This is a genomic window from Nocardiopsis potens DSM 45234 (assembly GCF_000341105.1).
Classification (GTDB): Bacteria; Actinomycetota; Actinomycetes; order Streptosporangiales; family Streptosporangiaceae; genus Nocardiopsis_A; species Nocardiopsis_A potens.
The window spans coordinates 57,672-112,570 of record NZ_ANBB01000014.1 but is presented as its reverse complement, the minus strand read 5'-3'; the positions used below and the strand labels follow the sequence as shown (position 1 = coordinate 112,570).

Sequence of the window (54,899 nt, the reverse complement as noted above, 5' to 3'; positions counted from 1 at the left end):
CGCTGCTCGACGCCATCGCCCAGCTCACCGAGGAGGACCCGGCCGAACTCCGCCGCCGCCTCCCCGACGTGCTCCGCTCCCTGATCGCCGAGGGCTTCTTCCGCGTCGCCCGCTGACCCCCTTCTGCGCTGGGCGTCACTCCAGGTCGGCCTCGGCCAGCAGGAACGGGGCGCGGTCCGGGTCGGTGAGGACGCGGGCGACGAGGTGGCGGCGGTGCCAGGCGCCGGCCTTCCAGCACAGGGCGCGGGCCAGGCCCTCGGGGCCGGTGGCGTGCGGCACGCCCTCCGCGAGGCGCCACTCCAGGCCGACGCCGCCGGCCTCGATCGACTCGTGGTGCACGTAGGTCAGCGCGTCGGTGTCGATGAAGTGCCGGACCTCGTCGGGGACCCGGCGGACGTCGCCGGGGGCGGTGACCGGCGCCGGGATCTCCTCGCCGGCCAGCGGCAGGTCGAGGACGTCGGCCAGCGCGGCGGCCAGCCCGGCGGGCGGGAGCAGCACCGGGCGGTCGGCCAGCAGCGGCAGCAGGTCGGGGGCGTCCACCACCAGGGCGTCCTCGGCGTCGGCGACGACGATCGCGCCGCCCTGCACCGCGCGCACCCGCTCCGGCGGCTCCACCCGGTCCGGGTCGGCCCCGGCCAGCGCGGTCCACAGCCGGTGCAGCGCCCGGTGGCCGATCCGGCGCTCCGGGTCGGCCAGCCGGTCCAGCAGGTCGTCCGGCCCGTCCGGGTCGGCGAGCAGGTCCTCCAGGGCGCCGCGGACGCCGATCGCGCGGGCCAGGGCCGCGTCGACGCCCTTCGGCGCGGGCTCGTACAGCCCGTGCAGCACCGGGTCGGCGTCGGGCAGCCGCAGCTCGCCCGGGGCCGCCCCGCCGAGCAGCGCCCCGGTCCGCAGCCACCAGGCGGTGTAGGACGGGACGTCCGCCGAGCGGCCGCCCTCCAGCAGCACCCGGGCCGGGTCGGTGACCGCGGCGCGGGTCCCGGCCCCGGCCAGCAGCTCCAGCGCCCGGGGCCAGCGGTCCTCCCGGACGAACTCCAGGTCGGCCACTGCCACCAGCTCGGGGACGGTCGGCGGCAGGTCGGGGTCGCCGAGCCGGGCGGCGACCTCCTCGGCCCACTCCTCCAGGCCGTCCAGCGGGAGGTCGTCCAGGACCTCCTCCAGGGCCTCGCCCAGCGTCACGTCCTCGGCGCGGACCACGGTGAAGCCGTCCAGCACGCCGACCGCGGCGAGCAACCGGGCCCCGTACCGCTCCACCAGGTCGCCCGCGACCAGCCCGAACGGGGCGTCGTCGGTGAACACCTCGCGCAGCGGGCTCTCCGGCAGCAGCAGCTCGCCGGCGACCGAGTAGCCGTCCTCGTCGTCGCGGAGCGCCAGCTCGGCCAGCCAGGGCAGGTCCGCGGTGGACGCACCGGAGGCCGCGGCCAGGGCGAGCACCGGGGCGGCGATCGCGTCCGGGTCCTCGGCGTCCAGCGACCCCTGGACCGCCGCCCGGGTCTGCGCGTCGGAGAGCACCGCGAACGGCCCGGCCTCCACCGCGCCCAGCCGGACCAGCAGCGGGTCGGCCGCGTCCGGGTGCACGATGCGCAGGCCGAGCGGGGCCGGCGCGCGCGGGTCCGGCAGCGCCTCGAAGACGCCGGGCCCGGGGATGAGCAGGGAGCGCGGGCCGCGCACCGTCCTGCCGTCGGCCAGCGGCACCGGCAGCGCGCCGAGCTCGTCGGCGTCGGCCCCGGCGGCGACCGCGCCGCGCAGCGCCGCGTACAGCCGCGCCCACCAGGCCGGCTCCCGGTCCAGTTCGGCGAGGAGGTCGGCCAGCTCGGCCGGGCCGATCCGGCGCACCCGGAGCCGGGCCAGGCCGGGGTGGGCGGGGTCGGCGTCGCCGGGCAGCGCGGCCGGGACCGCGCCGGCGAGCGCCTCCGCGACCTCGGGGCCGCCCTCCACCAGCACCGCGTCGCGCGGGCTGACCGGTTCGCCGCCCGCGGTGCGCAGGAACGGGGCGTCCTGCAGCGGTTCGCCGGCCAGCGCGCGGAACCGGCCGTCGAACTCGCCGCCGCCCAGCACCGGCTGCGGGACCAGGTCGAGCGCCGCATGCGGCGCCAGCCGGCAGAGCAGCTCGGCGTAGGCCTCGGCGGCCTCGGCGAGCAGCGCGTCGGCCGCGGGGCCGGGGGCGACCCCGCGGCGGTCCGGGGTGAGCGGGAACGAGGCGATGAGCAGCGCGGGCAGGTCCAGCGGGGTGTCGGAGGGGGTGGGGGCGTGCAGCACCCGGGGGACGCCCGGCGGCAGGCCGGGGCGCCCTTCGGCGTCGAGGGCGGTCGCCCAGGTCAGCGTCCAGTCCGGCCGGTCCCGCTCCTCCACCGGCCGGTCGGCCAGCTGCCCGGGGGCGAAGCGGCCGGTGCGGGTGAGGGTGCGCCAGTGCGTGCCGCTCGGCCCGTCCGGGCCGTCCGCGCTGATCAGCACGTCCTCCGCCCCGGGCAGGTCGGGGTCGGTGGAGGGCCGGTCGGCGCGGGTGAGCACCCGCTCCCCGCCGGGGGCCTCGATCCGCACCTCGGTCAGCGCGGGCAGCGCCAGCAGCAGCGCCGGGCCGGTCTGGGCGAGCAGCCGGGCGACGGTGGCGCGGGCCTCGGCGTCGCGGAGCAGCAGGGTGACGGCGGTGTCGTAGCCGTCCGGGACCTCCGGGGCGGCCTCGGCGGGGAACGGGAGCCGGAGCAGCGGGAGGGCGCCGCCCCGGCGGTGCAGCTCCTCGGCGAGGCCGGGGTCGGCCCGGCCGGTGTCCAGCAGCTCGGCGCCGATCTCGGCGCGGGCGGCCTCGGCGCTCCACCGCACCGCGCCGTCCCGGGAGGCGGCGGTGACGTCGTCGGAGAGCGCGGCCACCGAGGCGAAGCCGACGCCGAACCGGCCGACCGGGGCCGCGCCGTCCCCGCCGCGCTTGGCCGAGGCGCGCAGGGTGGACATCGACTCCACGCCCTCCGCGGTGAGCGGGGCGCCGGTGTTGGCGGCGGTGAACGCGCCGCCGTCCAGGCGGAGCAGCAGCCGGCCGGGGACCCCGGCGCGCAGCGCGGCGTCCGCGGCGTTCTGGGCCAGCTCGACGACGGCGCGGTCGCGGTACCCGCCGAGGGCGTGGTCCTCTTCGGCGTTGGCGTCCTCCCGGAACCGGGAGGGCGACGCGGACCAGCCGTCGAGCACGCGCCGCCGCAGCCCGGCGGTGCCGTACGGATCGGCGGTTCGGGCGTCCATGGGGTCTCCTCCCGGATCGGTGCGGGACTACGGTACGCGACGGAGGAGGGGGCGCCGAGCGGGTTCCCCGCCGCGTCGCATCCCCGATTCGGCCGACCCCGTCGCCCCCGGCACCGCCGCTCTCCCCCCGCACCCGAACCCCGCCCCCACCTCGTTGAGCCCAGAGCCCCGGCCCCGCGCCCGCCTCGTCGTGGCCCGCGATGAGGCGGGCGCGACCGGACCGGGCGGGTATGGGGCCGGGCGGAGCGCAGCGGCCCGGTCGGCGGGTCAGCCCTGGGCGGGCTGCGGCGGCGGGCCCTCGGAGGCCTGCACCAGGACGAAGCCATCGCCCTCGAAGGCGATCTGGAACGCCTCGCCGCTGCCCCGGCCGATCAGCGCGCCGGCCTTGGCGGTGCGGCGCACCCCGGTGCGCAGCGAGGTGGACCAGGCGACGACGGACTGGGTGTCGGCGTAGGTGGGCTGGTCGACGCCGATCAGCACCGGGGCGCCCAGGCAGGCCACGGCGATCCGGCCGCGCCCGGTGAACACGGTGTTGAACAGGCCGCCCGCGGCCATCCCGGCGCCCTCCACCCGGGAGATGTCCCAGTCCAGGCCGGACTCGAAGGCCAGCACGTTCTCCGCGTTGACCGTGATCGAGTCGTCCTCCAGGTCGACCAGGTGCACGTCCCAGGCGTCCCGGGCGAGGAACACGTCGCCGGCCCCGGAGACCGTCATCAGCGACAGCCCCTCACCGGTGAACGCCTTCTTCAGGAACCGCTTCACCCCGGAGCCCTTGTAGGCGAAGTCGACCTGCCCCTGGTAGGCGACCATCGACCCCTGCCGGGCGTGGAACTCGCCGCCCTCCAGGCGGACCCGGAGCATCTTGCGGTTCTGCAGGGACATGCCCGGCCGGTCGTTCTCCGCGGCCTCGTCGAAAAGGCTGCTGCGCATGCGGCTCCCTCCGGGCGGGCCCCCGCCCGGTCAGCCCTCGGAGGAGACCAGCTCCAGCTCGGTCGTATCGTCGAAAACGATGTGATCGTAGCCCAGCTCGTCCACCACGGGCTCGGAGGCCCGCTCGGCGCGGACCGGCTCGCGGACCGCCTCGGAGTGGGCGCCGCAGCCGTGGTCGAAGGAGACGACCTTGCCGTCGTCGGGTGCGAACTCGTTGGTGCACACACCGAACATGCGCCGGAAGCCGCCGGCCATGAGCGTCATGAAACCGCAGGTGGCGCAGCGCCCGGGGGCGGCGGCCGCGATCGGGCTGCGCGGCCCGGCCTCGCCGTTGTACCAGCGCTCGGCGGCGGACTCGCGCCCCGCCTCGGAGAGCACCCGCTTGCGGCCCAGGCCCAGCTCCCAGATCATCTGCCGGTCCTCGCCCTCCTCTTCCAGGGCGTCCTCGGAGACCTGGCCGAACCCGGGCTCCAGCCGCTCGTCGTCGGGCGCGGCGGGCAGCAGGTCGCCGACGCCGACGTCGCCGGGGCGCAGGCGCTCCTTCCACGGCACCCAGTCCGGCGCCAGCAGCGCCTCCTTGCCGGGGAGCATCACGGCCTCGTTGACCGTCACGACCTTGGCGCGGGATGCGCGCACCACGGTCACGGCATAGCGCCAGCCGGTGTAGGCCGGGTCCAGGCACGCGAACAGGTGCGTCACCACCCGGTCGCCTTCGACGTAGGCGGAGAGGTGTTCACCGACCCACTCCGGACGCGCGATCTCGACGGCGGCCTCGCGGGCGAGGTCGACCGCTTCCATGCTGGCCTTGTCAGGTGCGGGGGTACGACGGCTACGGCTCACATCATCCATTTTCGCTGATCGCCGCCACCACCGAGACCACGACACCGACTCGATAGACGACCGTTACGTCGAAATGGGGAGGTAGGGCGCTTCCCGGGCGGGCCGCGCGCCCCACCTGTGTCAGGGGTCACTCCGGAGTCCGGCCGGAACCGCGCCGCCCCAGCTCACCGGGGCGGCGGCGGGCCGGGCCGGGATCAGGCCTCCAGGTCGTCCGCGACCACCCGCAGGACCTGCGCGATCTTGGCCGCCTCGCGGCGGTCCGGGTGCTTGCCCCTCCGGTAGGAGCCGGACACCCCGTCCAGCAGCTTGATCAGGTCCTCGACGATGACGACCATCTCGTCGGGCTTCTTCCGCAGCGCCTTGGCCACCGACCGGGGGGCGTCGAGCAGCCGCACCTGCAGGGCCTGCGCGCCCTTGCGCCCCTCGACCACGCCGAACTCCACCCGCTGGCCGGCCCGCAGGGACTGCGTCCCGGCCGGCAGCGCCGAGGAGTGCACGAAGACCTCACCGCCGTCGTCGCGGGTGAGAAAACCGAATCCCTTGTCGTTGTCGTACCACTTGACCTTGCCGGTGGGCACGTGTGACCTCACGTTCTCGCCGTAGGACCAGACGGTGTGGGGGGACCGAGAGGGGGGCGCCCTGTTCTTAGGCGAATGTCCGCTAGATCCCGCAGACCCATCTTTTCATAGGGGATTTCAAGGCTAGTGCTCCCCGAACTCGGCGGGCGAGGGGAAGCGCGCCGCCGATTCCGCCAAATGCGGATAAACGCATCGGCCATAACCGGCCAGTGCCCCGGGCAGGGCGAGAGGCCCGGAAGCGGATTTCCGGGCCTCTCTCTGACGGCCGCCCCGCCACCGCTGGTTGCGGAGTGATGGGACGGGACCCGGCGGAGCCGGGGCGGCGTCGGACCTGCCCGGCGCCCCGAATACGGCGGGCGCCGATCGCGCCGTCCGCGCGGGAGCCGCTGTCCGGAACGGCGACGCACGACCATGCTTACCCGGGCCGCCCTTCCGACACGCCCAGGAAAGTGCAGGTCAAGGATGTTATTCCAGAGGATTTAACGGTCCATGACCCCGTTCTCCGCCTTCTCCGCGGCGGCTTTTCCGGCCGCTTTGCCGATCCGGAGCAGCATGTAGCCGGCGCACCCCGCCAGCGCCGCCCGCAGGCCGATCAGACCGGTCTCGGCGAGCGAGCCGAGCAGGTACTGGTCCACATAGGGCGCCTCCCCCGGCCACAGCGCCATGCCGACCGCCGTCGCCGCGACCGGCCCGCCCACCAGCACCCATTTGTCGCGGCGCCGCCACACCCGGCTCAGCCCCACCATCACGGCGGCGACCGGCCACAGCGGCGCGGCCGCGGCCAGGACCGCCCCGGCCAGGTGGAGCAGGAGCGCGGTCAGCTCGGCCGGGTGGGCCAGCAGCGCGCCGACGGTGCCGGCGGCCCGCCCGGCCGTGCTCCGCGACCTGGTCGTCACGATGGGCGAGCCCCGCTCCGGCCCCACCGCGACCGCCCGGCCGGTCCCGGCCTGCGATCCCAGCCAGCCGGTCTCCGGACCGCCGCGCCACGGCGGCGGGTCGCGGCGCCGGTAGACCCGCCCGTTCGGCGCGCCCGCGCCCTCCCCGTCCGGCCCGCCGCCCCCGGGGCCGCCCGCCTCCCCGGCCCGCGCGGACAGCTCCGCCTCGACCACGTCCTCCGGGGCGCCGAAGCCGCGCAGCACCCGGCGCACCTCGCCCGCGCTGCGCGCGCCGGCGGCCGCACAGGCCTCGTCCACCCTGGTCCGGACCTCCGCGAGGAAGGCGACCCGCCGCCGCGAGGGGATCGCCCCGTACGCGGCCTCCCCCACCCGCGAGACGTAGTCCAGGACCAGGCGCTCGGGTTGCTCGGTCATGGGCACATGGTGCCGCAAGATCGGCGCCGCCCGCCCGGAATCACCCCGTACTCGGCGAATATCCCGTTCACCGAGTACCGGTCGGCCGATCCACTTCCGCCTTGCTGACCGAAAGTAGCCGCGCGAGTCCGCTCCGCGGTGTATGAATGGGCCCTGCCCCCTTGCCCCGACGACCGGGGCCGCCCGCCCCGGTCCGCACCGACGAGAGAGGCCGACATGCGCGCACCCGGCTCCGCCGCCCTGGCCGCCGCCCTCACCGGGCTCCTGCTCAGCACGGCCCCCGCGGCCGGCGCCGCGACCGCCGGCTCCGGCACCCTGGAGCTCTACGCGGCCCCCGGCCTCGGCCACACCGTGCTGGAGGTCGAGGACGGCTGCCACACCTTCGCCGCGCCCCGCCCGGTGGGCTACGCCGACGCCGACCCGATCGCGGACTACGCGCTCTACTCCGGCCCGGACTGCACCGGGGTCGCGCTCGGCGCGGGGCGCGACGCCACCCAGTGGATCCCGCCGCTGCTCACCGTCCACTCGGTCCGCATCGACTTCGACTGATCCGGCCACGGCCGAGCGGAATCCCGGCCCTGCACGGGATCGGGCCTTCTGGTGAGATAGGAGGGACCTCGAAGGCCCCCGAGAAACAGAAAGGGTCGGCCGCGATGAGCGACCCGCAGCTGCCGCCCGGCGCCGCGTCCCCCCGTGACGAGCCACCGCCCCGGCGCCCCCGCAGACCCGAGGGGCCCGCCCGGCAGGAGCCGCCCCGGCGGGAGCGGGCCGAGGACCGCGCGGACCGCCCCCCGGCCCCCGCCGAGGAGCGGGAGGGGCGCGCGGACCGAGAGGAACACGCGGGCCGCGCGGAGCGAGCGGAGCGCGGAACCGCCCCGGAGCGCCGGCCCGGCACCGGCTCCCGGCCCCGCGGGGACCGCCGGGACCGCGGAGGCCACCGGGACCACGGGGACCGCGGGGCGGACACCGGCCGTGAGACCCGCGAGGCCCGCGAGGTGCGCGAGGACCGCGGAGCCGAGGAGGACCGCGAAGCCCGCGCCGAGCGCCCGGCCCCCGCCCCGGGCGGCGGCGCCAGCAGCTCCACCATGGCGCTCATCCTGCACGCGATGACCTTCCTCTGCTGCGCCAACTGGATCTTCGGCGTGGTCGGCATCGTGTTCGCGGTGCGTGCCGGGCACAAGCGCGACCGCGGCCTGTACGAGGAGGCCGAGACGCTGACCCGGTACTCCTGGTACTGCCTGGGCGCGGCTGCCGTGATGTTCTTCGTCATGGCCGTGCTCACCCTGTGGATGTTCACCCAGGCGGGCTCCTGGGTGCAGGGGTTCGTCCCCGGCAACGTCCTGTACTGAGGCCCGGCGCCGCCGCCGGGCCCTGCGTCCTCCTCACTCGATGGCCGGGGCGCCATCGGAGCGCTCCGATGGCGCCCCGGCCATCGCCCCGGGGCCGCCCGGCGGCCGGATCCGGCCGCCGGGGAACCCGCGCCGCCCGGGCGCCCATCGGAGGGGCGAGACGGAGAACTCCCTGGAGGGCGCCCCGTGCACGACCCCTACGACGGCATCGCACCGCCTCCGGACCCGGAGGACTACGACCCGCTCGACGGCATGGCGCCGCCGCCCGGGGCCGAGTACGACACCGTCGCGGAGCAGCGCACCGCCGCCACCGAGGCCGCGGCCGGCGGCGCCGCGGAGACCGTCCCGGGCTACGCCTCGACGCTCACCGCCGCGATCGCGATGACGGCCTGCTGCAACCCGGTGTGCGGGGTGATCGCGATCGTGTTCGCGGTCAACATGTCGATCGTCTCCGACGAGGCGTTGCGGCATAGGCTGCGCCGCAACGCCTGGAATACGATGGGCATCGGCGTTTTGACCGGCTTCCTGCTGATCGCCATCGCCGTGGGGATCGCAAGCGCCCCGGGGACGCCGCTCCGATGAGCCGATCACCCGGGAGGAGGGGAACTCATGCAGGGGCACCGGCCCGCCACCGAGCGGTTCTGGGAGGACGGCCCCGTCCTCATGCCGACCGCCGCGCCGCCGCACGCGGCCGCGCCGGCCTCCGCACCGCTCCCGTCCGCCCCGCCGCCGGCGGCAGTGGCGCAGGCCCCGGTACCGCAGGCCCCGGTGCCGCAGGGCTACCGCATCGCGGCCGCACCCGCCCCGCAGCCCGCTCCGGCACCCCCCGCCGGGCCTCCGGCCCGGACCGGGGCCGCCGTCGCCGCCCTGCTGTGCGCCCTGCTCAGCCTGCTCTTCCCGCTTTTCTGCCTGCTGATCGGGGCCCCGCTGCTCGGCCTGCTGATCAACGTCCCCGGCGTGGTCTTCGGCGCACTGGCCGTGGGCTCCCGCCACCCGGAGGCGGTGGAGCGGAACATCGCCCGAACCTGGGCCTGCACCCTCGTCTACCTGGCCGTGGTCGCCGCGGTCCTGCTCGGCATCATGATGATGGCCCTGGCCCTGCTGTCCTGACCACGAGGCGCTCCGGAGCGCCGGCACCGAGAGGAGCGGAGCACACATGAGCGACGAGTGGCCCCCGGCCCGGCCGTCCCAGCGCCCCGGAGGCTACGACCCGCCTCCCGGCTACCAGACCGGCGCCCAGCAGTCCTTCCCGCACGGCCCCGGGTACGGGCCGCAGCCGCCGCCGTACCCGCCCCGCCCCTACCCGGTCACCGACCCGGAGATCGAGGCGGGCCAGGGCAGCGCGGTCGGCGCGCTGGTGGTCTCGCTGATCACCATGCTCCTGTGCAGCATGCTCACCAACGCCATCGGCATGGTGTTCGCGGTCATCGCGATGTCGGAGAAGCACGACGTCGAGCGGTTCCGGCGGTTCACCAGGTACGCCTGGATCTCCAACTGGATCCACATCGGCCTGGTGGGGCTGGGGATCGTCGCGTTCGTCGCGTTCTTCGCGGTGATGATCGCCACGGCGCCCTGATCCGGCGCCGCGCCCGGCTCACACCGACGGAAGAACCCCCATGACCAGGGTGAACCCCGCGATGCCCCAGGCCAGGAGCGAGTAGCCGAGGGTGCGGGTGCGCAGCGCCGGCACGGCCTTCATCGCGGGCGTGGCGAAGGCCGCCACCATCAGGATCAGCGCCAGCATCGCCGGGATGGAGGAGGCGATGGCGAAGATCGTCATCTGGTGGGTGCAGTCCGCGTAGCCGGGAGCCAGCGGGTCGCCACAGAACACGTTCTCTCCCGGTGGTCGGCGGGGCGGGTCGCGGAACCGCCCGGCCCGGTCCCGGCGCCGGTGCGGTCACCATGACCGTACCGCCTCGCGCGCTTCGGCCGGTCCGCATCCGGCCGCCGGCCCGGGCCGGATCGCCCCCGGGCCGCCGTTCCGCCTCTTCCGAGCGGGAAAGTCCCCCGGGTGCTTTACATTCCGGCGGAGCGAGTCGAATCATGGGGGGCGACCCCGAGGCCACGGAGGTGCCCCCGATGACCGAGACCGCCCCCGCCCGCGACGGCTTCCACTCCATCCGCCGCGGCGGGCTGAACTGGAACTCCTTCCCGCTGCGGCTGTTCGCCAAGGGCAACGCCAGGTTCTGGGACCCCGCCTCGATCGACATGTCCGCCGACGCCGAGGACTGGAAGGGGCTCAGCGACGAGGCCCGGGAGCGGATCCTCCGGCTGTGCGCGCAGTTCGTCGCCGGAGAGGAGGCCGTGACCGAGGACATCCAGCCCTTCATCCGGGCGATGGCCGCCGAGGGGCGGATCGGCGACGAGATGTACCTGACCCAGTTCGCCTTCGAGGAGGCCAAGCACGTCCAGGCGTTCCGGCTCTGGCTGGACGCCGTCGGCGTCACCGAGGACCTGCACGCCCACATCGACCGGAACCCCGGCTACCGGGCCCTGTTCTACCGGGAGCTGCCCGAGTCGCTGAACCTGCTGCTCGACGACCCCTCCCCGGCCAACCAGGTGCGCGCCTCGGTCACCTACAACCACGTCATCGAGGGCGCCCTCGCGCTGACCGGCTACTACTCCTGGAACCACCTGTGCACGGCGCGGAACATCTTCCCCGGCATGCGGGAGATCATCCGCCGGATCGGCGACGACGAGCGGCGGCACATGGCCTGGGGCACCTTCACCTGCCGGCGGCACGTCGCCGCCGACGACGCCAACTGGCAGGTGGTCGCCGACCGGCTGGAGGAGCTGCTGCCGCATCTGCAGGCCACCGTCGCCTCCGCCGACACCCCGCTGGAGAGCGAGGAGGACCGGCGGTACCAGCTGCCCGAGGGCGAGCTGCTGCGCTACGCCACCGACCGGGCGCTGCGCCGGCTGGGCGCCATCGAGACCGCCCGCGGCGTACCGGTCGGCCGGATCGACGTGGACGCCTCCCCCGAGGAGCTGGAGGAGCGGTTCGGCGAGGAGGACCGGGCCGCGATGTCCCGGCTGACCTGACCCCCGAGGCGATGGTCTCGGTGCTGCGGCCGTCCCGGAGGCGGCCGCAGCACCGAGATCATCGCGGAGACGCGGGCGAAGGCGCGGGCGCGACCGCCTCGGCCAGCATCCGGTAGGAGTCCAGCATCTCCGCCCGGTCGTAGGTGCTCAGCGTGACCAGCACCTCCTCGGCGCCGATCCGCGCGGTCAGCCGGGCCAGCTCGGCGCGGACCCGGTCGGGGGTGCCGTACAGGCCCGCGGCGACCGACTCCTCCAGGTACTCCCGCTGCCGGGGCGTCATCTCCCGCTCCAGGGCCCGCTCGGCGGGCTCCAGCGGCGGGAAGACGCCCCGGGTCCGGGAGTGGGCCTGCGCCCACGCCTCCGGGACCAGCAGCCGGCGCGCCTCCTCCTCGGTCGGCGCGACCGCGACGCCGAGCGCGACCGCCGTGTAGGGCTCGGCGCCCCACACCGACGGGCGGAACGCGTCCCGGTAGCGGGCGACCACTCCGGCCATCGCCTCCTCGCCCCGGACCGGCGCGGTGACCAGGGCCAGTCCGAGCCGCCCGGCCAGCTCCGCCGAGCCCTCGCCGGTGCCGAGCAGGAACGGGGAGGGGCGCAGCCCCTCCCCCGGATAGGCCCGGACCCCGGGGTGGTCGCGCTGGTCCCCGGTGAAGTAGCCGAGCAGCTCGGCCAGGCGCTCGGGGAAGTCCGCGGCGGAGTCCCGCCCGGTGCCCAGCGCCCGGCGGATGCCGGAGGTGAACGCCAGGGAGCGGCCCACCCCCATGTCGATCCGGCCGGGGTGCAGCGACTCCAGCACCCCGAACGACTCGGCGACGGCGAGCGGCCGGTGGTTGGGCAGCATCACGCCGCCGGTGCCGACCCGGATCGAGGAGGTGCGCTCGGCGACCGCCATGGCCAGCACCGCCGGGGCCGGCCCGGCCAGGCCGGGCACCCCGTGGTGCTCGGAGACCCAGAACCGGTGGTAGCCGAGCTCTTCGGCGGCGCGGGCGAACTCGACGGTCTCGCGCACCGCCCCGGAGGGGTCCCGCCCCTCGCGGATGCTGGAGCGGTCCAGGACGGAGAGCCGCGGCCCGCCGGGGGCGGGGGCGGGAGCGGCGGTGGGGGCTTCCTGTACTGAGGTCACGTTCAGCACAACACCCCGCGGCGCCGGGCATTCCGCCCGGCGCCCGGGGTCACTGCGCGACGCCGGCGAGGCTGCCGGTGGTCTGGCCGGACGGGTCGGAGACCACGCAGGAGATCTCCCGGTCGAAGGCGTCGAACGCCTCCTGGGTCGGGGTGTAGTAGCTGAACTGGTAGATCGACTGGTCGATGGAGACGCCGATGAAGGTGGCGAACTCGGCCTCGCAGAACTCCTGCGCCTCCTGGGCCATGCCGTCCTCGCCCGGCCAGGTGGTGGCGGAGGAGGTGGTGGAGGCGTAGACCTCGGAGTCGTGCGGGGAGGAGCACTCGGTCAGCGGCACCTCGCTGACCTCGCCGACGATGCTCTCGTCGTTGAGGCAGTCGCCGACGGCGATGTCGAAGGCGGCGACGTCCTCCTCCTCGGCGGGCACGTCGGTGGCGGCGGGGTCGCTGGGCGCGTCGACCGGGGTGTCGGTCGCGGGGTCCGGGGCCTCGGGGGCGCCCTGGGACTCCTGCTGCGCCTGCTGGATGCCGCTGATCAGCGCGCCGCAGCCGGAGCTCATGGTGACGGCGCCGATGAGGGCGGCGCCCAGCAGCGCCTTCTTGGCCAGGGGGGCGAACGCGGTGGTGTCGAGGGACATCGGGGGTGGCTCCGTATTCACAGATCGGGGATGTGGCCGGGGGTCTGCCGAACCCGGCAAATATAACTCTCAAATCCGACAAATCGGATTCTTTTCGCTGTTCTTGACCGCGGTTCCCGCAGAGTGGGAACCGGCCGCCCCGCGGGGCGCCGCGCGGCCGGACGGTCTCCGGGCCCGGCCGGGCCCGTCACTTCCCTTCGGCGAGGACCAGGTCGACCGTGATGCCCGCGGCCAGGACCAGGGTCCGCAGCGGCTCGGGCAGGTTGGGGTAGCGCCGCCACAGCACGTAGCTGTCCGCCGCGGTGAAGAACTCTCCCAGGTCGGGGACGCTGCGATCGACCTTGGCGACCTCGTGGCCGCTCGCGTCGTCGATCCGGAAGCGGAACCCCCAGAAGTCCCCGTTGAGCATCCCCACCTGGCGCTTCCAGCCGTCCAGCAGCCGGAAGCCCGCCTTGAACAGCCGGAAGTCCTGATCGATGTAGCCGACGGGGGTCCCGTCGGCCAGCATGATGCCGGTCGACGCCGTCCACAGCGACCACTGCTTGTGGATCCGCAGCCGCGGGCGCCGGTAGGCGTCGTTCACCACCAGCTTGCGCGCGAAGCCCGAGGTGTTCTCTGCGAGGAAGCGGAGCGCCCGCATCCCCCCGTCGAGCCCCTCCTCATAGATGTGCGCGACGTGCCGCCCGTGGGCGTCGTAGCAGTGGTACTCCGACTCATCGACGAAGAAGCGCTTCGGCTGCTTCACGATGATCGGAACGGTGTCGAAAAGATCCTCCACGTCGGCTTTGGACGCCCCCGCCCCCGACCGGGTTCCCAGATTTCTCATTTTCACCCCGATTATCTGGGAGATTTCTCAGCACACCCGGACACACCCGTCTCGACCTGGGGGTTTCCCCCGGGGCGGTGCGGGCGCCGGGGCCGGCTCGGAGGAGGCCGGGCCCCGGCGGGCGGCGCTCAGGGGACCAGGCGGTCCACCATCAGGCCGATCAGCTCGTCCGGGTCGCACTCGCCGTCGAGCACCCCGGGGAGCGTGAGCACTTCGGCGACCAGCCCGTTGAGGGCGAGGTGGAGCAGCACCACCTCGGTCCGCCCGCCGGGCATCCCGGACGCGGCGTGCCCGGCGGCGTTGGCCTCCAGGTCCTCCCGGATCCGCTCGGTGAGCGTGGCGCGCAGCTCCGGCCGGCGGGTCGCCTCCAGGCGCAGCTCCAGCAGCGCCAGGTAGACGGTGCGGTTCTCCGCCATCCGCCCGACGATCCAGCGCATCAGGTCCGCCAGGTGCTCCTTGGTGGGCGCGCCGCTCAGCGCCTCGGCGGCCTGCTCGGGGTCGGGGGCGAGCCGCACGTAGATGTGCCCGCCGGCCTGGTTGAGCAGGTCGTCGCGGCCGGCGAAGTAGTTCGACGCGGTGCCGGCCGGGACGCCGGCCTCCGCGTCGACCGCGCGGAAGGTCAGCCCGCGCGCGCCCTGCCCGGCGAGCACCCGGAGCGCGGCGTCGAGCAGCTCGGCCCGGCGGCGGGGGTTCTTGGCCATGGTCGGGGTCCTCCTCGGAGACGGGTTGCAACCACTACACATGAAGTACTATAACTGAAGTGGTTCGGGATCCACCCCGGCACCGCACCCGTTCCGGCCTGGAGGTCCCCATGCGTGAACTCACCTACTTCGTCGCCGTCTCCGTCGACGGCTACATCTGCGCGCCGGACGGCTCGTTCGACGGCTTCCCGCACGCCGAGGACACCGGCGCGTTCCACTTCGCCGAGTACCCGGAGCTGGTCCCGGTGAGCGTCCGCGAGCAGTACGGGCTCGACCTCGGCCCCAACCGCCGCTTCGACACCATGATCCAGGGCTACGGCTCGTACCGGGTCGCCCTGGACGAGGGCGTCACCCGTCCCTATGCGCACATGCGCGAGTACGTGCTCTCCACCTCCCGCACCAGCCCGGACCCGGCGGTCCGGTTCATCTCCGGCGACCCGCTGGAGGCGGTCCGCGAGCTCAAGCGGGAGGAGGGCGGGCTGGGCATCTGCCTGGTCGGCGGAGCGAAGGCGGCCGCTGCGCTGCTGCCCGAGATCGACGCGCTCTTCATCAAGCGCTACCCGGTCCTCCTCGGCGCCGGCAAGCCCCTGTTCGACGGCGCCGACTACGCACCCGCCCGATTCGAGCCGGTCTCCCGACACACCTTCGACAGCGGCGCCGACTACACCCTCTACCGCCGCGCCTAGATGCAGCACCCCGCAACGCCCCGGCGACCTCGACACCGACGAGGAACCCGGGAAGCCCGAGAGATCAAGAGACGCCCCGCCCGAGCGCGGCGCCCCACAGGGTGAAGGTTCAGGCGGGCAGCGACGGCGGGGAGGGGACCGGCCGGTCGGTCCCCTCCCCGCCCTCGCCTCCCGCCGCCGGCGGTCCCGTTCCGGACACGACGGAGGGCGGCCCCCTTTTCGGGGACCGCCCTCGCTGTCGCGGGTGCTGCTACCGCGTACCCGGTCAGACCGGACGGGGACTAGAAGTCCATGCCGCCCATGCCGCCCGTCGGGTCGGCGCCGCCGGCGGCGGGCTTCTCCGGCTTGTCCGCGATGACCGCCTCGGTGGTCAGGAACAGGCCCGCGATGGACGCGGCGTTCTGCAGCGCGGAACGGGTGACCTTGGTCGGGTCGATGACGCCGTCCTTGAACAGGTCGGTGTACTCGCCGGTGGCGGCGTTCAGGCCGACACCCGCCTCCAGGCCCTTGACCTTCTCGGCCACGACCCCGCCCTCGAGGCCCGAGTTGACCGCGATCTGCTTCAGCGGCTCCTCGATGGCGCGGCGCACGATGTCGGCGCCGATGGCCTCGTCGCCGGAGAGCTCCAGCTTCTCGAAGGCCGGGACGCCCGCCTGCAGCAGCGCGACGCCGCCGCCGGGCAGGATGCCCTCCTCGACGGCCGCCTTGGCGTTGCGGACGGCGTCCTCGATGCGGTGCTTGCGCTCCTTGAGCTCCACCTCGGTGGCGGCACCGGCCTTGATGACCGCGACGCCGCCGGCCAGGCGGGCGAGGCGCTCCTGGAGCTTCTCGCGGTCGTAGTCGGAGTCGGTGCGCTCGATCTCGGAGCGGATCTCGTTGACCCGGCCCTGGATCGCGGTGGCGTCGCCGGCGCCGTCGACGATGGTGGTCTCGTCCTTGGTGACGACGACCTTGCGGGCGCGGCCGAGCATGTCCAGCTCGGTGTTCTCCAGCTTGAGGCCCACCTCTTCGGTGATGACCTGGCCGCCGGTGAGGACCGCGATGTCGCCCAGCTGCGCCTTGCGGCGGTCGCCGAAGCCCGGGGCCTTGACCGCGACGGACTTGAAGGTGCCGCGGATCTTGTTGACGACCAGCGTCTGCAGGGCGCCGCCCTCGACGTCCTCGGCGATGACCATCAGCGGACGGCCGGCCTGCAGGACCTTCTCCACAACGGGGAGGAACTCGTTGTTGTTGGAGATCTTGGAGTTGACGATGAGGATGTAGGGGTCCTCGAGGACCGTCTCCATCCGCTCCAGGTCGGTGGCGAAGTAGGGCGAGATGTAGCCCTTGTCGAAGCGCATGCCCTCGGCGAGCTCCAGCTCGAGCCCGAAGGTCTGCCCCTCCTCGACGGTGATGACGCCTTCCTTGCCGACCTTGTCCATGGCCTCGGCGATGGCCTCGCCGATCTGGGTGTCGCCGGCGGAGATGGAGGCGGTGGAGGCGATCTGCTCCTTGGTCTCGATCTCCTTGGAGAGCTTGGCCAGCTCCTCGCTGATGCGGGAGACGGCGGCCTCGATGCCGCGCTTCAGACCGACCGGGTTGGCGCCCGCGGCGACGTTGCGCAGACCCTCGCGCACCAGGGCCTGGGCCAGCACGGTGGCGGTGGTGGTGCCGTCACCGGCGACGTCGTCGGTCTTCTTGGCGACCTCCTTGACGAGCTCGGCGCCGATCTTCTCGTACGGCTCCTCGAGCTCGATCTCCTTGGCGATGGAGACGCCGTCGTTGGTGATGGTGGGGGCGCCCCACTTCTTCTCCAGGACGACGTTGCGGCCCTTGGGGCCGAGCGTCACCTTGACGGCGTCAGCGAGCGTGTTCATGCCGCGCTCGAGGCCGCGACGGGCTTCCTCGTCGAACGCGATCAGTTTGGCTGCCATAGACTTCCTGTCCTCCCGGGACGGGCTGATACGCGAAGGAACGAGCCGACGCCCGCGACGGACGACCGCGGTCCCGTCGGCGTTCCGGTGCCGGCGGCCGCAGCCTCATCGTCTCGATCCCGAATTAGCACTCCAGGTCTCGGAGTGCTAACGACTCCCCTTTTTAGCACTCGCCCCCTGCGAGTGCAAACGCCTTGCGGAGGTTTCCCCCGGCGGTTACCCGCAGGTCAACCAGGTTGCGGCCGGTCCCGGCCGAGGTCCGGGAACACGACCGCCGCACCCGGTTCGCACCGGATGCGGCGGTCGGAAGAGGGCCGGGCCGCGGTCAGCAGCCGCCCGCCACGGCGGGGATGATCGACACCTCGGTGCCGTCGGCGGTGGCGGTGTCCAGCCCGTCGGCGAACCGGACGTCCTCGTCGCCGACGTAGACGTTGACGAACCGGCGCAGCTTGCCGGAGTCGTCGACGATCCGGGCCCGGATGCCCGGGTGGTCGGCGTCCAGGCTGTTCAGGACCTCGTCGAGGGTGGCGCCCTCGGCGGTCACCTGGGCGGCGTCCTTGGTGTAGGTGCGCAGGATGGTGGGGACTCGGACACTGACGCTCATGGCTGCGGTCTCTCCTTAGCGGCTCTGCGTTGATCTTGGACTTATCGACCGGTCCCGGTCCGCGAACCAGTACTGGCAAGTGGTCCTGGACCGGTCGATAAGTCCAAGATCAACGCGGGGGAGGGCCCGGCCACGGCCTAGAGCAGGCCGGCCTCCTTGAAGGCGGCCAGGGACGGCCGGATGGTGGCGGTGACGCCGGAGTCCACCGCGTTCAGCGTCTTCAGGCCGTCGCCGGTGTTCAGCACCACCGTCTCGGCCTGCGGGTCGAGCACCCCCTCGGCCAGCAGCCTGCGCAGCACCCCGGTGGTGACGCCGCCCGCGGTCTCGGCGAAGATCCCCTCGGTGCGGGCGAGCAGCTTGATCGAGTCGACCACCTCGGCGTCGCTGACGTGCGCGACCGCGCCGCCGGTGCGCCGGCACACGTCGAGCACGTAGGGGCCGTCCGCCGGGTTGCCGATCGCCAGCGACTTGGCGATGGTGTCCGGCTTGACCGGCTGGATCACGTCGTGGCCCTGCTCGAAGGCGCGGGCGACCGGGGAGCACCCGGTGGCCTGGGCGCCGAAGACCTTGTACGGGCGGTCCTCCACCAGGCCCAGCCTGATCAGCTCCTGGAAGCCCTTGTCGATCTTGGTGAGCTGGGAGCCGGACGCGATCGGCACCACGATCTGCTCGGGCAGCCGCCAGCCGAGCTGCTCGGCGATCTCGTAGGCCAGCGTCTTGGAGCCCTCGCCGTAGTAGGGGCGCAGGTTGACGTTGACGAAGCCCCAGTCCTCGCCGGCCGGGTCGCCGATGAGCTCGGAGCAGAACCGGTTCACGTCGTCGTAGTTGCCGTCCAGGGCGACGACCTTGCCGCCGTAGACCGCGGCCATCACGACCTTGCCCTCTTCCAGGCCGGCCGGGATGAACACGCAGGACTCGAAGCCGGCGCGGGCGGCCGCGGCGCCCACCGCGCCGGCCAGGTTGCCGGTGGAGGAGCAGGACAGGGTGCGGAACCCGAAGGTGCGGGCGGCCTCGACGGCGATGGCCACCACCCGGTCCTTGAAGGAGTGGGTGGGGTTGCCGGAGTCGTCCTTGACGTGCAGCGAGCGCAGGCCCAGCTCGGCGGCGAGGCGGTCGGCGCGGACCAGCGGGGTCAGGCCGGGCTTCATGTTGGGCAGCTCGTCCACGTCGGCCGGGACGGGCAGCAGGGGGGCGTAGCGCCAGATGTTCAGCGGCCCGGCCTCGATCTGCTCCCGGGTGACCGCGCCGTGGTCGTAGGCGACCTCCAGCGGGCCGAAACAGAACTCGCAGGCGAACTTCGGGCCGAGGTCGTAGCGCTCGCCGCACTCCCGGCAGGACAGCGCGGCGGCGGGGCCGAAGGGCCGGGCGGAGGTGGCGGCGGGTTCGGTGGCGGCAATCGCCATGGCGAGGCGTCTCCCCTCATCTTTCCTGGCGACCGATCTGGCCCCAGGCCGGAGTTGGCACCTGTCCCGGCCGCCTCGCCTGGTTACGAGCGCACGCACCGAGATGGTTGCCGGGGCTTCGCAGGGCCGGTCCCTCCACCCCTCTGGATGAGCAATGTGAAGTTGTGGGCGGACCCCTGACCACGTCCGTTTTGTCCACGGTTTCGGTCGGGATTCCGATCGCCACTGTAACGGACCGCGCGACCGCCTTCCAGAGCGAGTGACCCGGATTACACCCGCGGAGGCGGCCGTGGGGGATGTCACGGCCGCCCGGGACGGCCGTGACCGGTGGGGGGTTTGCGGCCGCCCGCGCAGGGCGAAACCCTTAAGACCACGCGGGGGCGGACCCCGCGCGTGGTTCGGCGCTCCCCGCGCTCAGCGGCCGCGCCAGGGCGCGCTCCCGACCGACCACACGGCGAGAGGTGAACGAACAGGTGGACAAGGCGCAGATCCTCGTCGCTTCCAACCGGGGCCCGGTGTCCTTCTCGATCGGCGCGGACGGCTCGCTGGGCCACCGCCGCGGCGGCGGCGGACTGGTCTCCGGGCTCAGCTCCGCCGCGGAGGGCACCGACACCCTGTGGGTGTGCGCGGCGCTCTCCGACGCCGACCGCAAGGCCGCCGCCGAGTCCGGCGACGGCCGCATCGACCGCGTCGCCGACCTGGGCGGCATGCACGTGACCATGCTCGACATCCCGCAGGACGTGTTCGCCAACGCCTACACCGGGATCGCCAACTCCACGCTCTGGTTCGTCCAGCACATGCTGTACGACACCGCCAACGCGCCCGACTTCGACGCCGGCTTCCGCGCCCGCTGGGCCGACTACCGCGCCTACAACGCCGCCTTCGCCGAGGCCCTGCTCACCGGCTCCGCCGAGGGCGCCAAGGTGGCGGTGCAGGACTACCACCTGGCGCTGCTCCCCCGGATGCTCCGCGGCCGCCGCCCCGACCTGCGCATCGCGCACTTCTCGCACACCCCCTGGGCGCCGCCGGAGTACTTCCGGCTGCTGCCCGCCGACGTCCGCCGCGAGCTGCTGGAGGGCATGCTCGGCGCCGACCACCTCGGCTTCCTCAGCCCCCGCTGGGCCGACGCCTTCCTCCGCTGCTGCGCCGAGTTCCTCCGCGCCACCGTCGACCCGGCCCGGCGCACGGTCGAGTACGGCGGCCGGGTGATCGGGGTGGAGGTGCACGCACTGGGCGCCGACGCCGACGGGCTGCGCGAGCGGGCCGCCGCCGACGACGTGGCCGAGCGCGCCGCCGCGCTGCGCGAGCGGGTCGGGGACCGCCGGCTCATCGTCCGGGTGGACCGCACCGAGCTGTCCAAGAACATCGTCCGCGGCCTGGAGGCCTACCGCGAGCTGCTCCGCTCCCGCCCGGAGTGGCGCGGCAGGGTCTCCCACCTGGCCTTCGCCTACCCCAGCCGGACCGACGTGCCGGAGTACCTCGCCTACACCGAGCGGGTGCGCCGACTGGCCGAGGAGATCACGGAGGAGTTCGCCACCCCGGACTGGGCCCCGCTGGTGCTGGAGGTCAACGACGACTTCCCGCGCTCCCTGGCCGCCTACCGGATGGCCGACGTGCTGCTGGTCAACCCGATCCGGGACGGGATGAACCTGGTCGCCAAGGAGGGGCCGGTGCTCTCCGAGCACGGCTGCGCCCTGGTGCTGTCCACCGAGGCCGGCGCCGCCGACGAGCTGGGCGCGGACGCGCTGCTGGTCAACCCGTACGACGTGGTGGAGACCGCCGAGGCGCTGCACACCGCGCTGTCCATGCCGGACGGGGAGCGGTCCGCCCGGTGCGAGCGGCTGGTCGAGGCGGCCACCGCCCTCCCGCCGACCCGCTGGTTCCGCCGCCAGCTCGACGCCCTGCGCTGATCCGCCCTATCTCTACAACGAGGGGTGGTCAGTCCTCCCCGCCGGCCCGGGACAGGATCTCGTCGACCACCCCGGTCTTGGCGTCGCCGTACTCCCGGACCGACCCCCAGGTGCGCCCGGCCAGCTCCCGCTTGGTCCGCTCGTAGAGCTCCCGGTCCTCGGCCGAGGACCGGAGCCGGTCGCGGAACCGCAGCATCCGCCGGGCCTCCGAGCCCTCCGGGTAGACGTGCAGGTTCACGTTGACGTCGGGCCCCTTGAAGCCGCGGTGCCCGGAGCGCTCCGGTTCGACCAGGAAGAGCCGGTACCCGGCGCCCTCCAGGGCGGGCCGGTAGGCCTCCTCGTCATCGGGGTCGGCGACCAGCAGCAGGACGTCGACGCAGGGCTTGGCGGCCAGGCCGGGGACGGCGGTGGAGCCGACGTGCTCGATGCCGAGGACCGCCCCGCCGAGCAGGCCGCGGATCCGCTCGACCTCCCGCTGGAACAGGTAGGGCCACTTCGGGTCGGATTCGACGATGAGGACCCGGCCGGTCGCCCGGTCGAAGTGCCGGGTCTCGACGGTCGCGGCGTCGCCCGGGTCCGCGCCGCGCACGGGCAGCGGCGGGCCGGGGGGTTCGGTACTGGGGGACATGCAGGCACTCTTGTGACCTGGCACCCCCTTGTCAACCCTGGTGCCCTCCCCGGCGCCCCGCGGCCGCTTCCGGCCGCCCCCGAACGCAGTTCTCGGCGCCGGGATCGGCCCGGAAAGGGCGGGGGCTACTTCCGGCGGCGGCCTGCGCCCTTGCGGCGGCGGCCGATGGAGCGGGTGGTGCGCTCCTGCTCGGCCGCGGCGGCGGGCACCTCGACCGGCTCGTCCTCGGGCAGGTCGTAGGGGTTCCGGGTGGCGCGGCGGAACAGCACCACGCCGACCACCGCGAGGGCGATGAGCAGCACGCCGCCCGCGGTCCACAGCGTCCAGGCCGGGACCGGGAGGCCGTCGTCCTCGGTGACCAGGTCCTCGTCGTAGAGCGGGACGCCCTCGGCCGCGGCGTCCGCCTCGCGGACCGCGCCGGGCGCGCTGAGCACGCCGTTCTCCGCACCCGCGGTCAGCGCCTCGGCGGCCTGCGCCGGGAGGAGCTGCGGGTGCGCGGCGCGGACCAGGGCCCCGACACCGCCGGCCAGTGCGGCCGCCGCGTCGTCCCCGCTGACCTCCGCGTAGTCGCCGCCGGCCGCGATGGCGTCCACGCCCGCCCCGGGGGCGAGCAGGTCGGCGCCGGCCCCGGCGCCGCCCGGGGTCCCGCCCGCCGCGGGCGCCAGGGACTCGCCGACCGCGCCGACGGTGAGCGCGCCCTCCACGTCCCCGGCGGCCTCGGCCACCGGGTCGCCCGCGGGCAGCAGCACCAGCGCGCCGGAGCGCACCGCGTCGCCCACCGCGTCGGCCACCCCCGCGCCCTCCTGGCCGGCGGAGACGCCCTCGGCCACCACCACGACCTGGGCGCCCTCGTCCGCCGCGTAGCGGATGCCCTGCTCCAGCGCGTCGGCATCGGCGGCCTCGCCGCCCTCGGGGGCCACCCGGACCGAGAGCAGCCCGGCGCCCGGCGCCGAGCCGAGCACCCCGCCGAGGTGCTCCTTGCCGTGGCCGCGGGCGGCGGCGATGCCGGCCAGCGCGGTGGAGGAGCCGTCGGCGCCCTCCCCCGGACCGCCGGAGAAGTCGGTTCCCGCGGTGACCTCGCCGCGCAGGTCCGGGTGGTCGGTGTCCACCCCGGTGCCGACGATCGCGACGGTGGCGCCGCCGCCGCGGCCCGCCTCCTCGTCGCCCGCCTCACCGGACCCACCGGCGTCCCAGGCCTCCTGCGCCCCGATCGCCTCCAGGGCCCACTGCTCGCGCAGCAGACCGCCCGAACCGGTGTCCGCGGCGGCGGTCCCGGCGCCCGCCTGTGCGGCGATCACCGCCGCGAGCAGGGGGACCGCCGCCAGTCCGCGCCCGAGGTGCGTGCCGGCCTGCCTGGTGCGCATGATGAAGCAATCCCCCTGAGCCGTCTCTCCTACCCGCGCCCACCTGCGGCTTCTCCGGCGAGTGCGCGGGTCGGTGCCGTGTGCACCGGCAATTCTGCCAGCTTCGCGCGGGTATGCGTGCCGGGCAGCCGGCCCTGCTGGAATGGACAGCACTTCCTTACCGTTCCGGCCGTTCCGCACCACACGCCCCGTGTCGGTCATCCCGACTCGCTACGATGATTCGCGCCGACCCGACCTGGAGACGTGCGATGCCAGACTCCACTACCCGCGACCGAGAACCGTCCGACCCCTCATCCGAGCCCGCCGGCCTCGCCGAGCGCGAGCGCCGCATCCTCGCCTTCGAGAGCCAGTGGTGGAAGCTCGAAGGCTCCAAGGAGCAGGCCATCCGCGATGAGTTCGGTTTCTCGCCCACTCGCTACTACCAGCTGCTGAACGGCCTCGTCGAGCGGCCCGAGGCCCAGGCGTTCGACCCGCTGACCGTCAAGCGCCTCCGCCGGCTGCGCGCCGACCGCCGCCGCCAGCGGACAGCCCGCGACCTGGGCATCCGCCTCTGAGGTCCGGCCCCGCACCGGGTCCGCCCGGTGGGCCGCGCTCCGCCGCACCCCGCTCGCTCCCGCAGGGAACAGGTCCGCCCATGCCCTTGCCCCGCCCGAGTACGCCCGCCGGGCGCGCCGCGCTCGACGCGATCGCCTCGGAGCCCTCGTCGGCGCTGCTCGCCTTCGACTTCGACGGCACGCTCGCCCCGATCGTCGCGGACCCGCGCGACTCCCGGCCGCTCCCGGCGGTGGTCGACGCGCTGGCCGCGCTGGCCCCGGCGGTCGCCGGCACCGCCGTGGTGACCGGCCGCCCCGCCGCGACCGCGGTGGCCTACGGCGGGCTGGACCGGGTGCCGGGCATCACCGTGCTGGGCCACTACGGCCTGGAGCGGTGGGAGGGCGGCCGGCTGGACGCCCCGGAGCCGCACCCGGGCCTGGCCGAGGTCCGGGCGGAGCTGCCCGGCCTGGTCGAGGCGGTGCGCGCCCGCTTCCCCGGCGCCGACGGCACCGCGGTGGAGGACAAGGACCGCTCGCTGGCGGTGCACACCCGACGCGCCGCCGACCCCGGCGGGGCCCTGCGCGAGCTGCGCGAGCCGCTGGCCCGGCTGGCCGAGCGGACCGGGCTGGCGGTGGAGCCGGGCCGGATGGTGATCGAGCTCCGCCCGCCGGACATGGACAAGGGGGCCGCGCTGGCCGGGCTCGCCGCCGGCCTGGGCGCCCGGTCGGTCCTGTACGCCGGGGACGACCTGGGCGACCTGCCCGCGTTCGCCGCGGTGCGCAGGCTGCGCGCCGACGGGGTGCCGGGGCTGGCCGTGTGCAGCGGCTCCACCGAGGTGTCCGCGCTGGCCGAGGAGGCCGACCTGGTGGTGGACGGCCCGCCCGGGGTGGCCGGCCTGCTGCAGGCGCTGCTCGCGGCCGTCCGCCCGGACTGAGCGCCCCGCCCCCACGGCGATGATCTCGACGTTGCGGGGGTGTCAGAGCGCTCTGATACCCCCGCAACGTCAAGATCATCGGAAAGGGGCGGCCGGGGTCAGGTGGAGAAGCAGGCGCGGGCGGCCGCGCGCAGGTCGCTGAGGCCGGTGCGCTTGCGGCCGTAGTGCACCGCGTTGGTCAGCAGGCCGACGTAGCGGCCGGTGGCGGGGTGCAGGAACAGGCTGGTCCCGGTGTAGCCGTGGTGGTAGACCACCCCTTCGTCGTCGACCAGCCAGGCCAGCCCGCGGGAGAGGCGCTCGTCGATGCGGACCGCCGGAGCCCAGCTCTCGTGCACGAACTCCGCCGGGACCAGCGTCCCCTCCTCCCCCTCCGCGGAGCGCAGCACCTCGCGGGCGAAGGCGCCCACGTCGATCGCGGTGCTGAACAGGCCGGCGTGCCCGGCGATGCCGCCCATCAGCGCGGCCGCCTCGTCGTGCACCACCCCCCAGATCGGCCCGGCGCCGGGGATCCTGCGCTCGGTCGGGGCGACCCCGGCCGAGCGCGGCAGCGGCCCGTAGCCGGTGGCGGACATCCCCGCGTCCCGCCACAGGTCGTGCATGGCCACGTCCAGCGTGGTGTCCAGCAGCCGCTCCAGGACCAGGCCGAGCAGGATGAACCCGCGGTCGATGTAGCGGTAGCCCTCCTCGTCCAGCGGCTCGGACAGGATCGCCTCGGCCAGGTCCCGCTCGGTGCCGACGTAGGTCTCCAGCCAGCTCACCGGGTTCAGCCGGGAGGTGTGCGTGAGGATCTGCCGGACGGTCACCTCCCCGCCGGGGTACGGGCCGCCCGGCAGGTACCGGCCCAGCGGTTCGTCCAGTCCGAGCACGCCCTCCCGCGCGGCGCGCCCGGCCAGCGGCCAGGTCGCCATCACCTTGGTCAGGCTCGCGACGTCGTAGCGGACGTCGGGCCCGGAGAGCAGGTCGCCCCGGCCCCCGATGATCCCGCCGACCGCCACGAACTCCCACATGCTCCCGGTGCCGACGACCGCGGTCCCCCCGGGAAGCCACCCGGCGTCGACCATCACCTTCAGCACGCCGCGGATGTCCGTCGCCGTTTCCGCGACCCAGTCACCGTCGTGCACGCGCCCTCCCCCCGAGAATCCCACTCCCCGCTGTGGCGATACCCCCCGCACCCGGCGGCCTCACCCCCTCCGCCGCCGATTGCCCGGCACCGCCCGGACCGAAAACCGCTGAACCGGGCGGACCGGGCGCCCGTTCCCGGGTTCCGGGGATTCGGGCACCCGTTTCGGGCCGAGATGTCGTGCATTTCTTCCTCCGCCGCATCACCGCCGGGGAGGGCCGGGGAAGCCGCGCCGGGCCCGGGCCAGCAGCGCGACGGCCTCGGCGATCGCGCCCGGGGAGCAGGCCGCGTACCCCAGCACCAGGCCGGGCGGGCCGGGGAGCCGGCGGTGCCAGGACAGCGGCTGGGTCTTCACCCCCTCGGCCAGCGCGGCCGCGGCCAGCGCGGTGTCGTCGAAGTCCCCGCCGAAGGTGACGGTCAGGTGCAGTCCCGCGGCGGCGCCGTGCACCCGGGCGTCGGGCAGGCCGGCGGCGAGTGCGGCGATCATCGCGTCCCGCCGGAGGCGGTGCCGCCGGCGCAGGAAGCGCAGGTGCCGCTCCATGTCGCCGGAGTCCATCAGCCGGGCCAGGACCAGCTGCGGGAGGACTGCGTTGCCGAGGTCGTCGTCGCGCTTGGCCGCGGCGAGCGGGCCGCGCAGCTCCGGCGGCGGCACGATCCAGCCGGTGCGCAGCGCGGGCGCCAGCAGTTTGGAGACGCTGCCCAGGTAGCAGACCCGGTCCGGGAGGAGCGAGCGGAACGCGGCCACCGGCGGGCGGTCGTAGCGGTGCTCGGCGTCGTAGTCGTCCTCGATCACCAGGCCGCCGGCGCGCGCCCAGTCGGCCAGCTCGCGGCGGCGCTCCCCGCCGAGGACGACCCCGGTGGGGAACTGGTGGGCGGGGGTGAGCATCACCGCGCGGGCGCCGGTGGCGCGCAGCGCGGCGACCCGGATCCCGTGCCGGTCGACCGGGACCGGCGGGGTGGCGGCGCCGCGGCCGGCCAGGTGCCGGCGGACCCCCATCGACCCGGGCTCCTCCACCGCGACGGCGTCGATGCCCCGCTCCGCCAGGACCGGGACCAGCATGGACAGCGCCTGGGAGACGCCGGCCACGATGACCACGTCGCCGGGGGCGGCGCGGATGCCGCGATTGCGGGCGAGCCAGCCGGCGACCGCGCGGCGCAGCGCCGGCGTGCCGGCCGGGTCGCCGTAGCCCAGGTCGGCGGCGGAGAGGCCGTCCAGCACCGCCCGCTCGGCGCGCAGCCACGCCGCGCGGGGGAACGCCGAGAGCGACGGGACGCCGGGGGTCAGGTCGTACCGGGCGGGGGCGGCGCGCAGCTCCGCGAAGACGTCCGGGCCGGGGTCGGCGGAGAACGGCCCGTCCGGCGGGGCCGGGGCGGGGGCCGCGGGCGCGGGCGCGGGGGCCGGGGCGGCGGCGACCACGGTGCCGTTCCGGCCCCGCCCGCTGATCTGGCCGCCTTCGCTGAGCCGCCGGTAGGCCTCGGTGACGACGCCGCGGGAGACGCCGAGCTCGGCGGCGAGCGCCCGGGTGGCGGGCAGCCGCGACCCGGTGGGCAGCCGCCCGTCGGCGATGGCGCCGCGCAGCCGCTCGGCCAGCCATCCGGCCAGGCCGCCGCGGGGCGCCTCCGCCGGGTCGAGCTGGAGGAAGTCGGCGCCCGCCCGGCCGGCGCGGGCGCCGTCCCGCTCCTCTTCCCCGTCCTTCGCCTGCTCCACGGGCCCACGGTAACGACACCGCCGGCCGAAGTGCCGGCGGGGAGCACCGCGGCGGCCCCTACTCCGCGATCTCCGTCCGGGAGGACCACTCGTACACCGGGAGCCGCCCCTCGGGGGTCTCGCGCTGCCTCGGTGTCGCGGTGAAGTGCTCGTATCCGCCCTGGAAGGGGATCTTGATCTCGGTCTTCGAGGGCTCGGCGGGAACGACCCGCTCGCGCAGGTCCCCCGGTCCGCCTTCGAGGATCGCCTTCGCGCCATCGTCCATGCTCCGAGTATCCCACCGCCCCTCCCGCCCGAGGGGGACCGACGCGGCGCCGAACGGGACCGCTTTCCCCCTGCGACCTGCGCGAATCCGACTCCGCCGGATGAACCCCCGCACGCGGCCCGATCCCCACCGCTCCCCAGGGCGGCCCGGGCGCCGGACCGCGCTTCGCGACCGGGGCCCGTCCGGGGATCCTTCCGGGGTGGGCCCGCCCCGGCTCCGGGCGCTCCCGGGGCGCGCGGCGACCGGCCGTGCGCAGGGGCCCGAGGCGGAGCACCTCCTCTTTGGACCACTCGCCCGCATCGGTTTTGGATCTGTCCGGCGGACCATCACCGGCGGGAGGCTGGTCGGGCAAGCGGCGGCCGTGCCGTCCCACACCCACGTCCGAAAGTCCGCCATGAGCATCGAATTCCTGCTGACGTCGCTCATCGTCGTCGCCACCCCCGGTACCGGCGCGCTGTTCACCATGGCGGCCGGCCTCGCCCGGGGCGCGCGGGCGAGCGCCGTCGCCGCGCTGGCCTGCGCCATCGGCACGCTGCCGCACGCGGCGGCGGCGCTGACCGGTCTGGCGGCCCTGCTGCACACCAGCGCCCTGGCATTCCAGGTGCTCAAGTACCTGGGCGTGGCCTACCTGCTGTACATGGCGTGGACCATGCTGCGCGACCGGGGCGCGCCGGCCGTCCCGGAGGACCCCCGGGACGAGCACCGACCGGTCGGCCGAGTGATCGCCTCCGGCGTCCTGGTCAACCTGCTCAACCCGAAGCTGACCATCTTCTTCTTCGCGTTCCTGCCGCAGTTCGCCGACCCGGCCGCGCCCGACGCGCTGGTCCGGATGGCGGCGCTGAGCGGCGTCTTCACCGGGCTCACCCTGGTGGTCTTCCTCGGCTACGGGGTGTTCGCCGCCGCCGTCCGCTCCTTCATCGCCGCCCGGCCGCGCGCCCTGGCCTGGATCCGCCGCTCCTTCGCGGGGGCCTTCGCCGTCCTCGGCGTCCAGCTCGCCCTCGCCTCCCGCTGACCCCGCACCCGACACCCGACACCCGACCGAAGGGAACCAGGAGACCCGCATGCACTTCCGGCACTCCGACGACGTCCGGGCGGCCTTCCCCGAGCTCGCCGCGGGCGCGCTCACCGCCGGCGCCCCCACCGCCCCGGTCGACGACCGGCTCGCCGAGCTGCACACCCGGGCGAAGGCCCGGCTGGCCGACGCACCGCTCAGCGCCCTGCCCGAGATCGGCGCCTGGCGCCGCGCGTTCTCCCGGATGGGCCTGAAGCCGACGCAGTACCGGTGCGCCTCGGAGTCGCTGCTGCGCCGGTTCGCCAAGGAGGGGACGCTGCCCCGGATCCACCCGCTGGTCGACCTCTGCAACGCGGTGTCGATGGCCTACGCGATCCCGGTCGCCGCCCTCGACCTGGACCGGATCGACGGCGACCTGGAGGTCCGCCCGGCCGGCGGCGGGGAGGTGTACGTGCCGCTGTCCGGTGGCTCCGAGCACCCCGCCCCGGGCGAGATCGTCTTCGCCGACGCCGGCGGCAACGCGCACGCCCGGCGCTGGACCAACCGGCAGAGCGGCCTGTCCGCGGTCCGCCCCGGCACCGGGCGGGTGCTGATCGTCGCCGAGGCGATGCACGACGGCGCCGCCGCCGACGTCGCCGCCCTGCTCCGCACCCTGGCCGCGGACCTGGACGCGCTGGGCGCCGCCCCGTCCCGCCCGGCCCTGCTGACCCGCGACGCCCCCGGCTTCACCTGCTGAGGCCTCTTCCTCCGCCCGCGCCCGCCGACCCCCGTACGGCGGGCGCGGGCCGCGCCGGACGGCCGGAGCCGCCCGGCGCGGCCGCGGGCGCTAATCGGCCCGGACCGAGCTCACGACGCCGCCGGCGAAATCGTTCAGGTCCCGCGGGACGTCATAGGCGAAGAAATAGAAGACCGGGTCGAGCGTGGTCGGCGGAGTCGGCTTGTAGTTGTAGCCGGCCCACCCTTCGATCGGCCTGGCGGAGCGGTTCCACACCGAGTGGACGTTGTTGTCCAGCCCCTGCAGGCGCAGGTCCGACGACCCGTACTTGAAGATCCCGATCTTCCCCGTGCCCCCGTAGCCGGAGAAGAGGCAGAAGTACCCGTGCGGGCACCGGTCGTACCCGGTTGCCGCCTGCGCCGGCGCCGCCACGGCGGTCCCGGCGAACAGCATCGCTCCCGCGGCCGCGATCGCGACCGCCCCCTTCTTCAGAATGGACACGTCCACCCCCGTCTTCTCGGTTGCTGCGGAGGTGCGATCGAATCAGAGAACGTCCGTTCTCGCCAGTTCGCCCCGGTACGGCGGAAGACCGCCGATTCCACGGAACGGAACCGGCCCGTTCCCCGTCCGACTCCCGGGCCGGAGTATCCCCGCGGAGGCCCCGGAGGCGCCCGGGCCGCTGAAATGCCGCTACGCCGCCCGCCCCGCGCGGATCCGGGCCGCTCCTTCCGCCGGGCCGCCCGCCGCCGCTGTCCGGAAGAGGCCGCCGACGGCGCCCGGCAGAGGGCGGGAGAGCGCTCCCCGCCCCTTCCCCGCGTCCCTCTCCCCGCTCAGAGCATCAGGGCCAGGGTGACCCCGAGCGGCAGGGAGAAGAGCAGCACCAGCATCGCGACGACCGCCAGCGGCGACCCGAACCCGAACGCCGCGTCCCCGGGCCGGGTCTCGGCCCGCCAGCCCGCCGCCTCCACGGCGCCGGCGACCCGCGACTCCAGGTCCTCCGCGCCGTCCGCGCCGGCCCCGGCCGGCTCCCGCCCGGCCCGCACCGGCCGCCCGTCCACCTCGGTACCGGACGTCAGCACCGCCCGGCCCTTCCGCTCGTCCAGCACCACGTCCACCGCGGCCGCCGCACCCCGCCCGGCGCCGGCCGCCGCGTGCACCCGGGCCCCGGCCGCGGTCTCCTCCACCTCGTACGGCGTCCCCCGCACCGCTCCGCGGACCCGCCCGAGCAGCCGAGCGCGATCGTCCATCCCGGTCCCCTCCCCGCAGCGGCCGCCTCCGGCCGCGCCCCGTCCCGTTCGTCCCCGATGGGTGGTACTCCCGTAGGATCCCCTCCGTCAAGTCTCCTGCACGCCCCGCAGCGGCCGGCCCGCAGGACGGCACCCCCGAGTACCCCCCGAGAGGAGCGCCGGTGACCACGCGTACCGTGCACCGCCCCGCGCGGACGGTGCATCCGCCCGCGCCGCAGGACACGCGCGAGGTCGAGGCGCCGCCGACGCTTCCCGACGGCAACTCCCAGCAGAGCCCGCTGATGGCGGTGCTGCCGATGGTCGGCATGATGGCGTCGCTGACCATCATGATGGTGGTGCGCAACCCGGCGTTCATCGTGTTCGGCGCGGTCATCCTGGTGGTGGCGGTCTTCGCGGCGCTGGCGATGTTCTTCTCCCGCCGCGGGCAGGCCGCCCGGCAGCGGCGCAACCAGCGCGAGCTCTACCTCGAATACCTCGAAGAGCTCCGGGACGACCTCGGCCGGGCCGAGCGGGAGGCCCGCGCCCGCGCCCGGCTGCTCGCCCCGCCGCCCGAGGCCCTCTACGACGTCGTGCGCGATCCGGCCCGGCTCTGGGAGCGGCGCCGGCGCGACCGGGACTTCCTGCTGCTGCGGGCGGGCACCGGGGAGGTCGCGGCGCGGCCGCTGGCCCTGGCCGACCAGGGCAGCGCGCTCACCCCCACCGACCCGTTCATGGCGTCCGAGGCGAACGCGGTGATCCACCGGTTCTCCACCGCCCCGGAGATGCCGCTGACCGTCCCGCTGGACCGGGTCGGCGACGTCAGCCTGGTCGGGGCCCGCCCGGACGTGCTCCGCCTGGTCCGGGCGCTGCTCGCGCAGGCCGCGGCCTTCCACGCCCCGGAGGACCTGGCGGTGGCGGTCGCGCACCCGGCCGAGCGCGCCGGCGACTGGTCCTGGCTGAAGTGGCTGCCGCACACCGCCGACGCCGACGCGCGCGGCGGCGGCCGCCGGCTGATCGCCCCCGACCCCGCCGGGCTGGGCGCGCTCCTCGCCGACGAGCTGCGCTCCCGCACCGACCTGGCCGGGGAGATCCGGCGCGGGATGGGCCGCCGCGAGGCCTACGCCGGCATGCGCAGGCTGCTGATCGTGCACGACACCCACGGCGGGACCGCCGCCGACCTGGTGCGCCCGGACGACGCCATCGCCCCCGGCGCGCTCGGCGCGACCGTGCTGCACCTGGTGGAGCGGCAGGTGGACGAGCCCGGCGAGGTGTCGGTGCGGATCACCGTGGACGGCGACCGGGCCGTCGTGCAGGACCTGCGCGGCGAGGACGAGCGGACCTCCGCCGGCGCCGTGGACGACGTCACGCCCGCCCTGCTCACCGGGCTGGTGCGGATGGCGGCGCCGCTCCGGCTCTCCGCGGAGGCCGCCGAGGAGTCCGCCGCCGAGGCCGGCGCCGCCGACTTCGCCGCCTCCCTGGGCATCGCCGACCCGGGCGCGCTGGACGTGCCCCGGCTGTGGGCGTCGCGCAGCGAGCGGGCGTTCCTGCGGGTGCCGATCGGCACCGACGACACCGGGCAGCCGCTGGTCCTCGACCTCAAGGAGGCCGCCCAGCTCGGCATGGGCCCGCACGGGCTGTGCGTGGGCGCCACCGGCTCCGGCAAGAGCGAGCTGCTGCGCACCCTGGTGCTGTCGCTGGCCGCCACGCACTCCCCCGACGACCTGTCCATGGTGCTGGCCGATTACAAGGGCGGCGCCACCTTCGCACCCTTCGCCGGCCTGCCGCACGTCGCCGGCCTGATCACCAACCTGGAGGACGACGCCGCGCTGATCGAGCGCGCCTACGCCAGCCTCTCCGGCGAGGTCCAGCGCCGCCAGCAGGTGCTCAAGGACGCCGGCAACGTCGCCTCCATCGGCGACTACGCCCACCTGCGGCGGAAGAACCCGGACCTGGCGCCGCTGCCGCACCTGCTGGTGATCATCGACGAGTTCGGCGAGCTGCTGACCGCCCGCCCGGACTTCATCGACCTGTTCCTGTCGATCGGGCGGATCGGCCGCAGCATCGGCGTGCACCTGCTCCTGTCCAGCCAGCGGATCGAGGGCGGCAAGCTGCGCGGCCTGGACACCTACCTCTCCTACCGGCTGGGCCTGCGCACCTTCTCCGAGGAGGAGAGCCGCACCGTGCTCGACTCCCCGGACGCCTTCCACCTCCCGGCGCTGCCCGGGTTCGGCTACCTGAAGGTGGACACCACCGTCTACCGGCGGTTCAAGGCCGGGTACGTCTCCGGCCCGTTCCGCGGCGCCCTCGCCGCCGAGGAGGAGCGCGACACCGCGCCCCGGCCCCGCGAGTTCACCGCGTTCGACCGCCCCGAGGACGACCGGGACGCCCCCGTCGCCGAGGAGCCGGCCATGCCGGAGCGGTCCGCCGGCCCCAGCCTGCTGGAGGTCATGGTGGGGCAGCTGTCCGGGCACGGCACCCGGGCGCGCGGCGTGTGGCTGCCGCCGCTGCCGTCGGCGGTGCCGCTGGACGGGGCGGTCGGCGCGCCCGCCGAGGGCCCCGGCGGGCTGCGGCTGCCCGGCGACCGGGCCCCGATGCGGGTGCCGATCGGCCTGCTGGACGACCCGGCCAAGCAGTGGCAGGGCGTGTGGGAGCTGGACCTGACCGCCTCCGGCGGGCACGCCGCGTTCATCGGCGGCCCGCAGACCGGCAAGACCACCCTGCTGCGCACCCTGGTGCTGTCGCTGGCGCTGACCCACTCCCCGGAGCAGGTCGCGGTGTACGGGCTGGACCTGGTCGGCGGCGGCCTGCAGGCGCTGACCGAGCTGCCGCACGTCGGCGGGGTCGCCGGGCGGCTGGACCGGGAGCGGGTCCGCCGCACCGCGGAGGAGGTCCGCGGCATGCTGGAGCACCGCGCGGAGGTGTTCCGCGAGCGCGGCATCGACTCGGTGGACCGGCTGCGCCGGATGCACGCCCGAGGTGAGGTGCCCGAGCTGCCCACCGCCGACGTGGTCCTGGTGGTCGACGGGTTCGGCGCGATCCGCAAGGACTTCGAGGAGATCGACGAGCTCGTCACCGACGTGCTGCAGCGCGGCGGCGGGTACGGGGTGCACGTCGTCGCGGCCATGCTGCGCTGGAACGACGTGCGGATGGCGACCCAGTCCACCTTCGGGCAGAAGGTGGAGCTGCGGCTGAACGACCCGGCCGACTCCACCGTGGACCGCAAGCTCGCGGGTACCTTCCCGCCGGACGCGCCGGGGCGGGCGCTGACCGACGCCGAGCTGTTCGGGCAGGTCGCGCTGCCCCGGATCGACGGCCTGCAGGACGCCTCCGATCTGGGCGAGGCGGTGGAGAAGGCGGCCCGGGAGGCCGCCGGCGCCTGGGGCGGGGCGCGGGTCCCCCGGGTCCGGGTGCTGCCCCGGGCGCTCCACCCTGGCTCCCTGCCCGGGCCGGACGCCGAACCGGCCGGGGTGCCGCTGGGCGTGGACGAGAAGGCGCTCGCCCCGGTCGTGCTGGACCTGTTCGACCGGGACCAGAACCTGCTGGTGCTGGGGGACGGCGAGTGCGGCAAGACCAACCTGCTGCGGCTGCTCGCCGCCGGGCTGACCGCCCGGTACGCGCCGGAGGAGGTGGTCTTCGCGGTGATGGACCCGAGGCGCACCCTCAAGGACGCGATCCCCGAGCCGTACCTGGGCGGCTACGCCGGCAGCCCCCGGCTCTGCGCCGGCCTGGCCGCCGGGGTGGCCAAGGAGCTGGAGGAGCGGAACCCCGACGGCTCCGGCGACCGCCCGTCCGGCCCGCGCATCGTGGTGCTGGCCGACGACTACGACCTGCTCACCACCGCCGGGCAGAAGCCGCTGGCCCCGTTCGTCCCGTTCGCCGCGGCCGGCCGCGACATCGGCCTGCACTTCGTGCTGGCCCGCCGGGTCGCGGGCGCCTCCCGCGGCATGTACGACCCGCTGGTGCAGGCGGTCCGCGAGTCCGGCTCCACCGCCCTGCTGATGTCCGGCGACCGCGGCGAGGGGCAGATCCTCCCCCGCCTCTACGCCGACGCCCAGCCCCCGGGCCGCGGCCGCTGGGTCCGCCGCGGCTCCTCCCCGGTGCTGGTGCAGACCGCCCTGCTCGACCCGCCGCCGGACACCGACCGGTAGTCCGGCGGCACTCCGCGCACGCCCCCTTCCCTCTCACCCACCCCTTGGAAAGGCACCGTCTTGTCCTACGGACTCATGCCCTACGCGGTCGACCTGGCCGAGCTCCGCTCGGTGATCGGCTCCGGCAGCGAGCACAGCCTGAACGCCCTGCTCCGCTCCTCTTGGGGGCGCGAGCTGGACCGGCTCGACGACCTCTTCGACGGCCAGGACGGCCCGTCGGCCCGGGAGGCCGCGCGCCACCTGCTCCTCGGCGAGGAGTACCACCAGCGCTCCGGGGCGCTCTACGCCTACTGCCTCAAGGCCCTGCTGGAGGCGCACGACTGCGCTTCGTTCCTGCCCAACGGCGAGTGGTACCCGGTCCGCTACGACTGGTTCGATGAGGTGCGGGGAGAGCTGAAGGACGGGGGCGTCTCCTTCGACCCCGCCTCCCTGACCTACCGGGGCCAGGTGGTCCCGCTGCCCAGCGTCGACGACTTCCCCCAGATCGGGTGCATCGAGGCGGACCGGGCCGCCGAGCTCGCGGCCGAGTTCGACGCGATGAACGAGGACCGCATCGACCCGCAGGCCCTGGACGGCGTCCGGGAGATGCACGGCTGGTTCCGCGAATGCGCCCGCACCGGGCGCGGCCTGGTGACCTACTACCACTAGAGGCCCGGGCGATGATCTTGGCGTTCCGGGTCTATCAATCCGCGTTGATAGGCCCGGAACGCCAAGATCATCGCGGGGGCGGGGCCGCTTCCCTCCACCCCGGAACCGGTCGGGCGGCCGGGGCGTCGAGTCCTCCGTGGGCCCGGCGCCTCGCCGCCCCCTTCCCTGTCCCGACTTCCCCGGAGGAACCACGTGCGGATCGCGAAAGCGGCGGCGGCCGGCCTCTTGCTGCTCTTCGCCGGCGGCTGTGCCACCCTCACCAGCGCCTACCCGGTCTTCGGCCCCGACACCGATGTCCCCGACCCGGCGGTGCTGAAAGAGGCGTTCGACGGTTCGGCGGACTGCACCGAGTCCGCGACCGAGGAGCACACCGACCTGCCGGTGGGCACCATCGGTACGGGGTGCAGCGATCTGCTCGCCTTCGATACTTCGGACATCACCGGGGACCTGGCCCATGCCGAGACGTTCTTCAAGGACGTGGAGGAGTACGGCACCATCGACGAGGTGGCCTATGAGGACTACCCTCCCCAGACCCCGGTGAACGACGGCTGGGAGGAGCACCAGGCCCTCCGGATCGGTCCCCGCGACGCCCTGCAGACCTGTGACGGCTTCAGCACCTGCGCCACCCTGGTCCAGTTCGAGGCCTACTCACTGGTCGTCGAGGTCGAGACCGCAGAGGACGTCGAGTACTCGGACGCGGATCTGGCGACCCTGTCGGAGCAGGTCGCGACCGCCCTGACCGAGAAGTGGGACGCGAGCTGAGCCCCAGCGCGGGCCGCTCTCCTCAATACCACTGAGCGATTGGACCGATCGTAGCCTTTCTCCTCAGGGAGAGTCCCTGCGCTCTGCACAGGGACTCCTCTAGTCTGAATGAAAACCGACTTGGCCAAGTTCACCTTGGCAGAGGTGAACTTGGCCAAGTGCTTCCTAAGGGGCCTTGTCAGTGACCAGAGGACCTAGGAGACCCGATCATGTGCGCTCAGCCCGTACCCGACCTCCCGGCCTCTGAGTGGCCGATGCCACCGGTGGACGGCTACACAGCGGACGACCTGGACCGGATTCCAGGACTTCCCCCGCACACCGAACTCATCGATGGCAGCCTTGTCCTCGTGAGTCCCCAGAAGCGCTTTCACACCCTGGCACTCGATGTCCTGGTGGCAGGCCTACGCCGTACCGTGCCGAAAGCGCTGAGAGTACGCCGGGAGATGACGGTGACCATCGGTCCCAGGCAGCGGCCTGAGCCCGATGTCCTTGTGGTCGACGCGGCCGTCGAGGCGGATCCTGACTGGCCGGAGACCTCCTATCCGCCCGAGGCCGTGCACCTGGTGGTCGAGGTGGTCTCCACTGAGTCCGAGGAGCGGGACCGCAAGCGCAAGCCCCTGCTCTACGCCGAGGCCGGGATCGCGCACTTCTGGCGGGTCGAGCAGGGAGAGGACGGCCCCGTCGTCTACATCTACGAGATCGATCCGGCGACGAAGGCGTACTTCCCCACCGGAATCCACCACGCGCACCTCACCGCCTCCGCCCCGTTCCCGGTGGACATCGACCTGACCGAGGTCGACCGGCTCTGAGCCGGGGCCGGCCGGCGGGGCGGGGGCGGCCGGTCAGCCGTCCAGGACGAAGTGGTTGTAGCTGCGGTTCCAGCCCTGCTTGAGCCCGTACTCGTAGGCGTCGACCTCGACCTCCATCGTCTCGATGAAGACCTTGGCGGCGTACTGGTAGTCGGCGGGGAGCCGGCCGACCGCCGCGCCGTACGCCTTCACCAGCGGCTCCGCCTTGGCGGAGTGCAGGTATCCGAGCACCGGGCCGTCGGGGGCGTGCGGGATGCGGGCCTCCACCGGCGGCCCGGTGAACAGGAAGGACGCCGGGCACAGCTCGTCCGGCACGCCGAGCTTCCTCAGTTCGGCGCCCATCTGCGCGAAGAAGCGCGCGGGCCGGCTCCACACCCCCAGGTCGTACTCGTCGGAGAAGAACGGGGCGACCAGGCAGTCGAAGGCGTAGGTGTAGGAGGTGCCCTCGCCCTCCTGCCGCTCGTCGCCGGTCACCAGGTGCTCCAGCGCGGTCCGGACCGAGAGCCCCAGGTCGATGCCCTGGTGGCCGAGCCGGCCGTCGACCTCGGCGGCGGCCCGCTCGGAGTAGGCGAGCCCCCTCCGCTGCTCGTCGTCGAGGGGCGCCGGTCCGAGCATCGCCAGGACGTCGTCCATGTCGCCGTTGGTCATTCGCAGGACACTGCTCACGGGGCTTTCCTCTCGCCGTGCGTACGCCCTTCTGAATACCGACGGGATGCGACATTCCCAGCGCGCTTTTCCCCGCCTTCCCTCTCTGACCTGCGGTGTCGTCAGGTACCCCCTCCGTCCGCGCCGAGCACGTCGGTGTCCATGTCCGGCCCGCTGATCTCGCCCCGGAGCCGGTTGAGCCGCTGCCGGGCCGCGACCGAGCCGGTGCGGTCCCGGGCCGCCAGCTCCATGACCAGGCTGTGCGCCACCACCCATCCGGCGAAGTTCTCCCCGACCGCCTCCGCCGTGGACGGCGGTGTCGTGATCACGACGTCCACCCGGTCGCGCAGCGCCGGCCCGAGCGCCTCGGTGACCACGACGACCGGCGCCCCCTCCTCGCGGGCGTGCGCGATCAGCACCTCGATCTCGCGGAACAGCCGCAGCGGAGCGAAGACCAGGACCGCGTCGCCGCCGCCGACGCCGAGCAGGTCGTCGGCGAGCCGGAACCCGGTGGCCTCGATCTCCGTGCAGCGGCGCCCCAGCCGGGTCAGCTCGGTGGCGAAGTAGCGGGCGGTCGCGGCGGCCGGCCCGATGCCGTAGGCGACCGTCCGGTCCGCCTCCGCCAGCACCCCGACCGCCTGCTCGACGGCGGCGGCGCCGACCACCTCGGGCATCCGCCGGAGCATGTCGGCGCCGTCCGCGAGGACCTGGTCGAAGACCCGGGCGCCGCCGATGTGCTCCAGCCTGCGGTCCAGGACCAGGGCCGGGTCGCGGCGCTCGGTGAGCATCTCCAGCACCGCGCGCTTGAGTTCGCGGAACCCGCCGTAGCCGAGCGAGCGGGCGGTGCGCACCACGGTGGCGTCGCTCGTTCCGGTGAGCGAGGCCAGCTCGGCCGCCGAGGCGGTCACCGCCTCCGAGGGCCGGTTGAGCAGGAAGTCCGTCACCGCCCGCTCTCTGGGCGAGAGCCGGCCGGCGCTGGCGGTCACCCGGTCGCGGAAGCTCTCCCCGCCCCCGTTCGTAGTTTTCATTTCAGTGTTGACCTCTTCATGTAGTGAATACTACTCTCACTGTGGTCCGGGACACACGTCAAAGGATCGGCTCGATGAAGCACCAGTTCGTGATTATCGGCGGCGGCGTCCACGGCTGCGCCGCCGCGTGGCGGCTCGCCGACGCCGGGGAGGACGTCCTCCTCCTCGAAGCCGGGGCGATCGCCTCCGGCGCCTCCGGCGGCTTCGGCCGGCGCGGGGTCCGCGCCAACCGGCGCGACCTGCGGGAGCTGCCGCTGATGCGGGCCGCCTACCGGATCTGGCCCGAACTCGACGAGCGGCTGGGCGCCGCCACCGGCTACGAGCGCACCGGCGGCATGTACCTCATCGAGCAGGAGACCACCGGCACCAGGGGCGGCCTGATCGCCGCGCAGGCCCACGCCGAGGTGCAGACCCGCCTCGGCGTCCCGACCGAGGCGATCGGCCGCGACCGGGTGCTGGAGCTGGAGCCCGCCGTCTCGCCCGCCGTGCGCGGCGCGCTGTACTGCCCGCTGGACGGCACCGCCGACCACACCGCCACCACCAGGGCGTTCGCCGAGGCGGCCCGGAAGCGCGGGGCGACACTGCTGGAGGACCGCGAGGTCACCGCGGTGGAGCGCGCCGGCGGGCGGGTCACCGCGGTGCGCACCGCCCGCGGCGAGCGCTTCGAGGTCGGCACCGCCCTGCTGGTGCTCAACAACACCGGCGCCCCCGGCCTGCTCCGCGACGGCTTCGGCGTGGACCTGCCGGTCTGGCGGATCCTCCCGCAGGCCCTCCAGGTCGCCCCGGCCGGCGGCCCGCCCATGGCCCACCTGGTCGGCCACGACCACCGCCCGCTCTCCGTCAAGCCGCTGCCCGACGGCACGGTCATGGTGAGCGGCGGCTGGCGCGGCCGGTGGAACGCCGGGCTGCGGCGCGGCGAGACCACCGAGGAGGCCGTGCGGGGCAACCTGCGCACGGCGGCCGAGGTCTACCCGGACCTGGCCGGCGCGGAGCTGCTGCACGCCGCCGCCGGATCGCCGGAGTCGTGCAGCGCCGACGAGATCCCGATCGTGGACCTGGTCCCCGGCACCGGCAACGCCTGGGTCGGCACCGGCTGGACCGGGCACGGCTTCGCCATCGCCCCGGCCGTCGCCGAGTCGCTCATCGCCTGGGCGCGCACCGGGACGCGGCCGGACGACCTGGCCCCGTTCTCCCTCGCCCGATTCGGGCGCATCCCCCACCGGGCCGGCTGACCGCGGCCGGGCCCGAGCCCTTCGTTCCCAAGGAGCGGCATGTTCCCGACAGACGAGGTGAGCGGCGACGCCGTCACCGCACTCCTGTTCGCCGTCACCGTCCTCGGACTGCTCGTCCTGGCCGGCGTGGTGCTGCGGCTGCTGATCGCACCGCTGCGCCGGCTGTTCATCCCCGCCGCCCTGGTCGGCGGCGTGCTCGGCGCGGCGCTCGGCCCCTACGGCGCGGGCCTGTTCCCGGAGAGCATGGTCACCACCTGGGCCGGGCTGCCGGGGGTGCTGATCACCGTGGTGTTCGCGCCGATGCTCATCGGGGTGAGCATGCCGAGCCTGAAGAAGAGCTACCGGCTGATCGCGCCGCAGCTGCTCTTCGGCTACATGGGCGACTTCCTGATGATCGGCGTGCCGATGCTGGTCTGCGCGGCGCTGCTGGTGCCGTTCTGGGACGTCGGCGCGGCGTTCGGCACCGTCATCGAGGTGGCCTGGCCCGGCGGGCACGGCACCGCCGCCGGGATGGGGCCGGTCTACTCCGAGCTGGGGTGGGCCGACGGCGGGCCGCTCTCGCTGGCCGCGGCCACCGCCGGGCTGCTGTTCGGGATCGTCTGCGGGATGGTGCTGATCAACATCGCCGCCCGCCGCGGCCACATCGCCGCGGCCGGACGCGGCGACGACGCCCCCGAGGTGCTGCCGGAGGAGGCCCGCGCCCCGCTCGGCCGGACCACCCTCAACAAGGACCTGGTGGACGGGCTGGCCTTCCACGGCGCGCTGATCGCGGCCGCGGTGCTCATCGGCTGGGTGCTCCAGTCGCTGCTGGGGACGGTCGTGCCGGGGCTGCCGCTGTTCCCGATGGCGATGATCGGCGGCGCGGTGGTGCAGGCGGCGGTGGGCAGGACCCGGCTGGCGGGCGCGGTCGACCCGGGCAGCCTGCGCGCGATCCAGGGGGTGGCGCTGGACCTGCTGGTGGTCTCGGCGGTCGCCTCGATCAGCGTCCCGGTGGTGCTGGAGAACATCGTTCCGCTGGCGGTGCTGCTGCTGGTCGCGGCGGCGACGGCGGTGGGGTTCTTCTACTGGGCCGGGCCGCGGATGTTCCGCGAGTCCTGGTTCGAGATGTCCATCGTCAACTTCGGCACGCTGACCGCGGTCGCCTCGGTGGGCCTGATGCTGCTCCGCGCCGCCGACCCGGAGCTCAAGACCGACGCCGCCCGCGCCTACGCGCTGCGCGCCCCGTTCTTCAGCCCGATCGCCGGCGGCGGCCTGCTCACGGCGGTGCTCCCGGTGATCGCGGTGACCTACGGCCCGTGGGCGCTGGCGATCGGGGCTTTGGCGGGGGCGGCGGCGCTGTACGTGCTGGCCAGGGTCCTGCGCATCTGGCAGCGCCCCGGGGCCGGGGCGAGGTCCGGCGCGGGGTCGCCGCAGCACGGCTGACCGCACGCGGTGCACGCGAGGAAGACGAGGGCCCGCCCCTGGAACCGTCCGGGGGCGGGCCGCATCGCGCGATCAGGCGTTACAGCCGCTCAGCCCGGGCGGCCCCGAGGAAGGCGTCCCACTCGGAGGCGGGGAAGACCAGGTGACCGGCGTCGGAATGCTTGGAATCACGGATGGCGGCGGCCCGGGGGAGGTCGGCCACTTCGACGCAGTTCTGCGAGTTCCCAGAGCTGTAGCTGCTCTTCCGATAGTTGGCCGGGATCGTGGCCACTTCGACGCAGTTCTGGTTCTGAGCGCTGTAGCTACTCTTGTGAAATTCCAGTTGGGCGTCCATCACTCGCTCTCCAGCGACTTCAATACGTCATCGATGAACTCTGCTGACAAGGCTGTGGACAGCGCCACCCCCTGCACGTTACTGAACGCAACGGTATAACGCTCGATCTCATCGCTCTGCTCCAGGAAGAGGTCATCGGCTGCTGTACCGACGTACACGATGGGCAGATCCTTCGGGTCAGGGAACTCCAGAATGCTGAAGGGTCCGCCCAAGGCCAGGTGAGCACCAGCTTCATAAGGAAGAACCTGGATGTCGATGTGGTGGCGCAGCGCCAGATGCTTGAGGTGGGTGAGCTGCTCACGCATCACCTCTCGCCCTCCGATGAGACGCCGCAGCGCCCCTTCGTCGATGACGGCCATCATGTGCGGCGGATCGATGCGGTTGAAGATCTCCCGGCGGTACATGCGGGCTTCCACCCGCCGCTCGACCTCGCTCTCCGGTAGAGCGCGGCCCGCGCGGAAGACCGCGGCCGCGTAGGCCGGCGTCTGGAACAGGCCAGGAATCGTCAGCCCCTCGAACGTGCGGATCATCGAGGCCTCGATCTCCCAATCCGGCAGCGCCCGGTTTCCGAAGACGTCCTTGTACTTCGACCACCAGCCGCGCTCTTTGGCCTGCTGGGCCAGCCGGTGCATGGCCTCGCGCTCCTGCCGGCCGACCTCGTACAGATCAGCCAGGGAGTCCAGGTCGGAATGGCGCAGGCGGCGGGCGTCCGCGGTCTCGATCCTGCCGAGGGTGGCCCGGGGGACCCCGGCGGCCTTGGCGGCCGCGTCCAGGGTCATCCCGGCGTCCTCTCGCAGGGAGCGCAGAACCTGGCCGAGTCGGCGACGGCGGATGTTGGGGCTCTGATGGTCCACAGGGGCATCCTAGCGACAAGAAAATGGGAATCTGAGTTTTGGGCTTGACTCTCCAGATTCCGGGTTTACTCTTGGAGTAGTCAATCAGCTACGCACAGCTGCGTCGCTGAAGCTACGCCTGGTCCGCCTGCCGCCGTGCTGATTCACCGAACCCGCGGACCTCCGCTTCCGTCCACTTCCTTCTTGAAGAGGGGTGCGTCCGCATGCCTTCTCTCACCCCCGTGCCGCCGCTGCCCGAGGTCACCGTCGCGCTCGACGCGCTGATCCCGCCGCTCTACCGGCACTACTTCAACCGCCGCCCCGACCGCCCCTACTACTCCGCCCGCCGCTACGACTTCCCCGGCCTGCCCGGCTTCCTCCCGCTCGCCCGCGCCTTCCTCGACACCTGCGCCGCCGAGCACGACGTCCACTTCCGCTACCTCTTCCCCCTCCTCGGCTCCGAACTCGCCACCAACGCCATCGCGCACTCCCGCTCCGGCCGCCCCGGCGGCTCCTTCTCCCTCGCCGTCCACCGCCGCCGCGCCGGCCTGATGCTGATCTGCCGCGACGGCGGCGCCGCCGACCCTGCCGACGCCGGCCCCCTGCTCCCCGGCCGCCTGGACCCCGGCTCCACGCACGGCCGCGGGCTGGCCATGGTCGACGCCCTGTCCACCGCCTGGGGGCAGCACGGCGGGTCCGGCCACCGGAACGTCTGGCTCCACCTCGACCACGACCTGGACGGCACCGCCTGGGACGCCGCCTGACCCGCAGACCGGGCGCCCGCCCCGCGCTGGAGGGGGCAGGGCGGGCGCCCCCGCCCCGAAAGGAAAACACCCCATGACCACCGCATCCACCACATCCGCCGCACCGGCCGCGACCGGCACCACCGACCGGCTGCACGCCCTGACCTCCCGCCCCCGCGGCCGCCGGTTCAACCCACCGGGCGGACGGCGGCGCACCTCCGCCGCCGTCTCCGGCACCGCCCCGCCTCCCCCCGCGCGGCCGCCGGACGGGCCGCCGCTGCTGCTCTCCCCCTACGCCCGCGCGGCGCACCGCCCCGGCGAACCCGCCCTGCCGCCCTGGCTGCTCCGCGCACACGCCGAACTCGACCCGGAGGCGCCCCGGCCCCGCACCCCGACGCCGCCCCGGCTCCGTCCGCCCTCCCCGGCGCACCGCCCCGGAACCGGCACGCGGCGCGCCGCCCCGGCCGGCCGCCGCCTCCTCCCCCAGGCGCTCGCCTTCGCCGCCGGCCTGGCCGCCGGTGCGGCCCTGCTCGCCGCCGCCCGGCTGCTCCCGCTCCTCACTTGAAACAGAACCCCCCGAACGGCCGAAAACGCACTTTTCCGGGTGTTCTCTTTTTCCTCCGAGAGGGCGACCGAATCCGTGTTACCGATGGAGCGGAAACCGTCCGCCTCCTTTTACGGAACACACATGACAACACCCATTCTCGCCTTTTCCGTACTCGCCGCCATGATCCTCGGCGCGGTGTTCGCCGCGTGGAGGTTCCGGGTCAGCGACGACTCCTCGGGCGGGGCGGTCGGCGTCGTCATCGCCCCGTGCGCGCTCGCGCTCTACCTCGCGGCGGCGGCGATGGGGGTGGTGATCGGCTGGGAGGACTTCAAGGGCGCCGAAGAGGGCGTCGCCACCGAGGCCGGGGCCGCCCAGGCGCTCTACTGGAGCGCGGCCTCCCTCCCCGCCGAGGAGGCGGAGACGGTCCGCGGGCAGCTCCGCACCTACCTCACCACGGTGGTGGAGGAGGACTGGCCGCTGATGCAGCGGGAGGGCGAGCTGAGCCCCGAGGGCGACGAGGCGCTCGCCGACCTCGCCGCGTCCGTGCGGGTGCTGTCCAGCACCGATGCCGCCGGAGGGCTGGACCTGCTCACCGCCCGCCAGGAGCTCACCAACCTCAGCGACGCCCGGATCGAGCGGGCGGACGCGGCCGGGGACGGCATCCCGCCGGTGCTGACCGCCATCACGGCGGTGTCGGCGGTGGCCGTGGCGGTGCTGCCGTTCGCGATGATGAAGCAGCGCTCGGCCACCGCCTACTTCTGGGCCGCGGTCAACCTGCTCTTCGTCTTCGCGCCGGTGCTGCTCATGCTCTACATGGGCAGCCCGTACACCGGCATCCTGGTCAACGACGCGGGCGGGATCGAGGACGCGCTGGCCGGCTTCGAGCGGGCCGACATGGCACTGGACGCCCCCTGACCGCCCGGCCGCGGCCGTCCCGTCGGCGGCCCTGACGACCGCCCGGGGCGGGCCGCACGCGGCGGCCCGCCCCTTCGCTCCTCCCGGATCAGCCGCCGAGGCGCCCGGCGGCGGCCCGGCCGGCGCCCGCCGCGGCGACGGCGACCACCACGACGATCACCATGGCGCGCATCGGCGTGAAGGCGTCGGCCGGCTGCTGCCCGCCGGGGACGAACGAGGCCACCGGGACCGCCGCCTCCTCCTCCGCCGGGGGCGCCTCACCGGGGGCGGGCGGCTCGGGCGCCGCCGGGGCGGCGGCCTGCTCCTGCTCGCGGGCCTCCGGGGCGGGCGCCTCCGGAACCGGGGTTTCGGCCTCCGGCTCCGCCTGCACTGGCTCGTCCGGAACCTCGGGGGCGGGGGCGGCGGGGAGCCGCGGCTCCTTCGGGGCGGGCTCGGGCGGCGCGGGCGGCTCAGGCTCCGGTGGCGCAGGGGGTCCGGGCGTGCTCGGGCAGTCCGGCATCCGCCCTGCGGTGACCACCACCTGCACCCCGTTCGAGCAGACCAGGACGTAGGGCTCGTCCGGTTCGACCTCCACCCGGGTGTCGGGGGTGTCGACCCGGACCCCGCCGGGCCCCGCCTCCACCCGGGTGTCCCCGGTCTCCGCGCGGGCTCCCCCGGGACCGGCCTCCCCGACGGCTGCGGAGGCGGACGGGACGGCGCAGGCGAGCAGGAGCGCACTCACCGCCGGAAGCAGGGACAGGGCGCGGCGGACGACAGGCATATGACTCCTCGTGACGCTATCGGGGCACAAGGTGATCGTATTTCGGCCGCCGAACCTCTACACCCGAAACCCCGCAACGCCAAGATCAACGGGAGAGGACCGGCTAATTGATGGGGGTTTCTCCTCGCCGCAGTGCCTCTACCGTGCCCCCGAGCCGTCCTCAGCCCCGCGCCCACCTCGTCGAGCTCAGCGTCGTCGTCTTTTCCCGGCCCCTTCCTACTCGGGGAAACGAGACCGCCTCCGGTGGGCCGGGCAAAGACGACGACGCGGAGCTCGACGTCATCGCGGTGGTACGACGGTGTTGAGCCCCGGCCTGTTGCTTTTGCCCGGCCACCGCCTTGCGGTCCCGTGCGGGACGCGTGTTCAGGGCCGGGAAAAAGCAACAGCCCTGGGCTCAACAAGGTGGGTGCCGGGCCCGCACCGCCGCGACCGCTGCCGGCCTGCACCGCGTCGAGGCGGTGACCGCCGACGCGGGACTGCCCGGCGCCTACGAGGGCATGCTCCCGGCCGACCTGGTGCTGGTCTGCGGCGTGTTCGGCAACATCACCGACGAGGACGTGGAGCGCACCGTCGACTTCTGCGCCCGCTCCTGCGCCCCCGGCGGCGCCGTCCTCTGGACCCGGCACCGCTTCGCCCCGGACCTGGTCCCGCAGATCTGCACCTGGTTCGAGGAGCGCGGCCTCACCCGCGAGTGGCTCTCGGCCCCGGAGAGCGAATTCGGCGTGGGGGTGCACCGCCTCACCGGCCACCCGACGGAACGGCCCGGGCCTGCTCCTGGTGAACGGCTCTTCACCTTCCTCGAACCGGCCTGAGCCGGCGGCACCACGGAGGCCGGAAGCGGCCATCCGCGGAGGGCCTTGGAGAAGATCCCGGAGAAAAGCCGGAGCCCGATTCCCAACCCCCACTCCCGTCGCATACTGCCTATGCTTGGCCACTCGGGGTCATCTCCCCTCACATCCACCCGCCTTGCAAGGAGAGTCGTTGAGCTACGACGTGGTCGCCCTGGTGGCGAAAGACCCCGACATGCGCGCCATCGCCCATGCGCTCCAGGACGCCGCCCCGGAAGCGTGGCTCCGTCCGCTCAGCGGCGGGAACGTCCTGCAGATCCGCAGCGATGAGCGCCATGTACTGGCGACGCTCGAACCTGCGCAGCTGGTGGAATCCCCCGACGAGATCGCCAGGCTGCTCGGCCCCGAGGCCGCAGTCGGCCTGCCGGAGGAGTGCTGGTGGGTCGAAGTCCGCGCCAGACCCGACGAAGAGGGGCGGGAGATCGCGCACCGCCTCGCCGATAGCCTCGCCTGGCGGCTGGGCGGGACCGTCTGGACCTCCGGGAAGGCCGACTTCTCCTCATGGGAGGAGACCGATCACCCCGCCGTGGAGCGCATCGCCGAGAAGGCGTTCGTGGTCGCCCAGGACCGTGAGGTCGTCCCCTTCTCCTCATGGCTCTCGGACGCGCTCTCCAAGCACGCCCCGGAAGGGAAGGCCCTGCAAGTCCTGACTCCGGCCGCCTCCCGTATCACCTATCCGCTGCGGACCCTGCTGGCCACCCCCGCGGCCCGCTGGGTCGTGCAGACCGAGGAAGGCACCCACTTCGACGGGATCAGCGGCCTGCCGCTTCACTGGAACCCCGAAGAGGGCTACATCCCCACACCTTCCGAGGACGGGCCGCAGCCGGCCCCCGGTTTCCTCGACGACTCCCCTCTGGGCACCCAGCTCATCCTCGACCTCACCATTCAGCACGGCGAGCCGTACGCTCCCCCGCTGGGTCGGGCGGTCGAAATCATCACGGACCACCTCGCCGACTCCCACCCCGCCGGTTGGGGCCCGCACGAGCCGGCCCTGGCTCCCTGGGTCCGGGAGAGGCTGATCCGCCTGTGCCGGCACCGGGCTCTCCGGCCGTCAGTGCTGCACTTCTCCGCCCCCCAGGACGGCGGCCGCCCGTTCTCCGGCAGCCTCCGCGTCACCTGGAACGGAGAGAAGGGGGCCGAACACATCTCCATGGCGATCGGCTACGAGGAGGAGGCGGAGCTTCCGCTGGCCCAGTTGCCCAGCCTGGTGGAAGCCCTTGTAGAGGAAGAGCTGCTGACGATGCTCCACGTCCGCCGCATGCGTGGGCGGAGTGACACCACCTACGAGCCCCGATGGCACGGACTACCCGTTCCTCTGGGCATGGCCGTCGGCCCGGCCACCCTGCACAGAGCAGGAGCAGAGCACGCACTCTCCGGCCCACTCAAAGGGCTCCCCCTGGGCGACCGCGAGAAGCAAGCGGTCTGGTACCCGATCTCCGAGTCCCCTCTTTCCTCACAGGCGAGAACAGAGCGCATCAAGGCTCAACTCCAGCACCTGAGCCCTCGGCCCACCGAAGCCTGATCTCTCCCGGCCCGTTACCGATCGGCGAGGGCTGAGCTCACCACCACTTTTCGAATGGACCCGACTGCCAGACATTATCCCGCTCTTCGAGAGCAAGGAATTCCCCGGGAATGGGTTAACCTTCTGGATTTATCTTCTCTTTGATGAGGTCAAAACTTTCTGCGACCTTCGAACCGTTGCTAGCTTCAATCTTTCTCCCAATGGGGCCTTCTGAGTAATCCTTGAAGCGCTCCAACGCTTCGAGGACGGAGAGCTCAAGGTCGGATGATTCCTCCAATCTCGCAATATTTCCAACGTCACCAGAAAACAAACAACGGCTTTCAATATGGCCGCTTTCGTCGCTTTTCACGTTTGCAGACCAATGCAAACCAGGAACTTTTGTTTAAATATCACCACCCCTCTCGATTTTTTTATTCACTTTCTCTATTTTCTTTGCAACCCATTCTGGAATGTAATTTACATCTCTAGGGAAAAAATTCAAATCTAGAGCATAATAGTTATCGGGAATCGGAAGATCTACAGAAAGAGGCTCATTGTAATTATATTCAACCCTATACTTCCCTTCTTTTGTTACCACTATCCCCATAGAGTACCAAGTGCCTTTCCCTGATTCGTACATCTCTTCTCGTAGTGCGCGTACCGCCTTCATTGTCGAAGAAGATATTCGTGAAACGTTGTCATAAATCTCCCCTCCCTCCAAGAGAACCGGTGCGCTAATTTTCTGAAAAAGCGCAACATTGACCGAATTCAAACCTACTTCAACCCACCCATCAGGTGCAACAGAAACTACACTTTCTGCGATTTCAGAAATAAGGCTCTTTATTTTTCTTGAATCCATCGTTTCCCTCTCATGACTAGCCCTTCACTATGGGGGGGACATTGCTATAAGAAATGACTTCTTGGGTTCTATTGATAGTGTATCTCACATCCACTATCTCCGGCGTTGAGACATCTCCTTCATACGACAATTCAATGCGGACCTTCACCTTGTCAGGAGGGATATTACTTAGAGCTTTTACCCACGTTCTTTCGGCGACTCTGAAGCTGTCCTGGAGAGTCGCCTCACTTCCATCAACACGCCGAATATCCCTATTCAGGTACTCTACCATAGGGACCAAATTAATCTTCTCCGCTGGCCCAGCGAACTGGCGAGCGATCAGATGCCCCGGATTCCAGACAACCTCCATGTAGTGAGGCACATCATCGAGTGAAACATTACTCCCAGAACGCTGTTTAGCCAGTCGCAAGATTTCCTGATTTTCTTTTTCATAGATTTCAATAAAATCTGCTTCTCCTTGCTTTTTTACATACCTTTCGGCTTCGCTATCCCGAACTCCAGGCCTAAGCGAAATCTCACCTTCCACGGAAACCGTGCGCCCGAGATGGTCGGTTTCAAAAACAAGCCCATCGACCTCATATTTTGCATTCGGTCGCGGGTTGTTAAGTTCAACATTAGCCTGCGTGGCCCCTTGCGAAGACTTTGACCAAGTTTCGATTTCTACAATTTCACCATGGGAGTCAGTCTTGAAAATCCCACAATGCGCACCATCTTTATAAGAAACCTGATATATCGCATTCGGAGAGAGGCCACCCCGATCACCAAACCGTTCCTCCCTATCGGGAGAAAGCGGGTGGTTGTCGTCGATTTTGATAGGAGATCCAGCGGGCTCACTCCCGCCTTCCGCTCCCCCATCCCCTGTACCAGGACGGCCTCCTCCCGGAGGCGCCCCAAATCTGCCGCCACCAGTGAGGTCGGGGCTAAGGCTCGTGGCAACCTGCGAGTTTTCAGAAAGATCGCTTACCGAATTCTGAGGTGAAGGGCCCCCTTGCTGAACCGATTGAGAACCTGCGTTACTCTGCCTTCCATCCCCTACAGCACCAGGTTCACCATGGGATGAAGAAATTAGCAGTTCGTCGATATCATTTTCTCCACCCCCTCTCCTATCAGGGATTTCCATCCCGTTGGCGCCCACTAGAACCCTTTGAGGTTCGCGAAGGATACGCTCAGCCTCTTCGATAACGGCTCTAGCAGCTTCCGACACCCTTCGCTCTGAAGCTTCGCCTGAGAAGACCTCATCCCGCTGCGCATCAATATTGTTCTCGCAACTCTCATTCACCCCTCTCTGCTTCTGGCCAGTGGGGTCAATTGCTCCTTCGAAAGTCGAATCGAGATTGGACTCGGTCTCTCGAGAAAAGTCATCATCAGGAGTTTCAGAATTCCGTTCCTCCACCGAGCCGAACGCTTCAATTCCATGCTCAGCGCCAGCTGGCCTTCCGAATCGGAAAAGAATATTCGCCTTCACAGAGTCCAGGCGGATTTGAATATCGGAACTGATCTGAGCGTACTTCGCCTTGAACTCCTGGAACGACTTCGGGAGACTGAATCCACTCTTCCCGGCCTCACCTCTTCCCCAGAATTCCTTGACGGTCCAGTCGCCTGCCCCCTTACCCTCTCCCTTCATCTCGAGGGCCCGAGTCAGGACGGTGCCACCGCGGGCAGGGAAAGAGGTGAAGAAAGTGGCGAGGTTCCCGACACTGGTCACCACCGTGTAAGCGGGGCGGTCCTCCCACTCGTCCAAGGCGAAGAACTCGGTAGCGGTGGCTCCCCACGCGGCGCCGGCGTTGTCGCCGAACTTATCCCAGGACCATTCGTCGGTGAAGGGTGTCATCCAGCCGTCTTGGCCGTAGACGCCGACCAGAGCCCCTGCTCCCTGGATCCTCTCCTTCTGGAACTGGAGGGCGTTATCGATCATCTCCCCGGGACTGCGGGCCCACCCCTTACCCTCTCGCCACATACCGGCGGCGGAGACCGCAGCGACGCCGAACCCCCAGGTTGCACCACCGGTGAAACCGTCCCAGAGGGCCGAATGAGTGTCCACGGCCCAGTCCAGAGGCCAGGGTTTATCAACTTCCTCGACGTATCCCTGGGTAAGATCCAGGGATTCACGACCGAACCGGATCCATTCGGAGAACTCGCCGAAATCATATGTGGCGTCTGGGGTGTATCCAGCTGCCGCACCGTAGGCGATCTCACCCTTGCCCGGCTCACCGTCGCTGGCCGGGACGAACTTGGGGCCGTCGCACAGTTTGGAGATCTTGTTGCCGCAGGTGCGCTCAGCCTGCTGGAACTTCTCCCAGGCGTTGTTCACCATGCGCTTCAGCGTCCAGTTCATGGCCGCGTTGTACGGATTGGCGAGCCCGTGGGGGTCCTCAGACATCTTTTCGACGAAGTCGGTGGCCAGGATCTTGAGGCTCTTCAGCTTGTTCTTCGCTTCCGCCGCCTCCTCGCCGAACTCGTCGAGGGCGTCGGCGATGTCGACCAGGTCGTCATGGAGCGCGTTGCCCTGTGCGGCTACCGGGTCCATGACGGAGAAGAGCTCTTCGTCCTCAGGCGCCTCGTAAACGGAGCGCAGCCCCTGCCATGAGGACTTGACGTCCTCCCCGCCGTCGGCGATGTCGCCGGCCGCCGAGCGGATGTCGGAGACAGAGCCGGCGAGGGCTTCCAGCGCCGTTCCCGGCATCGGGATGGCCTCGGGATTGATGAGGTCGCCCATGGTGGCAAGGGAGACGTCGAGACCGGTCTGCAGGGTCACGTCGGGTGCGTAGGTTTCCATGTGCCCGCGGGCATTCCTCTCGTGTGACCGGGGGTGTTCACATCAACTGCTCGGAGCCCTTGGACGTCGTGGGCAGGTCCGACTCGACCGTTCCCGCGTTGGACTGGGCCTCTTCCGCCATCTCCAGGTCGCCGGTGAGATAGGCGTTCACCGCGTCGGCGCATCCTCCGAGTGCAGAGGCGGCGCGGCCGGCCATCTTCTCCGCGCGGCCGCCGTACTCCTCCACGTACTTGTAGAGCGCCGACTCGATGGGGAAGCTGACCGCGTTGGCGGCCGAGTCGACGAGCCCGTCGCCGGCCTTCTGCAGCGCTCCGCCGAGCCCTTCGCCTTCGCTCTCTCCGAGCACCGCGACGACCGCGTTCAGCACCCCCTGGACCCCGGGGGCGTCGATGTCCCATTTGCTCATCGCCCCTCCTCCGGCCGCTGCGCGGAGCGGAGCCCCTCGGGGGCGAACCTGTCGGGGCGGAAGCTCTCTGGAGGGAGCGGGGTCACACGACCGGTTCCGGCCACTTCCTCCCGGACACGGGCGACGTTCGCGCTCAGGCGGTCCAGGGAGGGCCGTACGGACGCGATCGCCCTGGTGATCCGGGTGTTCACGGCTTCGTTCCGCTGCCTCATGAGATCGGCGGGAGGCAGCCGGATCGGCCGGATCGGCGACGGTTCGGAGCCCGGTTCAGGGGCCTGCTCCCGCTCGGCCCCTTCGGCCTGGATCGCTGCTTCCACCAGCTCGAACTTCATCCGTTCGCCCCCATACGCCTCTCTTCTCGCACCAGACCCCTTGAGTGTCGCTTTGGGCGCATTATGCCTATCCTTGACCACTGACGGTGAGGGCTCCCCCTGTGCAGGGTCACGGACCCGAAACCGGTGGAGCGGCGCGGAGCGGCTGAGGAGCGGGCGGATGACACGTTGGGACTTCGGGGAGCAGACCCTGACCACCCTGACGCAGAACACCTCCGGGTCCGGGGACGAGCTGAGCGACCTGATCACCAAGCTCATCGACGCGGCCGAGCCGCTGGTCGGGAAGTTCGACGGTTCAGGGAAGGCCGCCTTCGACTCGTTCAAGTCGCGGGCCGACCAGATCACCGCCGACCTCAACGCCGGCCTGGGCTCCATCAACGAGGGCCAGCGCGGCATGGACCAGGCCTTCTCCGAGGGCAGCCAGACCATGGCCGACGAGGCCAACCAGAACATGGGCACCGCCAACTTCGACGCCGCCAAGTTCCGGGGCTGACGCACCCCGAGGAGGAATCGCATGACCGGCCGCAACAGCTACGACATCGGCGCCTCGCAGGAGGCCCAGAGCAACATCCACGGAGTGATGGCCCGGCTGGAGTCGATCATCGGCGAGCACGACACCGACGTCTCCAACGCCATGGCCGACTTCGAGGCGACCGGCGTCTCCGAGGAGTACAGCGCCAAAGAGCTCAAGTGGCACAACGCCGGCAACGAGGTCCGCGAGATCATCCGGCTGGTGCGCAACACCCTGGAGAGCAACGACGGCACCGCGCAGACCGCGCTCGGGCGGGCCGGGGCCGCGGTGCAGTCCATCTGATCCGCCCCGGGGCGACCGCCCCCTCGTCGCGGCCTTCCGCTACGGTGCGGGAGGCCGCTCCCCTGTCCCCCGGAAAGGACCCCCGTGCCGCGCGACTACGACAGCCAGCTGCTGGAGTCGGTCGCCGTACGGCGCAAGCGGCTCCGCGAGGCCGCGGTGTTCGGCCCGCAGCGCAGCCGGCGCCGGCTGGAGGAGCACCTCACCAAGATCATCGCGGGCGTGGTCATCGCCGCGGTCGGCTGCGCCGGGACGGTCGGCTGGTCCTTCCTGCAGAGCCGGCTGAAGACCCAGGAGGAGGAGAAGGCCCAGGCCGAGGCCGGGCCGCCCGCCCCCGGGTCGCTGCCGGTGCCCGCCGACTGGGTCGGCGCCGACGTCGGCCTGGACATGCTCCGCGAGGAGCTGGGGCAGGCCGGCGTGGACGAGGAGCTGTACGTGCTGCCCGGCGAGCCGCGCCCCGAGGCGGGCGAGGTGGAGAGCTACTACCTGGTCAGCAAGGAGGGCGACTACTTCACCGTCGGCATCGTCGAGTACGAGCAGGGCCGCACGGGGGTGGAGTTCGCCTCCGAGGACGAGACCGCGCGCTGGCTCTACCGGGAGCTCGCGATCGTGGACCCCGGCCCCCGCGAGCTCACCGCCGAGGAGCGGGCGCAGGCCAAGGAGCGCCGCGCCGGGCTCGACGCGGAGGCGAAGGAGCGGGTCTCCGGCGGCGGCGACTCCGCCAAGCTCACCCTGGAGCCGGGGCTGGTGGTCGACGCGTTCGGGCAGGAGAGCGGCTCACTGCTCTTCCCCGACGGGCTGCCGTTCGAGGAGCGGGGGCTGCCCGAATCCGCGGCCGACCCGTCCGGCTACCACCGCTACCGGGTCACCTACCCGTTCCAGGTCTCGGCGTCGCTCTCCCCGGAGAGCGGCGGCGACCCCGGCGGCGGCCTCCGGTTCGGCATCGACCCCGGCGGGTTCACCGAGCCGCCCGAGCTGCCCAGCGTCCGCTGGCTGCTGCGCAACGGCTACCTGGAGCGGATCGAGCCCGGCGAGGTGCCCGCGTGACCGCCGGAGACAGAGGAGAAGGACAGCGATGACCACCTGGAGCCGGGTGACGCTGGTCGGCGAGCGCCGCAGGGTCGACGCCGTGCTGCCGGCCGAGGAGCCGATCGGCGCGCTCATGCCGGACGTGCTGCGCATGCTCGGCGACGCCCCCGACGGCCCGGCGACGCCCCGGCACCTGAGCACCGTCGGCGGCGACCTGCTGGACGCCGACGCGACCCTGGCCGACCGGGAGGTCGCCGACGGCTCGGTGCTGCGGCTGGTCCGCGCGGACGACCCGCTGCCCGCGCCGATCGTGCACGAGGTGCCGGAGGCGGTGGGCACCGCGCTCGGCGAGCACCCGGCGTACTGGTCGGCCGGCGCCGCCCGGTGGACCGGGACCGCGACGCTGGTCGCCCTGGTCCTGGGCATCGGGTTCCTGGTCCGGGGCGGGGCGCCCGGCACCGCCGTCGCCGTCCTGGCCGGCATGGGCGTGCTGCTCACCGCCGGCGGCGCCGCGCTGGGCCCCGCCTGGCGGGAGCCGCTGGGCACCGCGCTGACCATCGCCGGCGGCTGCACCGGGGTGCTCGCGGTGTGGACGGCCGCCGGGCACCACGACTGGCCCGGCTGGGCCGCGTGGGCCGGGACCGCCGCGGTCGTATCGGTGCTGCTCGCGCTGCTCGGCCTCACCTCTCCGCTGGGCCGGGGCGGGGTGGTCGGCGGCGCCACCGGGGCCGGGCTGGCCGCGCTGTGGGCCGGGTGCGCGCTGTTCGGCCTGGGTCTCGCCGAGACCGCCGCGATCGCCGCGGTGGCCTGCACGGTGCTGGTGAGCGTGCTGCTCCGCGCCGCGCTCGCGCTGTCCGGACTGACCGTGCTGGACGACCGGCGCGGCGCCGGCGAGGAAGTGCCCCGGGAGGACGTCCGCTCGGCG

Annotated in this window: 57 protein-coding genes and 1 riboswitch (2 of these 58 cut by a window edge); of the genes, 28 read left to right on the top strand and 29 right to left on the bottom strand. The window is 72.9% G+C overall.

Annotated elements, in window-relative coordinates; genetic code table 11:
* Positions 1-116 carry the end of a N5-glutamine methyltransferase family protein gene (locus D459_RS0105675; protein WP_017592028.1) on the top strand. Its footprint begins 1,372 nt before the window's first position, so only the last 116 of its 1,488 coding nucleotides appear in the window; the start codon falls outside the window, past its left edge; the stop codon is at positions 114-116.
* 19 nt (positions 117-135) lie between these two features.
* On the opposite strand, the gene D459_RS0105670 is transcribed toward D459_RS0105675, so the two are convergent.
* The 5 genes from D459_RS0105670 to D459_RS30870 form a co-directional block, all read right to left on the bottom strand.
* The gene (locus tag D459_RS0105670) at positions 136-3,228 is read right to left on the bottom strand and encodes a sacsin N-terminal ATP-binding-like domain-containing protein (RefSeq protein WP_017592027.1); all 3,093 of its coding nucleotides are present in this window, start codon (positions 3,226-3,228) and stop codon (positions 136-138) included.
* 267 nt (positions 3,229-3,495) lie between these two features.
* Positions 3,496-4,158 (bottom strand): AIM24 family protein, encoded by a 663-nt coding sequence (locus D459_RS0105665; protein WP_017592026.1) that lies wholly within the window; start codon positions 4,156-4,158, stop codon positions 3,496-3,498.
* Positions 4,159-4,188: 30 nt separating this feature from the next.
* A complete protein-coding gene (locus tag D459_RS0105660; RefSeq protein WP_017592025.1) occupies positions 4,189-4,956 on the bottom strand; it encodes a DUF3027 domain-containing protein in 768 nt (255 codons plus the stop codon).
* A gap of 236 nt (positions 4,957-5,192) precedes the next feature.
* Positions 5,193-5,576, bottom strand: coding sequence for a cold-shock protein (locus tag D459_RS0105655; RefSeq protein WP_017592024.1), 384 nt, complete (start codon positions 5,574-5,576; stop codon positions 5,193-5,195).
* 479 nt (positions 5,577-6,055) lie between these two features.
* On the bottom strand, positions 6,056-6,886 hold the full coding sequence (locus tag D459_RS30870) for a hypothetical protein (protein ID WP_051065320.1): 831 nt from the start codon (positions 6,884-6,886) through the stop codon (positions 6,056-6,058).
* A gap of 216 nt (positions 6,887-7,102) precedes the next feature.
* On the opposite strand from D459_RS30870, the gene D459_RS0105645 reads away from it, so the two are divergent.
* The 5 genes from D459_RS0105645 to D459_RS30855 all read left to right on the top strand — a co-directional run bounded on the left by D459_RS0105645 (position 7,103) and on the right by D459_RS30855 (position 9,811).
* A complete protein-coding gene (locus tag D459_RS0105645) occupies positions 7,103-7,435 on the top strand; it encodes a hypothetical protein (protein WP_017592023.1) in 333 nt (110 codons plus the stop codon).
* Between the two features lie 446 nt (positions 7,436-7,881).
* Complete coding sequence (locus tag D459_RS30865) at positions 7,882-8,235, top strand: CD225/dispanin family protein (protein ID WP_040709344.1); 354 nt, start codon at positions 7,882-7,884, stop codon at positions 8,233-8,235.
* 186 nt (positions 8,236-8,421) lie between these two features.
* The gene (locus D459_RS36340) at positions 8,422-8,817 is read left to right on the top strand and encodes a hypothetical protein (RefSeq protein WP_017592022.1); all 396 of its coding nucleotides are present in this window, start codon (positions 8,422-8,424) and stop codon (positions 8,815-8,817) included.
* Positions 8,818-8,844: 27 nt separating this feature from the next.
* Complete coding sequence (locus D459_RS37325; RefSeq protein WP_026120083.1) at positions 8,845-9,345, top strand: hypothetical protein; 501 nt, start codon at positions 8,845-8,847, stop codon at positions 9,343-9,345.
* 46 nt (positions 9,346-9,391) lie between these two features.
* Positions 9,392-9,811: a hypothetical protein gene (locus tag D459_RS30855; RefSeq protein ID WP_017592021.1), complete on the top strand. Its 420-nt coding sequence runs from the start codon at positions 9,392-9,394 to the stop codon at positions 9,809-9,811.
* Between the two features lie 18 nt (positions 9,812-9,829).
* Here D459_RS30855 and D459_RS0105620 read toward each other — a convergent pair whose 3' ends face one another.
* Complete coding sequence (locus D459_RS0105620) at positions 9,830-10,066, bottom strand: hypothetical protein (RefSeq protein WP_017592020.1); 237 nt, start codon at positions 10,064-10,066, stop codon at positions 9,830-9,832.
* Between the two features lie 248 nt (positions 10,067-10,314).
* Here D459_RS0105620 and D459_RS0105615 point away from each other — a divergent pair, with 248 nt between their 5' ends.
* The gene (locus tag D459_RS0105615) at positions 10,315-11,277 is read left to right on the top strand and encodes a R2-like ligand-binding oxidase (protein WP_026120082.1); all 963 of its coding nucleotides are present in this window, start codon (positions 10,315-10,317) and stop codon (positions 11,275-11,277) included.
* 58 nt (positions 11,278-11,335) lie between these two features.
* Here the strand turns inward: D459_RS0105615 and D459_RS0105610 are convergent, their stop codons facing one another.
* The 4 genes from D459_RS0105610 to D459_RS0105595 form a co-directional block, all read right to left on the bottom strand.
* Positions 11,336-12,400 (bottom strand): LLM class flavin-dependent oxidoreductase, encoded by a 1,065-nt coding sequence (locus D459_RS0105610; protein ID WP_051065322.1) that lies wholly within the window; start codon positions 12,398-12,400, stop codon positions 11,336-11,338.
* Positions 12,401-12,449: 49 nt separating this feature from the next.
* Positions 12,450-13,037 carry a septum formation family protein gene (locus D459_RS0105605; RefSeq protein WP_017592017.1) on the bottom strand — a complete coding sequence of 196 codons (588 nt, stop codon included), beginning with the start codon at positions 13,035-13,037 and terminating at the stop codon, positions 12,450-12,452.
* A 187-nt stretch (positions 13,038-13,224) separates the two neighbouring features.
* Positions 13,225-13,863, bottom strand: coding sequence for a phospholipid scramblase-related protein (locus D459_RS0105600; RefSeq protein ID WP_051065319.1), 639 nt, complete (start codon positions 13,861-13,863; stop codon positions 13,225-13,227).
* A 128-nt stretch (positions 13,864-13,991) separates the two neighbouring features.
* Positions 13,992-14,564 (bottom strand): TetR/AcrR family transcriptional regulator, encoded by a 573-nt coding sequence (locus D459_RS0105595; RefSeq protein ID WP_017592015.1) that lies wholly within the window; start codon positions 14,562-14,564, stop codon positions 13,992-13,994.
* A gap of 110 nt (positions 14,565-14,674) precedes the next feature.
* Between D459_RS0105595 and D459_RS0105590 the strand changes: the two genes are divergently transcribed.
* Entirely contained in the window at positions 14,675-15,250 is a 576-nt protein-coding gene (locus tag D459_RS0105590; RefSeq protein ID WP_017592014.1) for a dihydrofolate reductase family protein, read from the top strand.
* Positions 15,251-15,531: 281 nt separating this feature from the next.
* Here D459_RS0105590 and groL read toward each other — a convergent pair whose 3' ends face one another.
* The 3 genes from groL to thrC form a co-directional block, all read right to left on the bottom strand.
* Positions 15,532-17,163, bottom strand: coding sequence for a chaperonin GroEL (gene groL / locus D459_RS0105585; RefSeq protein ID WP_017592013.1), 1,632 nt, complete (start codon positions 17,161-17,163; stop codon positions 15,532-15,534).
* A 325-nt stretch (positions 17,164-17,488) separates the two neighbouring features.
* On the bottom strand, positions 17,489-17,767 hold the full coding sequence (locus tag D459_RS0105580) for a MoaD/ThiS family protein (protein WP_017592012.1): 279 nt from the start codon (positions 17,765-17,767) through the stop codon (positions 17,489-17,491).
* A 137-nt stretch (positions 17,768-17,904) separates the two neighbouring features.
* Positions 17,905-19,170, bottom strand: a complete 1,266-nt coding sequence (gene thrC / locus D459_RS0105575; RefSeq protein WP_017592011.1) for a threonine synthase — start codon at positions 19,168-19,170, stop codon at positions 17,905-17,907.
* A gap of 13 nt (positions 19,171-19,183) precedes the next feature.
* Positions 19,184-19,324: riboswitch (SAM riboswitch) on the bottom strand.
* A gap of 319 nt (positions 19,325-19,643) precedes the next feature.
* Here thrC and D459_RS0105570 point away from each other — a divergent pair.
* Complete coding sequence (locus D459_RS0105570; RefSeq protein WP_017592010.1) at positions 19,644-21,080, top strand: alpha,alpha-trehalose-phosphate synthase (UDP-forming); 1,437 nt, start codon at positions 19,644-19,646, stop codon at positions 21,078-21,080.
* Positions 21,081-21,108: 28 nt separating this feature from the next.
* Here the strand turns inward: D459_RS0105570 and D459_RS0105565 are convergent, their stop codons facing one another.
* The gene (locus D459_RS0105565; RefSeq protein ID WP_017592009.1) at positions 21,109-21,708 is read right to left on the bottom strand and encodes a GrpB family protein; all 600 of its coding nucleotides are present in this window, start codon (positions 21,706-21,708) and stop codon (positions 21,109-21,111) included.
* A gap of 125 nt (positions 21,709-21,833) precedes the next feature.
* Positions 21,834-23,072: a S8 family peptidase gene (locus D459_RS0105560; RefSeq protein WP_017592008.1), complete on the bottom strand. Its 1,239-nt coding sequence runs from the start codon at positions 23,070-23,072 to the stop codon at positions 21,834-21,836.
* Between the two features lie 248 nt (positions 23,073-23,320).
* Here D459_RS0105560 and D459_RS0105555 point away from each other — a divergent pair, with 248 nt between their 5' ends.
* Together D459_RS0105555 and otsB are read left to right on the top strand one after the other, a co-directional pair.
* Positions 23,321-23,626 (top strand): DUF3263 domain-containing protein, encoded by a 306-nt coding sequence (locus D459_RS0105555; RefSeq protein ID WP_017592007.1) that lies wholly within the window; start codon positions 23,321-23,323, stop codon positions 23,624-23,626.
* 80 nt (positions 23,627-23,706) lie between these two features.
* Positions 23,707-24,540, top strand: a complete 834-nt coding sequence (gene otsB / locus D459_RS0105550) for a trehalose-phosphatase (RefSeq protein WP_017592006.1) — start codon at positions 23,707-23,709, stop codon at positions 24,538-24,540.
* A gap of 98 nt (positions 24,541-24,638) precedes the next feature.
* Here the strand turns inward: otsB and D459_RS0105545 are convergent, their stop codons facing one another.
* From D459_RS0105545 to D459_RS0105535, 3 genes are all read right to left on the bottom strand, one after another.
* Complete coding sequence (locus D459_RS0105545) at positions 24,639-25,661, bottom strand: serine hydrolase domain-containing protein (RefSeq protein ID WP_017592005.1); 1,023 nt, start codon at positions 25,659-25,661, stop codon at positions 24,639-24,641.
* 201 nt (positions 25,662-25,862) lie between these two features.
* Positions 25,863-27,368: a MocR-like pyridoxine biosynthesis transcription factor PdxR gene (pdxR, locus tag D459_RS0105540; protein WP_017592004.1), complete on the bottom strand. Its 1,506-nt coding sequence runs from the start codon at positions 27,366-27,368 to the stop codon at positions 25,863-25,865.
* A gap of 58 nt (positions 27,369-27,426) precedes the next feature.
* Positions 27,427-27,633, bottom strand: coding sequence for a DUF5988 family protein (locus D459_RS0105535; protein WP_017592003.1), 207 nt, complete (start codon positions 27,631-27,633; stop codon positions 27,427-27,429).
* Positions 27,634-28,027: 394 nt separating this feature from the next.
* On the opposite strand from D459_RS0105535, the gene D459_RS0105530 reads away from it, so the two are divergent.
* Positions 28,028-28,645 carry a LysE family translocator gene (locus D459_RS0105530; protein ID WP_017592002.1) on the top strand — a complete coding sequence of 206 codons (618 nt, stop codon included), beginning with the start codon at positions 28,028-28,030 and terminating at the stop codon, positions 28,643-28,645.
* Positions 28,646-28,694: 49 nt separating this feature from the next.
* Positions 28,695-29,381 (top strand): B3/B4 domain-containing protein, encoded by a 687-nt coding sequence (locus D459_RS0105525; RefSeq protein ID WP_017592001.1) that lies wholly within the window; start codon positions 28,695-28,697, stop codon positions 29,379-29,381.
* Between the two features lie 90 nt (positions 29,382-29,471).
* Here the strand turns inward: D459_RS0105525 and D459_RS30850 are convergent, their stop codons facing one another.
* Complete coding sequence (locus D459_RS30850; RefSeq protein ID WP_017592000.1) at positions 29,472-29,867, bottom strand: peptidase inhibitor family I36 protein; 396 nt, start codon at positions 29,865-29,867, stop codon at positions 29,472-29,474.
* 323 nt (positions 29,868-30,190) lie between these two features.
* Complete coding sequence (locus D459_RS0105515; protein ID WP_017591999.1) at positions 30,191-30,607, bottom strand: hypothetical protein; 417 nt, start codon at positions 30,605-30,607, stop codon at positions 30,191-30,193.
* A 161-nt stretch (positions 30,608-30,768) separates the two neighbouring features.
* Here D459_RS0105515 and D459_RS0105510 point away from each other — a divergent pair, with 161 nt between their 5' ends.
* The 4 genes from D459_RS0105510 (at position 30,769) to D459_RS0105495 (ending at position 36,953) form a co-directional block, all read left to right on the top strand.
* Positions 30,769-34,734, top strand: a complete 3,966-nt coding sequence (locus D459_RS0105510) for a type VII secretion protein EccC (protein WP_040709316.1) — start codon at positions 30,769-30,771, stop codon at positions 34,732-34,734.
* 60 nt (positions 34,735-34,794) lie between these two features.
* Positions 34,795-35,382 (top strand): DUF7691 family protein, encoded by a 588-nt coding sequence (locus D459_RS0105505; protein ID WP_017591997.1) that lies wholly within the window; start codon positions 34,795-34,797, stop codon positions 35,380-35,382.
* A gap of 192 nt (positions 35,383-35,574) precedes the next feature.
* Positions 35,575-36,144, top strand: a complete 570-nt coding sequence (locus D459_RS0105500; RefSeq protein WP_017591996.1) for a hypothetical protein — start codon at positions 35,575-35,577, stop codon at positions 36,142-36,144.
* 209 nt (positions 36,145-36,353) lie between these two features.
* Complete coding sequence (locus D459_RS0105495) at positions 36,354-36,953, top strand: Uma2 family endonuclease (RefSeq protein ID WP_026120081.1); 600 nt, start codon at positions 36,354-36,356, stop codon at positions 36,951-36,953.
* A 33-nt stretch (positions 36,954-36,986) separates the two neighbouring features.
* Here D459_RS0105495 and D459_RS30845 read toward each other — a convergent pair whose 3' ends face one another.
* Both D459_RS30845 and D459_RS0105485 read right to left on the bottom strand, forming a co-directional pair.
* Positions 36,987-37,619 (bottom strand): DUF7691 family protein, encoded by a 633-nt coding sequence (locus D459_RS30845; protein ID WP_152522904.1) that lies wholly within the window; start codon positions 37,617-37,619, stop codon positions 36,987-36,989.
* Between the two features lie 101 nt (positions 37,620-37,720).
* Complete coding sequence (locus D459_RS0105485) at positions 37,721-38,626, bottom strand: MurR/RpiR family transcriptional regulator (protein WP_026120080.1); 906 nt, start codon at positions 38,624-38,626, stop codon at positions 37,721-37,723.
* A 74-nt stretch (positions 38,627-38,700) separates the two neighbouring features.
* Between D459_RS0105485 and D459_RS0105480 the strand changes: the two genes are divergently transcribed.
* On the top strand, positions 38,701-39,858 hold the full coding sequence (locus D459_RS0105480) for an NAD(P)/FAD-dependent oxidoreductase (RefSeq protein ID WP_017591992.1): 1,158 nt from the start codon (positions 38,701-38,703) through the stop codon (positions 39,856-39,858).
* 39 nt (positions 39,859-39,897) lie between these two features.
* The gene (locus D459_RS0105475) at positions 39,898-41,280 is read left to right on the top strand and encodes a sodium/glutamate symporter (protein WP_017591991.1); all 1,383 of its coding nucleotides are present in this window, start codon (positions 39,898-39,900) and stop codon (positions 41,278-41,280) included.
* 79 nt (positions 41,281-41,359) lie between these two features.
* On the opposite strand, the gene D459_RS0105470 is transcribed toward D459_RS0105475, so the two are convergent.
* Together D459_RS0105470 and D459_RS0105465 are read right to left on the bottom strand one after the other, a co-directional pair.
* On the bottom strand, positions 41,360-41,614 hold the full coding sequence (locus D459_RS0105470) for a DUF397 domain-containing protein (protein WP_017591990.1): 255 nt from the start codon (positions 41,612-41,614) through the stop codon (positions 41,360-41,362).
* Entirely contained in the window at positions 41,614-42,468 is an 855-nt protein-coding gene (locus D459_RS0105465; RefSeq protein WP_020380065.1) for a helix-turn-helix domain-containing protein, read from the bottom strand. The genes D459_RS0105470 and D459_RS0105465 overlap by 1 nt, the downstream gene beginning before the upstream one ends.
* A gap of 203 nt (positions 42,469-42,671) precedes the next feature.
* On the opposite strand from D459_RS0105465, the gene D459_RS0105460 reads away from it, so the two are divergent.
* The 3 genes from D459_RS0105460 (at position 42,672) to D459_RS0105450 (ending at position 44,652) form a co-directional block, all read left to right on the top strand.
* Positions 42,672-43,211 carry an ATP-binding protein gene (locus D459_RS0105460; protein ID WP_026120078.1) on the top strand — a complete coding sequence of 180 codons (540 nt, stop codon included), beginning with the start codon at positions 42,672-42,674 and terminating at the stop codon, positions 43,209-43,211.
* Positions 43,212-43,284: 73 nt separating this feature from the next.
* Complete coding sequence (locus D459_RS0105455; protein WP_017591987.1) at positions 43,285-43,755, top strand: hypothetical protein; 471 nt, start codon at positions 43,285-43,287, stop codon at positions 43,753-43,755.
* 123 nt (positions 43,756-43,878) lie between these two features.
* On the top strand, positions 43,879-44,652 hold the full coding sequence (locus D459_RS0105450) for a bestrophin-like domain (RefSeq protein WP_026120077.1): 774 nt from the start codon (positions 43,879-43,881) through the stop codon (positions 44,650-44,652).
* Between the two features lie 88 nt (positions 44,653-44,740).
* Here D459_RS0105450 and D459_RS35790 read toward each other — a convergent pair whose 3' ends face one another.
* The gene (locus tag D459_RS35790; protein ID WP_026120076.1) at positions 44,741-45,412 is read right to left on the bottom strand and encodes a hypothetical protein; all 672 of its coding nucleotides are present in this window, start codon (positions 45,410-45,412) and stop codon (positions 44,741-44,743) included.
* Between the two features lie 458 nt (positions 45,413-45,870).
* Here D459_RS35790 and D459_RS30835 point away from each other — a divergent pair, with 458 nt between their 5' ends.
* Together D459_RS30835 and D459_RS0105435 are read left to right on the top strand one after the other, a co-directional pair.
* Positions 45,871-46,224, top strand: coding sequence for a hypothetical protein (locus D459_RS30835; protein WP_017591985.1), 354 nt, complete (start codon positions 45,871-45,873; stop codon positions 46,222-46,224).
* A 169-nt stretch (positions 46,225-46,393) separates the two neighbouring features.
* Positions 46,394-47,782, top strand: a complete 1,389-nt coding sequence (locus tag D459_RS0105435) for a DUF6177 family protein (RefSeq protein ID WP_017591984.1) — start codon at positions 46,394-46,396, stop codon at positions 47,780-47,782.
* Between the two features lie 115 nt (positions 47,783-47,897).
* Here D459_RS0105435 and D459_RS35300 read toward each other — a convergent pair whose 3' ends face one another.
* The 4 genes from D459_RS35300 to D459_RS0105420 are packed head-to-tail and all read right to left on the bottom strand — an operon-like array spanning position 47,898 to position 51,802.
* A complete protein-coding gene (locus D459_RS35300; protein WP_152522903.1) occupies positions 47,898-48,131 on the bottom strand; it encodes a hypothetical protein in 234 nt (77 codons plus the stop codon).
* Between the two features lie 33 nt (positions 48,132-48,164).
* Positions 48,165-48,620 (bottom strand): immunity protein YezG family protein, encoded by a 456-nt coding sequence (locus D459_RS35295; RefSeq protein ID WP_152522902.1) that lies wholly within the window; start codon positions 48,618-48,620, stop codon positions 48,165-48,167.
* 16 nt (positions 48,621-48,636) lie between these two features.
* Positions 48,637-51,396, bottom strand: coding sequence for a DNA/RNA non-specific endonuclease (locus D459_RS34115; RefSeq protein ID WP_081620458.1), 2,760 nt, complete (start codon positions 51,394-51,396; stop codon positions 48,637-48,639).
* A 37-nt stretch (positions 51,397-51,433) separates the two neighbouring features.
* Entirely contained in the window at positions 51,434-51,802 is a 369-nt protein-coding gene (locus D459_RS0105420) for a DUF6507 family protein (protein ID WP_017591981.1), read from the bottom strand.
* 492 nt (positions 51,803-52,294) lie between these two features.
* On the opposite strand from D459_RS0105420, the gene D459_RS0105410 reads away from it, so the two are divergent.
* From D459_RS0105410 to eccD, 4 genes are all read left to right on the top strand, one after another.
* The gene (locus tag D459_RS0105410) at positions 52,295-52,627 is read left to right on the top strand and encodes a hypothetical protein (protein WP_017591979.1); all 333 of its coding nucleotides are present in this window, start codon (positions 52,295-52,297) and stop codon (positions 52,625-52,627) included.
* A 21-nt stretch (positions 52,628-52,648) separates the two neighbouring features.
* A complete protein-coding gene (locus D459_RS0105405) occupies positions 52,649-52,948 on the top strand; it encodes a pore-forming ESAT-6 family protein (RefSeq protein WP_017591978.1) in 300 nt (99 codons plus the stop codon).
* An 84-nt stretch (positions 52,949-53,032) separates the two neighbouring features.
* Positions 53,033-53,992, top strand: a complete 960-nt coding sequence (locus tag D459_RS0105400; protein ID WP_017591977.1) for a TNT domain-containing protein — start codon at positions 53,033-53,035, stop codon at positions 53,990-53,992.
* 28 nt (positions 53,993-54,020) lie between these two features.
* Positions 54,021-54,899, top strand: partial view of a type VII secretion integral membrane protein EccD gene (gene eccD, locus D459_RS0105395; protein ID WP_017591976.1) — the 5' portion only. The gene runs 444 nt beyond the window's last position; the window shows 879 of its 1,323 coding nt (coding positions 1-879); its start codon is at positions 54,021-54,023; its stop codon lies beyond the right edge, outside the window.

What these genes read in the sequence shown, in the direction of transcription:
- D459_RS0105670 (WP_017592027.1), bottom strand. Translation starts at nt 3,228, where the DNA reads ATGGACGCCCGAACCGCCGATCCGTACGGCACCGCCGGGCTGCGGCGG.
- D459_RS0105665 (WP_017592026.1), bottom strand. Translation starts at nt 4,158, where the DNA reads ATGCGCAGCAGCCTTTTCGACGAGGCCGCGGAGAACGACCGGCCGGGC.
- D459_RS0105660 (WP_017592025.1), bottom strand. Translation starts at nt 4,956, where the DNA reads ATGGAAGCGGTCGACCTCGCCCGCGAGGCCGCCGTCGAGATCGCGCGT.
- D459_RS30870 (WP_051065320.1), bottom strand. Translation starts at nt 6,886, where the DNA reads ATGACCGAGCAACCCGAGCGCCTGGTCCTGGACTACGTCTCGCGGGTG.
- D459_RS0105645 (WP_017592023.1), top strand. Translation starts at nt 7,103, where the DNA reads ATGCGCGCACCCGGCTCCGCCGCCCTGGCCGCCGCCCTCACCGGGCTC.
- D459_RS37325 (WP_026120083.1), top strand. Translation starts at nt 8,845, where the DNA reads ATGCAGGGGCACCGGCCCGCCACCGAGCGGTTCTGGGAGGACGGCCCC.
- D459_RS30855 (WP_017592021.1), top strand. Translation starts at nt 9,392, where the DNA reads ATGAGCGACGAGTGGCCCCCGGCCCGGCCGTCCCAGCGCCCCGGAGGC.
- D459_RS0105615 (WP_026120082.1), top strand. Translation starts at nt 10,315, where the DNA reads ATGACCGAGACCGCCCCCGCCCGCGACGGCTTCCACTCCATCCGCCGC.
- D459_RS0105605 (WP_017592017.1), bottom strand. Translation starts at nt 13,037, where the DNA reads ATGTCCCTCGACACCACCGCGTTCGCCCCCCTGGCCAAGAAGGCGCTG.
- D459_RS0105600 (WP_051065319.1), bottom strand. Translation starts at nt 13,863, where the DNA reads ATGAGAAATCTGGGAACCCGGTCGGGGGCGGGGGCGTCCAAAGCCGAC.
- D459_RS0105595 (WP_017592015.1), bottom strand. Translation starts at nt 14,564, where the DNA reads ATGGCCAAGAACCCCCGCCGCCGGGCCGAGCTGCTCGACGCCGCGCTC.
- D459_RS0105590 (WP_017592014.1), top strand. Translation starts at nt 14,675, where the DNA reads ATGCGTGAACTCACCTACTTCGTCGCCGTCTCCGTCGACGGCTACATC.
- groL (WP_017592013.1), bottom strand. Translation starts at nt 17,163, where the DNA reads ATGGCAGCCAAACTGATCGCGTTCGACGAGGAAGCCCGTCGCGGCCTC.
- D459_RS0105580 (WP_017592012.1), bottom strand. Translation starts at nt 17,767, where the DNA reads ATGAGCGTCAGTGTCCGAGTCCCCACCATCCTGCGCACCTACACCAAG.
- thrC (WP_017592011.1), bottom strand. Translation starts at nt 19,170, where the DNA reads ATGGCGATTGCCGCCACCGAACCCGCCGCCACCTCCGCCCGGCCCTTC.
- D459_RS0105565 (WP_017592009.1), bottom strand. Translation starts at nt 21,708, where the DNA reads ATGTCCCCCAGTACCGAACCCCCCGGCCCGCCGCTGCCCGTGCGCGGC.
- D459_RS0105560 (WP_017592008.1), bottom strand. Translation starts at nt 23,072, where the DNA reads ATGCGCACCAGGCAGGCCGGCACGCACCTCGGGCGCGGACTGGCGGCG.
- D459_RS0105555 (WP_017592007.1), top strand. Translation starts at nt 23,321, where the DNA reads ATGCCAGACTCCACTACCCGCGACCGAGAACCGTCCGACCCCTCATCC.
- otsB (WP_017592006.1), top strand. Translation starts at nt 23,707, where the DNA reads ATGCCCTTGCCCCGCCCGAGTACGCCCGCCGGGCGCGCCGCGCTCGAC.
- D459_RS0105535 (WP_017592003.1), bottom strand. Translation starts at nt 27,633, where the DNA reads ATGGACGATGGCGCGAAGGCGATCCTCGAAGGCGGACCGGGGGACCTG.
- D459_RS0105530 (WP_017592002.1), top strand. Translation starts at nt 28,028, where the DNA reads ATGAGCATCGAATTCCTGCTGACGTCGCTCATCGTCGTCGCCACCCCC.
- D459_RS0105525 (WP_017592001.1), top strand. Translation starts at nt 28,695, where the DNA reads ATGCACTTCCGGCACTCCGACGACGTCCGGGCGGCCTTCCCCGAGCTC.
- D459_RS0105515 (WP_017591999.1), bottom strand. Translation starts at nt 30,607, where the DNA reads ATGGACGATCGCGCTCGGCTGCTCGGGCGGGTCCGCGGAGCGGTGCGG.
- D459_RS0105495 (WP_026120081.1), top strand. Translation starts at nt 36,354, where the DNA reads ATGTGCGCTCAGCCCGTACCCGACCTCCCGGCCTCTGAGTGGCCGATG.
- D459_RS0105485 (WP_026120080.1), bottom strand. Translation starts at nt 38,626, where the DNA reads ATGAAAACTACGAACGGGGGCGGGGAGAGCTTCCGCGACCGGGTGACC.
- D459_RS0105480 (WP_017591992.1), top strand. Translation starts at nt 38,701, where the DNA reads ATGAAGCACCAGTTCGTGATTATCGGCGGCGGCGTCCACGGCTGCGCC.
- D459_RS0105475 (WP_017591991.1), top strand. Translation starts at nt 39,898, where the DNA reads ATGTTCCCGACAGACGAGGTGAGCGGCGACGCCGTCACCGCACTCCTG.
- D459_RS0105470 (WP_017591990.1), bottom strand. Translation starts at nt 41,614, where the DNA reads ATGGACGCCCAACTGGAATTTCACAAGAGTAGCTACAGCGCTCAGAAC.
- D459_RS0105460 (WP_026120078.1), top strand. Translation starts at nt 42,672, where the DNA reads ATGCCTTCTCTCACCCCCGTGCCGCCGCTGCCCGAGGTCACCGTCGCG.
- D459_RS0105455 (WP_017591987.1), top strand. Translation starts at nt 43,285, where the DNA reads ATGACCACCGCATCCACCACATCCGCCGCACCGGCCGCGACCGGCACC.
- D459_RS0105450 (WP_026120077.1), top strand. Translation starts at nt 43,879, where the DNA reads ATGACAACACCCATTCTCGCCTTTTCCGTACTCGCCGCCATGATCCTC.
- D459_RS35790 (WP_026120076.1), bottom strand. Translation starts at nt 45,412, where the DNA reads ATGCCTGTCGTCCGCCGCGCCCTGTCCCTGCTTCCGGCGGTGAGTGCG.
- D459_RS35295 (WP_152522902.1), bottom strand. Translation starts at nt 48,620, where the DNA reads ATGGATTCAAGAAAAATAAAGAGCCTTATTTCTGAAATCGCAGAAAGT.
- D459_RS34115 (WP_081620458.1), bottom strand. Translation starts at nt 51,396, where the DNA reads ATGGAAACCTACGCACCCGACGTGACCCTGCAGACCGGTCTCGACGTC.
- D459_RS0105420 (WP_017591981.1), bottom strand. Translation starts at nt 51,802, where the DNA reads ATGAGCAAATGGGACATCGACGCCCCCGGGGTCCAGGGGGTGCTGAAC.
- D459_RS0105410 (WP_017591979.1), top strand. Translation starts at nt 52,295, where the DNA reads ATGACACGTTGGGACTTCGGGGAGCAGACCCTGACCACCCTGACGCAG.
- D459_RS0105405 (WP_017591978.1), top strand. Translation starts at nt 52,649, where the DNA reads ATGACCGGCCGCAACAGCTACGACATCGGCGCCTCGCAGGAGGCCCAG.